This window comes from Bradyrhizobium sp. CB3481, assembly GCF_029714305.1.
GTDB lineage: Bacteria > Pseudomonadota > Alphaproteobacteria > Rhizobiales > Xanthobacteraceae > Bradyrhizobium.
On record NZ_CP121647.1, the window covers coordinates 7,656,391 to 7,714,061 of the forward strand.

General features: G+C 62.6%; 47 protein-coding genes, 1 tRNA gene and 1 other RNA gene (1 of these 49 running past the window's edge). 32 read left to right on the forward strand and 17 right to left on the reverse strand.

The window, feature by feature from the left end; genetic code table 11:
- The 5 genes in view from QA643_RS36880 to QA643_RS36900 are tightly spaced (each overlapping or abutting the next) and all read left to right on the forward strand, a layout consistent with a single transcriptional unit that may run on beyond the window.
- On the forward strand, positions 1–974 hold the 3' portion of the coding sequence (locus tag QA643_RS36880; RefSeq protein ID WP_283030620.1) for a Druantia anti-phage system protein DruA. The gene continues 76 nt to the left of window position 1, outside the view; the window shows 974 of its 1,050 coding nt (coding positions 77–1,050); its start codon lies off the left edge, out of view; it ends in the stop codon at positions 972–974.
- Complete coding sequence (locus tag QA643_RS36885; protein WP_283030621.1) at positions 975–2,636, forward strand: hypothetical protein; 1,662 nt, start codon at positions 975–977, stop codon at positions 2,634–2,636.
- Positions 2,629–4,734 carry a hypothetical protein gene (locus QA643_RS36890; RefSeq protein WP_283030622.1) on the forward strand — a complete coding sequence of 702 codons (2,106 nt, stop codon included), beginning with the start codon at positions 2,629–2,631 and terminating at the stop codon, positions 4,732–4,734. The genes QA643_RS36885 and QA643_RS36890 overlap by 8 nt, the downstream gene beginning before the upstream one ends.
- Complete coding sequence (locus tag QA643_RS36895) at positions 4,731–5,825, forward strand: hypothetical protein (protein WP_283030624.1); 1,095 nt, start codon at positions 4,731–4,733, stop codon at positions 5,823–5,825. The genes QA643_RS36890 and QA643_RS36895 overlap by 4 nt, the downstream gene beginning before the upstream one ends.
- Positions 5,822–11,362: a DEAD/DEAH box helicase gene (locus QA643_RS36900; protein WP_283030625.1), complete on the forward strand. Its 5,541-nt coding sequence runs from the start codon at positions 5,822–5,824 to the stop codon at positions 11,360–11,362. The genes QA643_RS36895 and QA643_RS36900 overlap by 4 nt, the downstream gene beginning before the upstream one ends.
- Positions 11,363–12,227: 865 nt before the next feature.
- On the opposite strand, the gene QA643_RS36905 is transcribed toward QA643_RS36900, so the two are convergent.
- Both QA643_RS36905 and QA643_RS36910 read right to left on the reverse strand, forming a co-directional pair.
- Positions 12,228–12,304: transfer RNA gene (locus tag QA643_RS36905), tRNA-Arg, on the reverse strand.
- A 260-nt stretch (positions 12,305–12,564) separates the two neighbouring features.
- Positions 12,565–14,043 carry a HAMP domain-containing sensor histidine kinase gene (locus QA643_RS36910; protein WP_283030626.1) on the reverse strand — a complete coding sequence of 493 codons (1,479 nt, stop codon included), beginning with the start codon at positions 14,041–14,043 and terminating at the stop codon, positions 12,565–12,567.
- A 420-nt stretch (positions 14,044–14,463) separates the two neighbouring features.
- Between QA643_RS36910 and rpmH the strand changes: the two genes are divergently transcribed.
- The 11 genes from rpmH to dapE all read left to right on the forward strand — a co-directional run bounded on the left by rpmH (position 14,464) and on the right by dapE (position 24,250).
- Positions 14,464–14,598, forward strand: coding sequence for a 50S ribosomal protein L34 (gene rpmH / locus QA643_RS36915; RefSeq protein WP_008542748.1), 135 nt, complete (start codon positions 14,464–14,466; stop codon positions 14,596–14,598).
- Positions 14,599–14,623: 25 nt separating this feature from the next.
- Positions 14,624–15,085 (forward strand): ribonuclease P protein component, encoded by a 462-nt coding sequence (gene rnpA / locus QA643_RS36920; protein ID WP_283030627.1) that lies wholly within the window; start codon positions 14,624–14,626, stop codon positions 15,083–15,085.
- A 19-nt stretch (positions 15,086–15,104) separates the two neighbouring features.
- Complete coding sequence (gene yidC, locus QA643_RS36925) at positions 15,105–16,958, forward strand: membrane protein insertase YidC (protein ID WP_283030628.1); 1,854 nt, start codon at positions 15,105–15,107, stop codon at positions 16,956–16,958.
- A gap of 140 nt (positions 16,959–17,098) precedes the next feature.
- Positions 17,099–17,749, forward strand: a complete 651-nt coding sequence (gene yihA, locus QA643_RS36930; RefSeq protein ID WP_283030629.1) for a ribosome biogenesis GTP-binding protein YihA/YsxC — start codon at positions 17,099–17,101, stop codon at positions 17,747–17,749.
- Positions 17,749–18,120 carry a DUF423 domain-containing protein gene (locus QA643_RS36935; RefSeq protein WP_283030630.1) on the forward strand — a complete coding sequence of 124 codons (372 nt, stop codon included), beginning with the start codon at positions 17,749–17,751 and terminating at the stop codon, positions 18,118–18,120. Before yihA ends, QA643_RS36935 begins: the two co-directional genes overlap by 1 nt.
- A 224-nt stretch (positions 18,121–18,344) precedes the next feature.
- The gene (gene argB, locus QA643_RS36940) at positions 18,345–19,241 is read left to right on the forward strand and encodes an acetylglutamate kinase (protein WP_283030631.1); all 897 of its coding nucleotides are present in this window, start codon (positions 18,345–18,347) and stop codon (positions 19,239–19,241) included.
- Between the two features lie 176 nt (positions 19,242–19,417).
- Complete coding sequence (locus QA643_RS36945) at positions 19,418–20,404, forward strand: DUF1036 domain-containing protein (protein ID WP_283035054.1); 987 nt, start codon at positions 19,418–19,420, stop codon at positions 20,402–20,404.
- A 179-nt stretch (positions 20,405–20,583) separates the two neighbouring features.
- Positions 20,584–21,282, forward strand: coding sequence for a pyrimidine 5'-nucleotidase (locus tag QA643_RS36950; RefSeq protein ID WP_283030632.1), 699 nt, complete (start codon positions 20,584–20,586; stop codon positions 21,280–21,282).
- A 206-nt stretch (positions 21,283–21,488) separates the two neighbouring features.
- On the forward strand, positions 21,489–22,334 hold the full coding sequence (gene dapD / locus QA643_RS36955; protein WP_283030633.1) for a 2,3,4,5-tetrahydropyridine-2,6-dicarboxylate N-succinyltransferase: 846 nt from the start codon (positions 21,489–21,491) through the stop codon (positions 22,332–22,334).
- 124 nt (positions 22,335–22,458) lie between these two features.
- Positions 22,459–23,091, forward strand: coding sequence for a DUF805 domain-containing protein (locus QA643_RS36960; RefSeq protein WP_283030634.1), 633 nt, complete (start codon positions 22,459–22,461; stop codon positions 23,089–23,091).
- On the forward strand, positions 23,084–24,250 hold the full coding sequence (gene dapE, locus QA643_RS36965) for a succinyl-diaminopimelate desuccinylase (protein ID WP_283030635.1): 1,167 nt from the start codon (positions 23,084–23,086) through the stop codon (positions 24,248–24,250). The genes QA643_RS36960 and dapE overlap by 8 nt, the downstream gene beginning before the upstream one ends.
- Positions 24,251–24,313: 63 nt before the next feature.
- On the opposite strand, the gene truA is transcribed toward dapE, so the two are convergent.
- From truA to def, 3 genes are all read right to left on the reverse strand, one after another.
- Positions 24,314–25,051 (reverse strand): tRNA pseudouridine(38-40) synthase TruA, encoded by a 738-nt coding sequence (gene truA, locus QA643_RS36970; RefSeq protein WP_283030636.1) that lies wholly within the window; start codon positions 25,049–25,051, stop codon positions 24,314–24,316.
- Between the two features lie 122 nt (positions 25,052–25,173).
- Positions 25,174–26,106, reverse strand: a complete 933-nt coding sequence (gene fmt, locus QA643_RS36975) for a methionyl-tRNA formyltransferase (RefSeq protein ID WP_283030637.1) — start codon at positions 26,104–26,106, stop codon at positions 25,174–25,176.
- 139 nt (positions 26,107–26,245) lie between these two features.
- The gene (gene def, locus QA643_RS36980; protein WP_283030638.1) at positions 26,246–26,773 is read right to left on the reverse strand and encodes a peptide deformylase; all 528 of its coding nucleotides are present in this window, start codon (positions 26,771–26,773) and stop codon (positions 26,246–26,248) included.
- Positions 26,774–26,945: 172 nt separating this feature from the next.
- Between def and rmuC the strand changes: the two genes are divergently transcribed.
- The 3 genes from rmuC to QA643_RS36995 all read left to right on the forward strand — a co-directional run bounded on the left by rmuC (position 26,946) and on the right by QA643_RS36995 (position 30,069).
- The gene (gene rmuC, locus QA643_RS36985) at positions 26,946–28,154 is read left to right on the forward strand and encodes a DNA recombination protein RmuC (RefSeq protein WP_283030640.1); all 1,209 of its coding nucleotides are present in this window, start codon (positions 26,946–26,948) and stop codon (positions 28,152–28,154) included.
- Between the two features lie 80 nt (positions 28,155–28,234).
- Positions 28,235–28,534 (forward strand): GIY-YIG nuclease family protein, encoded by a 300-nt coding sequence (locus QA643_RS36990; protein ID WP_283030641.1) that lies wholly within the window; start codon positions 28,235–28,237, stop codon positions 28,532–28,534.
- Positions 28,535–28,698: 164 nt separating this feature from the next.
- Positions 28,699–30,069 carry an MFS transporter gene (locus tag QA643_RS36995; protein ID WP_283030642.1) on the forward strand — a complete coding sequence of 457 codons (1,371 nt, stop codon included), beginning with the start codon at positions 28,699–28,701 and terminating at the stop codon, positions 30,067–30,069.
- 160 nt (positions 30,070–30,229) lie between these two features.
- Here QA643_RS36995 and QA643_RS37000 read toward each other — a convergent pair whose 3' ends face one another.
- The 5 genes from QA643_RS37000 to ffs all read right to left on the reverse strand — a co-directional run bounded on the left by QA643_RS37000 (position 30,230) and on the right by ffs (position 33,664).
- Entirely contained in the window at positions 30,230–30,655 is a 426-nt protein-coding gene (locus QA643_RS37000) for a hypothetical protein (protein ID WP_283030643.1), read from the reverse strand.
- Positions 30,656–30,680: 25 nt separating this feature from the next.
- Positions 30,681–31,286: a recombination mediator RecR gene (gene recR / locus QA643_RS37005; RefSeq protein ID WP_283030645.1), complete on the reverse strand. Its 606-nt coding sequence runs from the start codon at positions 31,284–31,286 to the stop codon at positions 30,681–30,683.
- 3 nt (positions 31,287–31,289) lie between these two features.
- The gene (locus QA643_RS37010; protein ID WP_283030646.1) at positions 31,290–31,613 is read right to left on the reverse strand and encodes a YbaB/EbfC family nucleoid-associated protein; all 324 of its coding nucleotides are present in this window, start codon (positions 31,611–31,613) and stop codon (positions 31,290–31,292) included.
- A 24-nt stretch (positions 31,614–31,637) separates the two neighbouring features.
- Positions 31,638–33,458, reverse strand: coding sequence for a DNA polymerase III subunit gamma/tau (locus QA643_RS37015; RefSeq protein ID WP_283030647.1), 1,821 nt, complete (start codon positions 33,456–33,458; stop codon positions 31,638–31,640).
- A 109-nt stretch (positions 33,459–33,567) separates the two neighbouring features.
- Positions 33,568–33,664, reverse strand: an RNA gene (gene ffs / locus QA643_RS37020) — signal recognition particle sRNA small type.
- A gap of 249 nt (positions 33,665–33,913) precedes the next feature.
- On the opposite strand from ffs, the gene QA643_RS37025 reads away from it, so the two are divergent.
- The 4 genes from QA643_RS37025 to QA643_RS37040 all read left to right on the forward strand — a co-directional run bounded on the left by QA643_RS37025 (position 33,914) and on the right by QA643_RS37040 (position 36,910).
- Entirely contained in the window at positions 33,914–34,333 is a 420-nt protein-coding gene (locus QA643_RS37025; RefSeq protein WP_283030648.1) for an HIT family protein, read from the forward strand.
- A 4-nt stretch (positions 34,334–34,337) separates the two neighbouring features.
- Positions 34,338–35,288, forward strand: coding sequence for an NAD(+) diphosphatase (gene nudC, locus QA643_RS37030; RefSeq protein ID WP_283030650.1), 951 nt, complete (start codon positions 34,338–34,340; stop codon positions 35,286–35,288).
- A 90-nt stretch (positions 35,289–35,378) separates the two neighbouring features.
- Entirely contained in the window at positions 35,379–36,341 is a 963-nt protein-coding gene (locus QA643_RS37035) for a sugar kinase (RefSeq protein WP_283030652.1), read from the forward strand.
- Positions 36,342–36,409: 68 nt separating this feature from the next.
- Positions 36,410–36,910 (forward strand): Lrp/AsnC family transcriptional regulator, encoded by a 501-nt coding sequence (locus QA643_RS37040; protein ID WP_283030653.1) that lies wholly within the window; start codon positions 36,410–36,412, stop codon positions 36,908–36,910.
- 153 nt (positions 36,911–37,063) lie between these two features.
- Here the strand turns inward: QA643_RS37040 and QA643_RS37045 are convergent, their stop codons facing one another.
- The 4 genes from QA643_RS37045 to QA643_RS37060 all read right to left on the reverse strand — a co-directional run bounded on the left by QA643_RS37045 (position 37,064) and on the right by QA643_RS37060 (position 43,487).
- Positions 37,064–38,563 (reverse strand): phosphomannomutase/phosphoglucomutase, encoded by a 1,500-nt coding sequence (locus QA643_RS37045; RefSeq protein WP_283030655.1) that lies wholly within the window; start codon positions 38,561–38,563, stop codon positions 37,064–37,066.
- A 124-nt stretch (positions 38,564–38,687) separates the two neighbouring features.
- A complete protein-coding gene (locus tag QA643_RS37050) occupies positions 38,688–39,233 on the reverse strand; it encodes a TIGR02281 family clan AA aspartic protease (protein WP_283030657.1) in 546 nt (181 codons plus the stop codon).
- 300 nt (positions 39,234–39,533) lie between these two features.
- Positions 39,534–42,011: an ATP-dependent helicase HrpB gene (hrpB, locus tag QA643_RS37055; RefSeq protein WP_283030659.1), complete on the reverse strand. Its 2,478-nt coding sequence runs from the start codon at positions 42,009–42,011 to the stop codon at positions 39,534–39,536.
- A 159-nt stretch (positions 42,012–42,170) separates the two neighbouring features.
- Complete coding sequence (locus QA643_RS37060) at positions 42,171–43,487, reverse strand: UDP-glucose/GDP-mannose dehydrogenase family protein (RefSeq protein ID WP_283030660.1); 1,317 nt, start codon at positions 43,485–43,487, stop codon at positions 42,171–42,173.
- A gap of 181 nt (positions 43,488–43,668) precedes the next feature.
- Here QA643_RS37060 and QA643_RS37065 point away from each other — a divergent pair, with 181 nt between their 5' ends.
- The 3 genes from QA643_RS37065 (at position 43,669) to QA643_RS37075 (ending at position 48,900) form a co-directional block, all read left to right on the forward strand.
- Positions 43,669–44,721: an acyltransferase family protein gene (locus tag QA643_RS37065; RefSeq protein ID WP_283030661.1), complete on the forward strand. Its 1,053-nt coding sequence runs from the start codon at positions 43,669–43,671 to the stop codon at positions 44,719–44,721.
- 220 nt (positions 44,722–44,941) lie between these two features.
- A complete protein-coding gene (gene polA / locus QA643_RS37070) occupies positions 44,942–48,004 on the forward strand; it encodes a DNA polymerase I (RefSeq protein WP_283030662.1) in 3,063 nt (1,020 codons plus the stop codon).
- A gap of 260 nt (positions 48,005–48,264) precedes the next feature.
- Positions 48,265–48,900, forward strand: coding sequence for a LysE family translocator (locus tag QA643_RS37075; RefSeq protein ID WP_283030663.1), 636 nt, complete (start codon positions 48,265–48,267; stop codon positions 48,898–48,900).
- 206 nt (positions 48,901–49,106) lie between these two features.
- Here the strand turns inward: QA643_RS37075 and QA643_RS37080 are convergent, their stop codons facing one another.
- On the reverse strand, positions 49,107–49,733 hold the full coding sequence (locus tag QA643_RS37080) for a glutathione S-transferase N-terminal domain-containing protein (protein ID WP_283030664.1): 627 nt from the start codon (positions 49,731–49,733) through the stop codon (positions 49,107–49,109).
- A 198-nt stretch (positions 49,734–49,931) separates the two neighbouring features.
- On the opposite strand from QA643_RS37080, the gene pyrE reads away from it, so the two are divergent.
- Entirely contained in the window at positions 49,932–50,495 is a 564-nt protein-coding gene (gene pyrE, locus QA643_RS37085) for an orotate phosphoribosyltransferase (protein WP_283030665.1), read from the forward strand.
- 179 nt (positions 50,496–50,674) lie between these two features.
- Positions 50,675–51,436: a DUF2865 domain-containing protein gene (locus QA643_RS37090; protein ID WP_283030666.1), complete on the forward strand. Its 762-nt coding sequence runs from the start codon at positions 50,675–50,677 to the stop codon at positions 51,434–51,436.
- A gap of 82 nt (positions 51,437–51,518) precedes the next feature.
- On the opposite strand, the gene QA643_RS37095 is transcribed toward QA643_RS37090, so the two are convergent.
- Positions 51,519–51,950 carry a hypothetical protein gene (locus tag QA643_RS37095; RefSeq protein ID WP_283030667.1) on the reverse strand — a complete coding sequence of 144 codons (432 nt, stop codon included), beginning with the start codon at positions 51,948–51,950 and terminating at the stop codon, positions 51,519–51,521.
- Between the two features lie 160 nt (positions 51,951–52,110).
- On the opposite strand from QA643_RS37095, the gene QA643_RS37100 reads away from it, so the two are divergent.
- Complete coding sequence (locus QA643_RS37100) at positions 52,111–52,299, forward strand: RNA polymerase sigma factor region1.1 domain-containing protein (RefSeq protein ID WP_283030669.1); 189 nt, start codon at positions 52,111–52,113, stop codon at positions 52,297–52,299.
- A gap of 24 nt (positions 52,300–52,323) precedes the next feature.
- Here QA643_RS37100 and QA643_RS37105 read toward each other — a convergent pair whose 3' ends face one another.
- Entirely contained in the window at positions 52,324–52,554 is a 231-nt protein-coding gene (locus QA643_RS37105) for a hypothetical protein (protein ID WP_283030671.1), read from the reverse strand.
- A 235-nt stretch (positions 52,555–52,789) separates the two neighbouring features.
- Here QA643_RS37105 and QA643_RS37110 point away from each other — a divergent pair, with 235 nt between their 5' ends.
- The 3 genes from QA643_RS37110 (at position 52,790) to rocF (ending at position 57,435) form a co-directional block, all read left to right on the forward strand.
- Entirely contained in the window at positions 52,790–55,306 is a 2,517-nt protein-coding gene (locus QA643_RS37110) for a glycogen/starch/alpha-glucan phosphorylase (protein WP_283030673.1), read from the forward strand.
- 187 nt (positions 55,307–55,493) lie between these two features.
- Positions 55,494–56,312 (forward strand): thioesterase family protein, encoded by an 819-nt coding sequence (locus tag QA643_RS37115; protein WP_283030675.1) that lies wholly within the window; start codon positions 55,494–55,496, stop codon positions 56,310–56,312.
- Between the two features lie 148 nt (positions 56,313–56,460).
- Positions 56,461–57,435: an arginase gene (gene rocF / locus QA643_RS37120; RefSeq protein ID WP_283030676.1), complete on the forward strand. Its 975-nt coding sequence runs from the start codon at positions 56,461–56,463 to the stop codon at positions 57,433–57,435.
- The last annotated feature ends 236 nt before the right edge of the window (positions 57,436–57,671 follow it).

Below are 57,671 nucleotides of genomic sequence, written 5' to 3' on the forward strand. Positions count from 1 at the left end.
ACCCGGAGAGGATTGCACCCGAGCTCGAGCTCATTAAGTCCCACACTTGGCAATCGGATCTTTTCCGGCTCGCCAGTCTGTCGTGGTCAGTACCCGTCTCGAATGGGTTCGGCCGCCGACTGCGATATCTCGTTTGGGATCGCAGCAATGGCAAGCTGATGGGCATCATTGCGATTGGCGATCCCGTCTTCAATCTGAAGGCCAGGGACGATCTTTTTAAGTGGTGCGTCGCGGATAGGGGTAAGCGCCTCGTCAACATGCTGGACGCCTATGTCCTCGGTTCGATTCCGCCCTACAATATGCTCCTTGGTGGAAAGCTCGTTTCGTGTCTCGTTCGTTCGCGAGAGGTGCGCGATGATTTCACCGAGCGATATGGCTCGACGCGAGGCATCATTTCGAAGAAGAAGAAGGGAGCGCAGTTGGTCGTTGTAACGACAAGTTCGTCGCTAGGAAGGTCGTCGGTCTACAATCGCCTGAAGCTTGGCGAACAAAGCTATTTCCGATCGATTGGATTTACCCAGGGATGGGGCCACTTCCATGTACCCGAAACTCTCTTTCTGGAGCTCCGCGATTATCTTCGCACGAAGGGACACCGATATGTCGATGGCCACGGTTTCGGGCAAGGACCCAACTGGCGCCTGAGAACGATTCGCGCGTCTTTCGATGCTCTCGGCTTTAAGGCTGACCTGCTGCGCCATGGCATTGGCAGAGAGGTATTCGTCTGCGAGCTCGCACAGAATGCGCACAAGATCCTACGCGGAGAAGCGGTCAAGGCCAACTACCGCGGTCTTAAGTCCGTGGCGGAGATCGCCGAGTTGGCGCGTGCGCGTTGGATTGTTCCGCGAGCAGAGCGGCGACCTGAGTTCCGAGCGTGGACGCATGAGGATTTTCGTTCTCTCGTTGTGACGCAAAGATCGAAAACAGACATAGCAAAGCAGGCAACGATACCGTTTCGGAACCAAGCGAGCGGGTAAATGTACTGGGCCAAGGAGCGACGAGGCGGAAAGATTATCCCCGCCACCCGGGCGAAGCACTGGGGCGACTACGTGTGCCCAACTTGCAAGGCAGCCGTATCGCTCCGCTCGGGCCGCTACCGCGCAGAGCACTTTGCGCATATGCCCGGGCAAGGGAAGCCGGACTGCGAGGAATTTCACTATTCGGGTGACTTGTCGTACGATTGGTCGCAGACCACTGCAGTCCCACAGCCCAAGGTTGTTGATCCTCTTCTTCTTTGCATTGAACTCGAACCGGAGAAGGATTCGAAGGCCGCAAGAAATTGGCGGTTGCGGCTGAACGTTCCCCGTGCGCCAGACGCCCATGGTCAAATCGCAATCGACTTGGGTTCTAATGACACACGCAAGATCAGCCTTACCAAGCTCGCACTCGGGTCTGAGACATACACTGTCAACCCTGCAACATCTGAATTCGGCGCAAGCTGGGTCAGCCATGAAGTGTGCCAGGAATACCGCGAAGCGGTGACGCATCGCATTTCCGGCCTGAGTGTGGACTTCATAAATGTTTTTGGCGCAGCTCACGCCAAGCTGAAGTCGCGCACATATGCGCTGTTCTGGGGCTCCAGCTACTACCTTGTGTGGCGCGCCGATCGCCAAATCGTTTTACCCGCGGGACTGTCCGCGCGATATCTGGCGCGGAGCCAGAATTGGGATTGTGTACTTGTCGCCCTCCCCCACGCAGGGGACCAGGAGATCGAGGCCTGGTTCAGCGAGCATTGCGACCTTTCTATTGGCCGCAGCACCCGGGATTGGGCCCTCGTTTATCCGCCACTTTTTTCTTTGGGTGTCGACGGTGAGGTTCATGTCCCACCGAGCGAACACATTGTCCTTGCTCTCCGGTCCACCGATCCCAGCCAGCCCGGCGAATTGACTTTCACAACAGGGCGATCCAATGCGACCGTCGAGCTTCGGAACGGCGGACGCGACCACTACCTTGTCGTTCGCGGAAGGGACTCGGCAACGGAGAACGCCATCCATGTTAGCTGGGATGAGACATTCGTTGGCACGCTCGCTCCAAAAACGTACTCCGATGTTGACGAGATATGCGTTGTCGCAGCTTCCGAAGGGCCTCGGGGAAAAAAGAGAGCAGCTCTCCACACGACCTCTGGCCGAGAATTGCTGTTCGAAATCCGCGAAGGCAGCGCCTTCTTGACGGAGATGCATGCGCATTCTTCGCTCAGCGGCGTTTTGCGCTGGAGAACTCAAAATGGGGCTTGGCAGGAGCAATTGATAGCGTGCACCGGAACCGTGTCTGACTTCAATGCAAGGCTGCCTGACGAACTCCTCAAGGCTCTGAACGACACACTGCGAAATACCTCATCTGATATTGATCTCGATTTCGGTCCATTCGGGAGATTTGCGGCTTCCGCTGTGCCGCGTCCGTCCAATAGCGAGAATCGTCAAGGACTAGCAATCCCGGCCGCACTTCGGGCACGCATCGAGTGGCTCGCTCAAAGCTGCCGCTCCTATCAGAATACGGACCATTATTGCTTGCGCGCGATGACTGACGCGATGCTGCTTGCCCATTTTGGTGATCTTAGAGTCCCGTCCACTTTGATCGGGCATCTTCGCTCAATTCAGCGGGACGTTGAGACATTGCGAACTGATCGATCCCATGGCTGACCGTCATAATTCTACGCACGATCGCATTGCTCCAGGCCCTGAGGCAAAGGCGCGCATTCAGACCCTCGGCGAGAAAGACTTCCTCACCTTCTTCGACGAACTACCCGTCGCAGGCATGCAGCGGGTCTCCCGCCTGCTCCCCAAAATTCATGGCTTTCGGCCGACGAGCAGCCTTGGCATTTCACAACAAAAGGCGGCGCTTGCTCGCAGATTGAGCCGCCCCAACGCATCCGACCGGGACTTTCATAACCTATATCTCATTTGGCGTGAGTGGGTGGATGCCAAATTCAAGAATGCCGCGACGGTGCAGGAGTTAATCGACCAGGTGGAGGATGCACCTGAAGGTACTCTGGACGAAGAAGCGCGGCGTCTTGCGACCGAGACCAAGGTTGATGCGCTGTTCGCGAAGCTCAATGAGGACTCTCGGCTGAACCTTTGCACGCGAGAGCTGATTGAACGCTTCATGGCCTTTAGCCCTTTGCCAGAAACTGCTGTCTCCCAGAAGATGATCTCTTCTTCAAAAGCGGCGTCTGACGTTGAACGCGATTTAAAATTCAGTGATGTGCCGCAGCGACTGCAACGAACCGAAAGCGAACTGAAGGAAACGAGAGCTAGTCTCGAGGCCGCGACCGAGCGCATTGATCAAAATGCGCGGTCACTCGCCCATGCGTTGTCCGAGATCCGAGAGCTTCGGACCACGACCACTCAATCAAGGCAGGAGATTGATCGCATCCGCGCTGACTTCCAGCAACAGATGGGTGAGTTGACGCGCCTGCGCGATAGCGTGAGCGCGAAGGACAAGACGACAGAAACGCGACTGAAGACGCAATCCGACAGCGTTGAGGAACTTCGTACTCGATTTTCGTCATTTGAGGCTCAAGTCCCCGATATGAGCCGCACACAGGAAACACTTGCCAAATTCTCGGTGGTGATGGTTGACGCTTCCGCACGCGAGCAAACGCTAAGCGCGAGCGTCACACGCATTCAGTCCGAGTTGGAGCTGTTGACACGCGATCTCATCACGTTGAGCGAAGACAGAACGCTCAGTGACAAGATCGTCGCGATTGCCACCCGCGTTACGGATTTAGAAGCTAAGCCGGGCGCGGGCGCGACCGGGACTGCGGATCAGGCACCCGGCCATGTCCAATTTGGCCGCGGCGGTACTTCTTCAAGGCTTCAATGGGACTCGCTTTCCGATCCGAAAGAGGCTTGCAAGAACCTGGAAGCGATTAGTCAAATTGGGCTGGCATTTTCTGAGGCCCTGCAGGCTGTGGGTTTGCGAAAATCTGCCGCCGAGGTCTTCGGAGAAGAATGTGCTGCCAGCTTCGCCGCCCGTCAGGCGCTGTTCTTCAAAGGATCTTTTGCGGGCTATGTCGCCAGAGGGCTCGCGCGCTCGATCGGAGGACATTCAGTCGCGCGAATATCACTTCCGGTTGGCCTCGATAGCGATATCGAATTGCGTGCGGCCATCAACTCAGCCTTCCAGAACGGTGCGGGCATTGGCGCGATCGTGCTTGACGGCGTCGATTTGGTTCCCTTGCCGATCATTCGCGAAGCAGTTTTGGATTGCCTGACCGCACGTCAGAAGGTTCTGGCTGATCGACGGATTGCCGTATTCGGCACTTTTGCGGGAGGCGTTGCTTCGCTGCCGATCGAGAGGAGCCAGTTCGAGCTCGGCCCTGTTTTTGATCTTGATTTATTGGATTGGCGAACCGGCTACACGGGCGAATTCGCTGTCGAGTCTGGTATGGTTTCGGCGGCTGCGGATGCGGCTATTTGGAGCGAATTGGCGAAGCAGTCCGCCGATATCGAAGAAGCCTCCCGGCTTGCACGAAGGTTTGTAAACAGGCGGGAACCGGCTGTCGAGCGAGCGATACTGAACGCGTTCCGCGCGCTCAGTCTGGCGCGAAAGCGTACCGGCGTGACGCCTGTCCAATCACTCTTTTATGGATGGCTTTTGCCTTATTGGCATGCGCTTGGGGTCACAAAAGATCAGGTTGACGAGGAGGTGGACTCAGGAAAGGACGGGTCTGCCGTCGATCCGCGCCTTGCGGCCGTGCTGTCGATCGATTTCTCACAGGACGGCGGTCGCTTATGATCAAGATCGAAGAGCAGCCTCAGGAGAGAATCGAAGCCGTTCTCGCCGGCATCATGCGTTGCCCGCAGGATCGGTCCGCAGTGATTGCAAGCAGCGTTGCAGAACAAATTCGAGCGGTACTCTTTGGCGCGATGAGCAGCGATCGAACGCAGGCGGTTCATACGCTTCGTTTGCTTGCCACGGCCCGCCGCGCGGTGGATGTTGCGTGGCCGATTGACTCCGATGTCTTCAATTCCTTTCGCCCTCCGCCAAAGGAAGACTACAGCAATGACATATTGCGTCGCTTAGCAACCCTCGGAGACGCCTGGGATTCTGGCAAAGGACAATGGATCGCAACGCCGCTGAGAATTGTTACATCTGATCAATCGGCTCATGCGCTCATACTTGGCTCAGCACCGATGGGTGCGGTCGAAGAAAGGCTCGGCACGGACGTTCTGTGCGCCGGCACCGCTCGGTTCATATCAACAATAAGTTTGAAAGAACCGCGATTAATCCAGGATGTTGACGACTGGCTTGGCCCTGCGCAACCCCTCGATCTCTGGACGGCGAACTTCATTTCCGCTGCCGAAACGAGCATGGAGAAGGTGGGCGGTCTCCTGGTCGATCAGCTTGAGGTCTACGGCCCTGATATTTTGCGCGCCCAGCGGCGAAGTGGGCGCTGGATCTCGGTGGACCAGGTTTCCCGACCCTTGGATGGGATTCGCCTGTGCCGCCCCAAGGGGCGCTACGCCCTGCAATATGATCGGCCGTTCTATCTCGGATATTTCGAATACAGGGATGGATCGCATGTGCTTCAACGCCATGCGGCAGTCCCGCACGATGTAAGCTTACGGCTTCGATTTGGTTTGGATAGTCAACTTCGTACACCCCGGCGCTTCGTGCTGGTTCTCAAGGGTGATGCCTTTACGATCGAGAAGCCGCTCACGCTGCCTGAGCCCGAGAGTCGGATCTACGCCCTGGGATGGCGGCCACGCGTGAGTGCCTCCGGTGACGAAACGCTGACGTTCCACAGCCATGCGCTGCCTTTGGTGCTGCGCGCACTGGAGCGGTTATCGATAAATCCGACCATTTCACGGAGACCGGTTGAATGACTCGTCCTGCTGCAAGCTCCGACCATGGTGTCCACGCCACTGTTGACCGGCTTACGGAAAGTCTCCGATCCTATATTGAAGCCCAGTACCATATTCGGGATGAGAGCCTCATTCGAGAACGCCGCAAGCTGCTCGAGGAACACGGCGCGGTCAGCCAGGTTCCGTTTGTTGAGTCGACACCTGTTTACGAACTCGGCAAGACCTACGATAGCCTTGCGCTGCCTGAGCCCGCGAAGGACGTTCTAACGCAACTCGCGGGGCTGAATGTCGGTCTGTATCCCAGGCCCTATGTTCATCAAGCAACGTCCCTTGAAGCGTTCTTCGCGCGTAAGACTGACCTCATTGTAGCAACCGGCACAGGCTCGGGCAAAACTGAAAGCTTCCTGATGCCCATCATTGGGCAGTTGGCAGTCGAAGTCGCAGAGCGCCCCGGATCGGCGGCTCTTCCCGGCGTCAGGGCGCTGCTCCTCTATCCAATGAATGCGCTTGTGAACGACCAATTATCGCGAATTCGGCGGCTGTTCGGAACCAAGGATGCCTCCGAAATCATCCGGCGCGGCCGCGCACTGCCGGTCCGATTCGCCAGCTACACGGGCCGCACGGCTTATCCAGGCCCAAGGGATTCTCGGCGTGACACGGAACGGATAGAGCCGCTCTTCGAAGAGTTCTATCTTCCCATTGTTGCAGAACCCGAGAAGGAGGCCGAGCTTCGCGCTATCGGGCAATTGCCGGAGAAGGATCTCGCTGGCTTTTTCGGCAAGCAAGCGGAGCAGATGCAGACCACGCGAACCGGAAAACAGATCAGGCGACGAAACTGGAAGAACCGGCTTCTGACACAGGTCAATGACCGTGAGCTGATGACGCGTCACGAGACGCAGACGCGATGCCCCGAACTTCTGGTGACGAACTATTCGATGCTCGAATACATGCTTATGAGGCCGATCGAGCGTCCCATTTTTCAGCAGACACGCGAATGGCTACAGGCCGACTCTGCGAATGAGCTCATCATCGTTCTCGATGAAGCCCACATGTATCGGGGCGCGGGGGGCGCTGAGGTTGCGCTTCTTCTTCGCAGGCTGCTCTCTCGGCTGAATGTATCGAGAGAGCGCGTCCGGTTCATATTGACGAGCGCCAGCTTGGGCAGCAGTGAGGAAGCGACGAGAGCTATCACACGGTTCGGTTACGACCTTACGGGCTTGGCAGACCAGAGCCCGCGGACATTCGAGGTTATCCGCGGCGCCCGAGAAGAGCGGATGGGTGAGAGGCAGGGGACAGAGCAGGAAGCTGCCGCGCTGGACGCGTTCGATTTGGAGGGCTTTGAAACATATGCGACTAATCAGGCCGGTGCACGGGCCGTCGTCGCAGCACTGAGCTCACGACTGGGCTGGCCCGTCCTTTCCGCAGATGATGATTTAGCCGACTACCTTTTTGCGAATCTGACAGGCTTCGGGCCGGCCGAACGGCTCATTCAGTTGGTCGCTGGGAAAGCCATGCCATTGCCAGAGTTGCAGAATGGACTGTTTGGCGACAACCGGCACGCAGAAGGAGCGACAGCAGCGCTAATCGCAATTGCAACCTACGCCCGTCGAAAGGTCGACAAGCGTGTACTCCTTCCAACGCGCCTGCACATGTTCTTTAGAGGTTTGCCGGCGCTGTTCGCGTGCATCAACTCCGAATGCCAGCATGTGCGCGAACGTCATTCGCGACCCGTTTTAGGGAGGCTCCATACGCACGCCCGCGAGCGATGCCAATGCGGTTCGCGCGTGTATGAACTTTCCACACATCGCGAATGTGGAACGGGATTCATTAAGGGGTACATGAGCGGCCCGCATGGTGATTTCTTGTGGCATCAGCCTTCAGGCCTCCTTCGGGAGGGACAAGAAGCTCCATTGGCCGAGGTCGAACTGCTGGTTGACGGTGAACCGCATAGGGATCGAGCCGACAGGTGCATTTCGGCATGGCTTGACGTGAAGAGCGGAAGAGTGTTGCACGCCTCTCCCGGGAATACCGACGGGTTCCGGCGCGTATTCCTTCCAGAAGATGATAACTGGTCGCGGAGCGTTCGGTTTCCCTCCTGTCCTGTTTGCCGCAGAACCACCTTGCGGAGCGGTCGGTCAACGATCATGGATCACTCCACGAAGGGCGAAGCGCCTTTCGCTAACCTTGTGAAAACCCAGCTTGATGCGCAACCAGCCGTCAGGGAAGAGACACGTCTCTTTCCCAACGGTGGCCGAAAAGTTCTGCTCTTTTCGGATGGCCGTCAAAAGGCTGCGCGCTTGGCACGCGACATCCCGCGGGAAGTCGAACAGGATATTTTCCGGCAAGTCTTAGCTGTTGCCGCAGCCCGGCTTCGGCACATTGGACGGGAGCCGCGTCCAAATGTCCATTTGTATATTGCTGTTCTCACCGTCTTGCGGGACTTCAACTTGCCGATGTTTGATCGCAACGACGCTCGGCAAATCGAGAACGAAATCGAGCGCCTGAACCGGGACCATGACGGGGAGGACCTGGCAGAGCTTCTATCTGATTTTGCCCCTTCGGATACTCCGGCGCGCTACAAGGTCGCGCTGCTCAAACAGCTTTGCGGGCGATATTATTCACTTTCGGGCACTTCTGTTGGCATTGTGCTTCCCATTGCCCGCGCTCAAGAGAAACTGAGACGAACGTTGCGCGCCGCAGTCGCGTCGCTCTCCGACAATGATATCGACGACCTTGCCGCCGCCTGGATTTCAGAACTGTGCGACCGGTTTGCCCTTGATCGGGAGATACCGGCGGCAATCCGCTCAATGGCCGCGGGCTTCTGGTCGGCGGACTGGGGAAGCGATGGCAAGTTCGAACGCACACTTCGGACTCGGTTATCCCGCATTCTGGGGATCGCTGAAACCGACGTGCCGGCGATTGAAAACCACATCATGGGTGAGCTCGCCTGGAAGCACAACAACAATGCTTATTTCCTTGATCCGAGTAAGGTCCGAATTCATATAGATCTCGCGGCTCCGTGGTACCAGTGTCGCGAGTGTACGGAGCTTGCACCCTTCACGATCCGGGGTCACTGCGTATCCTGCGCTTCGACCGAACTTGACACTCTCGACCCACAAGCGAGCGAATATATCCGCGCGCGAAAGAGCTTCTGGCGTGACCCCGTTCAGCAGGCTCTTGGTCCTCAGGGAAAGCTTAGGAGTATTTCAGTCGAAGAGCATACCGCTCAATTGTCCAATCGCGACAATACGCGGGTTCACGCGACCACCGAAAAGTTCGAACTGCGCTTCCGCGACATTCAAATCGAACCCCGCGACCGCCCCATCGACGTTCTCAGTTGCACAACCACAATGGAGGTCGGCGTCGATATTGGCTCCCTTGTCGCGGTCGGGCTTCGAAACGTCCCGCCACAGCGTGAGAACTACCAACAAAGGGCCGGGCGAGCCGGACGAAGAGGCTCGTCCGTATCGACCGTTCTGACCTACGCGCAGAACGGTCCGCACGATAGCTACTACTACGACAATCCCAAAGCCATTGTCGCTGGTCCGCCTCGAAATCCGGACATTAAAATTGACAACCCGAAGATCGCTCGCCGTCACGTAGCCTCCTATTTGTTGCAAACTTTTTTCCACCGCTATATGGACGAGCACAACATCACGACCGGAAATCAAACGTCCGCTTTGTTTCGTGCTTTGGGCAAGGCAAGCGACTTCTTCTTCGGAGACGAGAATAGTGGACCCAGCTTTGGAGCGTTCAAGCTGTGGGTCGATCAGAACGTTATATCGGCAATTGGCTCCAATCGCGCACAGATAAAATCGTGGCTTCCGTCCTCGTTGCGTGTCCCTGGCGGCGACCTCGACTTGTGGATTGGCGGCGTTGCACGGGATCTGATCGCGGCTCTCGAAATTATAAAGTCAGAGATGCGCCCTCCTTCCACAACCGCCGCGGCCCCACAGCCGGACGGTAATGACGACGAGGGCGCCAGCGTCGATGACGATCGCAACGCGCTGGGCGACGAAGAGTTGCTGGAATTTCTGTTTAGCCGCGGAATGCTGCCGAGCTATGCCTTCCCGACGGATTTGACAAGTTTCCTCGTAGAGAAGCTCGTGAAACAGAAGAACGGCAGCGAATGGAAGATGGAGATTATCGAACGGCCTCAACAGGGGATCAGCAAAGCACTTAGCGAGTATGCCCCAGGTCGGTTGATTGTGATCAATAAAGAGACTTATCGATCCGGAGGTGTCGTTGCCAACGTCCTCCCGACCGAGCATGACCGTGCAGCCGAATTGTTCGATGAGGTGGCTGAACTGGTTCACTGCAATACATGCAGCTTTGTCCGCGATCTCAAGAATGAAGATGCGACAGAGACCGAATGTCCGGTTTGCAGTGGGACGCTTGAGCGAACGCGAATGATCGAACCGCAGGTATTCTTGCCGGAGGGTGGACGCGCACTTCCCGAGGATGACCGGGAGCAGGAAATCACATACGCGACGGGCGCCCAGTTTCCGGTGCCTGTCGGCACAAACGATTTGCCGGAAATGCAGCCATTAGGACCAAGGCTCGCGTTCGCGGTGACCGCTGACCGAGAACTCGTGACAGCAAACAAGGGACAGATCCAGGATGACGCATCGGCGGGATTCTGGATTTGCGAGAAATGCGGGCGAGCGGAGACCGAGCGGCCAGTTGGGGCCCCACATGAGCGGCCTTATTCAATCGAGTATGGATTCAATCAGCCAAAGCCCAGCCGCCTCTGTTCGGGCGCTTTCCACAACGTCTTCTTGGGGCACGTGTTTTCGACTGACCTCCTTTTGATGCGCTTCACCGTTGCGCCTCCAATGGCAATCGACACGAACGATCCGGTCGTCCTTCGGGCGATTGAGGATGCACTTTACTCGATATCGGAGGCACTACGTCTCGCCGCCAGCAGGCATCCGCAATTGGATTTGGACCCATCGGAGTTTGGCTCGGGTTTCCGTATCGTCCCTTCAAACGAGGACGATCAGCTTTTCCTGGATGTGTACTTGTACGATACCTTGTCAGGCGGCGCGGGCTACGCCGAGCTTGCAGGCAAGTACCTGACCGAGATTCTGAAGGATGTGCTTCACTTGCTGGAACATTGTCCCACAAGCTGTGACCGCTCATGCGAAAGCTGCCTGCGTCACTATCACAACCAGCACCTGAAGGATCGGCTTGACCGGTTTATTGGCGCTCAGTTGCTGAGATACGCTCTTTCAGGCGAGATCCCGCCCGAGCTTACTACGTCAGCGCAGGCTCAGAATTTGGAAGGCCTCGCGAGGCTCCTGCAGCTCGACGGCTTCAGATGCACACTAGTGGCCACAGTGGAAGGGCAGACGGTACCTTTGCTGGTCGAACGGAACGGACGTCGTGCTGTCGTCGGAACACAATCAGGGCTGCTGGAGACTGATTGGGATGGGCATTCGCTGGCTGCGCTGTTCACGCGGGGCAGCACGCAGGGGCGCGTATTGAACGACTTCATACTCAGGCGGAATTTGCCAGATGAACATCAACTCATCCGGTCGATATTCCCTTCACCCTGACCTAAGCGCTCGATAGCTCGAGACCGTTCACGGTTGGCAGCCAAAAACAGCGCGCTCGGTAAGAAGAGCGAATAAACCGCTTCCAGCGGCTGAGAAGCGCTTTCAGAGGATGCGATCTCCGCTGCCGGGTGTGGGTTGCGGGCGCCGCATTTGTGCCTATGACCTTCAAGTACCTGACGGACAAACGTGGTGTAGCTTCAACGAGCGAGACGGATCAGCTTCTGTTAGAAACCTTATCAGTGCCTGAGCGCACAGTTGCGCGTCGGCATGCATTGGCGAATCCCGCAAACTCCGGATCGGTCGGTATCGAATCGGGAGTCGTTCCTATCAATTAGAAGGAGGTGGATACGCAAACCGCCGCAACATTCTCCCGAACAAAGCGGCAAATCCTCTGAATTTTTGGGCGCTCAAAGTACGGCCGCCTCAAAAGGCTGGCGGAGCGAGCGAGATTCGAGCTCGCGTTATTGGCTTAGTAAATGGCGTTGCCGATCCGCGCCGCTCAGTGGCGCCGAGGTCGTGATCGACGCTGCGCGACCGTGAGTTGTCAAATGCCGACACTGCGCGCATCGGCTTCGTTGACACAGTGTGGACATGGAGAACGGCGAGCGGCCAAGGAGAGGAAGGAAAGCCGTCAAATCATTGAACTGACGGCTTTATTTGGTTGCGCGGGCAAGATTTGAATTTGCGACCTTCAGGTATGAGCCTGACGGACTCGCACCGGCACTGAAGTCAGAACAGCGACTGAAAAGTGCCGACGAAAATTTCGGTGTTTCCGGAGCAGCCCGCCGCGGGACCTCGAGCTCGGCTTCCTTGCAAATCCCGTAAAAGGCCAATAATTTTTGCACGGTAAGTAGCGGCTAAGTGCTGGCGCGCCCGAAGAGATTCGAACTCCTGACCCCCAGATTCGTAGTCTGGTGCTCTATCCAGCTGAGCTACGGGCGCGTTTTCGCTTTGGGCTTTAAGGGGCCCGGATGCGTCCGAAGGTGCGGACGGCCGCGAAAGAGCGCTCTAGCTACCCGCTCCGGCCTCGCTTTGCAAGGTCCGGAAATGCGGTCAGGGAGCGAATAACGCGGTGGTAAACGCGGGGTTCGGATTAGACTCGCGCCTTACCTCTGGATTCCGGGTTCGATGCGGAGCCTGTCATCGGGCGCGCACGCGCGACCCGTTGGCATGGCCCCGGAATGACCTGAGAGAACAAGCCCTTACGCCCGCGCCCGCTCGTCGCGGACGCTCTGCAGTTCCACCGGGCGGTCCGGGATCGAGATCCGGAAGGTGGCGCCGATGGTGCCCTCGACCAGATGGATGTCGCCGTCATGGGCGCGGACCAGTTCGGCGGCGATCGCAAGCCCGAGCCCGCTGCCGCCGGGACGGCCGGAGGTCTGGAACGCCTCGAACAGATGCTCGCGCGCCTTGGCCGGCACGCCGGGACCGGTATCGGAGACCTCGATGATGGCGACCGAGCCTTCGCGGCGGCCGGTGATGCGGATCTGCAAGGGCGAGCCGTCGCCCTTCGGCCGGCTGTCCAGTGCCTGCACCGCGTTGCGCACCAGATTGAGCAGCACGCGGAAGAGCTGGTCCGGATCGGCATCGATCGACAGGCCGCGCTCGATCGCGCTGATCCAGGTGATCGAGGCGTCGGCGGCGATCCCTGCAGATTCGCGCACCTCAGTGACGACAGGCTCGACCTGAATCATGCGGCGGTCGGGCGCGGCTTCCTGGGCGCGGCCGTAAGACAGCGTCGACTGGCAGAAATCGATGGCGCGCTCCAGCGAGCGCATCAGCTTCGGCGCAAAGCGCTGCACGCGCGGGTCCGGCACGCTGGCGAGCTGGTCCGACAGCAATTGCGAAGACGCCAGCAAGTTGCGCAGATCGTGGTTGATCTTCGATACCGCAAGGCCGAGCGCGGCGAGCCGGCTTTTCTGCGACAGCATCGAGACCAGATCGCGCTGCATGTCGGACAGTTCGCGCTCGGCGACGCCTATCTCGTCGCCGCGCTGGCTCGGCACGATGATGCGCGCCGCGCTTTCCGGATTCTCGTGGAAACCGACGAGATTGGCGGTCAGCCGCCGCATCGGCCGCACGAACAAATAATGCAGCGCGAGGTAGACCAAGCCCGCCGCGAGCAGCGCGATGCCGAGCGACACCACGAGAAGGTTGCGGGAAAACCGGTACATCGCCTGGCGCAGCGGCAATTCGTCGATCACTACCTCGATGAACTGCGCGCCGCCGGGCGCCGGGCCGACCACGCGGATCGACTGGTTGCCGCGCTCCAGCATGGTCTCAAAGGATTCGACGATCGCCGACCACACCGTGATCGTGCGCAGGTCGATATCGCGATCGATCGCCGCCGGGAGATCGGCGCTGGCGAGCATCCGGCGCTGCTGGCCCATCTTGATCGCGACTGCACGCGCGCCGACGCTGGTCAGGATCTGCCGCGCCAGCGAATCCGGGACCATCCCGAGCGGCGCCGCGTCCAGCACCAGCGCAGCGGTGTTGGCCGCGGCGAGGCGGTCGTTCAGCCGGTTGGTCCAGAAATTTGCAATCGAGGGGATGTAGATCAACACAAGGGCGATCATCACGAGCGGGATGGTCAGCAGCAACAGCTTGCCGGACAGCCCGAGCCGACGCGGGGCGCAGGACCGCGGTGCTTGGGGGGTCGGCTGGTCGTCAATCGCTGACACGAATATTTGCCCTGACACTTTAAGGGACCCCGGCCGGACCCACGCCGCTCCAGCCTATATGGGTCGGCCGAACCGTGATTCCGAGGATGCGGTTGGGCCATCGGCCGGTCAAATTACCGATCGCTAATGTCCCGTGGTTCCGGTGATCCGGAGACGCCGCCGTCTCGCCCTTAAAAACCCCGCGAAAACAGATATATTCGCCCCAATTGCGACGTTTCAAAGAACACGCGCTGCGGCAACCCCCGACATTGACGAAAACAGGTCGCTCCCGTATAAGCCGCGCCAACTGTCCGCGATGGCCCGGTTTCACCCGGGGGCGGCTCATTTGGGGCCGTAAAGGGCCCCTTTTCGGGCCGGCCCGCATCATCGGACTTGATCTCAATCCAACAGGCAAATTGCCCGGTCAGCGGAGAACTACCCGTGAAGCGGACTTATCAACCCAGCAAACTGGTGCGCAAGCGCCGTCACGGCTTCCGCGCCCGTCTCGCCACTGCCGGCGGCCGCAAGGTCCTCGCCGCCCGCCGTGCGCGCGGCCGCAAGCGTCTGAGCGCCTGAGCCGGATCTTCCGGAGATTTCATTCATGGATCGGCTGAGGCAGCGGGCGGATTTTCTCGCCGTTGCCAATGGCACGCGGGCCAATGGCGCTGCCTTTGTCGTTCAGGGCCGTGCCCGCGACGATGATGGCCCGATCCGGATCGGTTTCACCGTTACCAAGAAAAACGGCACCGCCACCGAGCGCAATCGCATCCGGCGCCGGCTTCGCGAACTGGTGAAGCGGGTCGATGTCATATCCATGCGACCCCATCATGATTATGTGCTGGTAGGCCGCCGCGCCGCGCTCACCCGCGACTTCGCCACCATGCTCGACGATCTCCGCTCGGCGCTGCATCGCCTCGACCGGCAGCCGAAGCTGCAAGGTGGCGGCAAAGCGCTGGCAGGCGAGGTGGATACCCGGCCCGCGCGAAAAACCGCGTCCAAACCAAAAACGAGGGCCTCGGGTCCGACGCCAGTCGGAACCGGCAGGACCCGCAGCCCGAATTGAATGGCGAGACCCCGAAACGATGACCGATAATCGCAACACCATCCTCGCCGTCATTCTGTCCGGCCTCGTCCTGATCGCCTGGCAATATTTCTACAACGTGCCGCAGATGGAGCGGCAGCGCGCGCAACAGCAGACCCAGGCCGAGCTCAACAAGCCGGCGCCGCAGCAGGCGCCGGGCTCCACCCCGGCGCAACCGGGTGCGACGCCCTCCCCCAGCGCCCCCGCCGGCCAGACCGCCCAGCCGGTCGTCAGCCGCGATACCGCCATCGCCGCGACGCCCCGCATCAAGATCGAAACGCCGCGGCTTTCCGGCAGCATCGCGCTGAAGGGCGGCCGCATCGACGATCTGTCGCTGGAGAAATTCCGCGACACCGTCGATCCCAAATCGCCCGCGATCGTGCTGTTCTCGCCTTCGAACACGGCGCACCCCTATTATGCCGAGTTCGGCTGGGTAGGGGCCTCGGGCTCGACCGCGCGGCTTCCCGACCGCGAGACAGTGTGGCAGCAGGAGGGCTCCGGCAGCCTGACGCCGGAGAAGCCGATCACGCTGAAATGGGACAATGGCGAGGGCCTCACCTTCCGCCGCACGATCTCGATCGACGATCGCTATCTCTTCACCATCAAGGATGACGTCACCAATGTCGGCAGTGCGCCGGTCACGCTCTATCCGTTCGCGCTGATTTCCCGGCACGGCACGCCCGAGGTCTCGGGTTACTACATCCTGCATGAAGGCCTGATCGGATATCTCGGCGAGCAGGGCCTGCAGGAATTTGGCTACAAGAAAATCGACGAGGCCAAATCGGTCGACTTCAAGGTCACCAATGGCTGGCTCGGCATCACCGACAAATACTGGGCGTCGGCGCTGTTGCCCGATACGACCGCCAAGCTGCAGGCACGCTTCGCCTCCAACCAGGTCGGCACCAAGCACCACTACCAGACCGACTACCTGCTGGAGCCCCAGACTATTGCGATCGGCGGCACCGGCAGCGCCAATGCGCGGCTGTTCGCCGGCGCCAAGGAAGCCGGCGTCGTCGGCATCAACTTCCCGCTCGCCGGCCATGGCGGCTACAACAAGCAGCTCGGGCTGAACCATTTCGATCTGTTGATCGACTGGGGCTGGTTCTACTTCATCACCAAGCCGATGTTCCTGGCGCTGGATTACTTCTTCCACCTGTTCGGCAATTTCGGTCTCGCCATCCTGCTGGTGACCGTGCTGGTGAAGCTGGCGTTCTATCCGCTCGCCAACAAGTCCTACGCCTCGATGGCGAAGATGAAGTCGGTGCAGCCGCAGCTGCAGGCGCTCAAGGAGCGCTATCCTGACGACCGCCAGAAGCAGCAGCAGGAGATGATGGAGATCTACCGCAAGGAGAAGATCAACCCGGTCGCCGGGTGTCTTCCCGTGGCCTTGCAGATCCCGGTGTTCTTCTCGCTCTACAAGGTGCTGTTCGTCACCATCGAAATGCGCCACGCCCCGTTCTACGGCTGGATCAAGGATCTCTCGGCGCCGGACCCGACCACGATCTTCAACCTGTTCGGGCTGTTGCCGTTCGATCCGACGCATGTGCCGGTGCTCGGCGCCTATCTGGCGCTCGGCGTCTGGCCGATCATCATGGGCATCACGATGTGGTTCCAGATGAAGCTGAACCCGACGCCGCCGGATCCGACCCAGAAGATGATCTTCGACTGGATGCCGCTGATCTTCACCTTCATGCTGGCAGGCTTCCCGGCGGGCCTCGTGATCTACTGGGCCTGGAACAACCTGCTCTCGGTCATCCAGCAGAGCTACATCATGCGGAAGAACGGCGTGAAGGTGGAGCTGTTCGATAACATCCGCAACTCATTCAAAAAAAAAGTGACGACTGAGGCGGCGTAACACCGTCATTGCGAGCGAAGCGAAGCAATCCATGCCTCTGCACGGGGATAGATGGATTGCTTCGTCGCCTCAGCGCAAAATTGCTTCGCAATGTTGTCGCGAGCTCCTCGCAATGACGGTGAGAGAACGAGAACCTTCCCATGACCGCCGACATCGATGCGACGCTGATCGAAGAAGGGCGAAAGCTCTTTGCCGGCGACTGGAAATTCGTCTGGGCCTCGCCCTCGATCGAGACGCTGCCGCCGATGGCGGGCATGGAGGTGGCGTTTGCCGGCCGCTCCAACGTCGGCAAATCGAGCCTGATCAACGCACTCACCGGCCGCAACGCGCTGGCGCGCACCTCGCACACGCCGGGCCGCACCCAGGAGCTGATCTTCTTCGATGGCCCGGACGGCGCAGGCCTGCGGCTGGTCGACATGCCCGGCTATGGCTACGCCTCGGCGCCCAAGACCCAGGTCGCCTCCTGGACCAAACTGATCCATCAATTCCTCTTGGGACGCGCCACGCTGGCGCGGGTCTATGTCCTGATCGACGCGCGCCACGGCATCAAGGATGTCGATCAGGACGTCTTGAAGACGCTGGACAAGTCCGCGGTGAGCTATCAGGTGGTGCTGACCAAGGCGGACCAAGTGAAGAAGCTTGAGCTGGAGAAGAACATCGCTGAAACGACGGCGGCGCTCGCCAAGCATCCGGCGGCGTTTCCGGACATCCTGGTGACGTCCTCGCGCACCAGTGCCGGCATGCCCGAATTGCGCGCGGCCATGGTGCGGCTGTTGAAAGAGCGCAGCTAATGAACCGTACCGGCCGTATCCTGATCGTGCTCGCTGCGATCATGGGTGCCGACGGCGTCATGCTGGCGGCAGCCTCTGCCCATGGCGCGAATGCCTCGCGGCTGGCGTCGGCCTCGTCGATGCTGCTGTTTCACGCGTGCGCGGTATTGGGTGCCGTCGCATTGGCCGAGCGCGCCATCGTTCACGCGAAAATCGGCCTCCTCGCGGCGTTCGGCTTTGTTCTCGGCGCGAGCCTGTTCGCCGGCGATCTGACGCTGCGGCACTATGCCGGCAACGGACTGTTTCCGATGGCCGCGCCGACCGGCGGGACACTGTTGATCGCCAGCTGGCTGGCGCTGGCGGTCGCGGCGGCCTGGCCGAGGCGGGGGTAATCTCGCGTCCCGAACGCGGTGCAGCCTAGGCGATGCGTAGCATCGTCCGGTAATGCTCCGCAGAGCCGGGACCTACCGCAGCCACATGGGCCCCGGCTCAACAGCGCACCGCTCCGCGCTGCGCTGCGTCCGGGGCACGAGCCCCTGCAATTCCCCCACTTTGCGCCCTGCCCGCCAATCGGATAGAACCCGGCCCGACATCCGTAATTGGCGAGACCCGCTTCATGACCTCAGCGCCGACTATCAGTGCTCTCGATCAAGCCCGCATCCTGTCGGAAGCGCTGCCGCACATGCAGCAATATGACGAAGAAACCATCGTCATCAAATATGGCGGCCACGCCATGGGCGCGGAGGAAACCGCCAAGGCATTCGCCCGCGATATCGTGCTGCTCGAGCAGACCGCGATCAATCCGGTGGTGGTGCATGGCGGCGGGCCGCAGATCGCGACCATGCTCAAGCGGCTCGGCATCCAGTCCGAATTCGCTGCCGGCCTGCGCATCACCGACGCCGCCACCATCGAGATCGTCGAGATGGTGCTGGCGGGTTCGGTCAACAAGCAGCTCGTCGGCTACATCAACGAAGCCGGCGGCAAGGCTGTTGGCCTCTCCGGCAAGGACGGCAACATGGTGAAGGCGAGCAAGACGTCGCGCACCATGGTCGATCCGGATTCGAACATCGAGAAGGCGGTCGATCTCGGTTTCGTCGGCGATCCTGATAAGGTCGACCTCACGCTGTTGAACCAGTTGATCGGCTATGAGCTGATCCCGGTGCTGGCGCCGCTCGCGACCTCGCATGACGGCCACACGCTCAACGTCAATGCCGACACCTTTGCCGGTGCGGTCGCCGGCGCGCTGAAGGCCAAGCGGCTCTTGCTGCTGACCGACGTTCCCGGCGTGCTCGACAAGTCCAAGAAATTGATTCCGGAACTGTCGGTCAAGGACGCGCGCAAACTGATCGCCGACGGCACGATTTCCGGCGGCATGATCCCGAAGGTCGAGACCTGCATCTACGCGCTGGAGCAGGGCGTGCAGGGCGTCGTCATCATCGATGGCAAGATGCAGCACGCGGTGCTGCTCGAATTGTTCACCAACCAGGGCACCGGCACGCTGATCCACAAGTGATGAGTAAGGCGGCGACGCAAACCAAGACCGTCATGGCCGGGCTTGTCCTGGCCATCCACGTCTTTGTCGACCGCCAAAAGGAAGACGTGGATGCCCGGGTCAAGCCCGGGCATGACGAGCGGAAAGCGCTGCAAGGCTTCCCGAAAAAAATGCGTCAGTATGTCAGACGCACGATGCTGGCGCTGCAGGCCGCAGCCGTCTCGTTCTTCGTTTCCGCCCTGCCCGCGCTCGCCGACCTGAAACTCTGCAATCGCATGAGCTACGTCGTCGAAGCCGCGATCGGCATCGACGACAAGGCGGCGACGGCGACGCGGGGCTGGTTCCGGATCGATCCGGCCGCCTGCCGTGTGGTGCTGCAGGGCGCGCTTACCGCCGACCGTATCCTCTTGAATGCGCGCGCACTCGGCGTCTATGGCGCCTCCCCGATCCCGCAGAACGGCAGCGACACGCTGTGCATCGCGCCCGACAATTTCGTCATCGCCGCCGCCCGCCAGTGCCGCGGCAACCAGTCGCCGGCGCCGTTCACCCAGATCACGCCGACGCGGACCGACGACGGCAACCTCGTCGCCTATCTCGCCGAGGATAACGAATATGACGACGAGCAAGCGCGGCTCGCCGGCATCCAGCGGCTGCTCGTCATCGCCGGCTATGACGCCGCCCCGATCGACGGCGTCGACGGGCCGAAGACGCAGGCCGCGCTTGCGGCATTTTTGAAGAGCCGCGGGCTGTCGGCCGACATCGTGCAGTCGCAAAATTTCTTCACCACCATGATCGAAGCCGTGCAGAAGCCGTCCTCCACCGGGCTGACCTGGTGCAACGACACGCCGCATAAGATCATGGCGGCGGTCGCCACCGACGACGGCAAGGTGGTGACGAGCCGCGGCTGGTACCGCATCGATCCCGGCAAGTGCCTGCATCCCGACGTGACCGGCCAGCCCAGGCAGGTCTACAGCTTTGCCGAGGCGGTCGATGGCGACAACCGCACCATCAAATACCGCGACAGGCCGCTCAACTGGGGCGGCCCGAAAGAGCTGTGCACGCGCGAGAGCAAGTTCGAAGTCTCCGAACAGGGCGATTGCGGCAGCCGCGGCCTTGCGCCGATCGGCTTTGCGCCGGTCGATATATCGAGCGGCGGCAAGACGCTGCGATTTGCGATGCCGTGAGGTATGCTGTCGCCATTCATTCCGTTGTCGTCCCCGCGAAGGCGGGGACCCATAACCACAGGGTTGGGTTTTGGCCACTGGCGGCAACCACGATTGAAGGTAACACGCGCCGTGCCTATCGATAATCTACACGGCGTATGGGTCCCCGCGTTCGCGGGGACGACGGGAGTGTGAGTGCCATGAAATCAGACTCCCCTCGTGCTTTCGGCCATATCGACACCTGGGTGTTCGACCTCGACAACACGCTGTACCCGCATCACGTCAATCTCTGGCAGCAGGTCGACGCGCGGATCGGCGAGTTCATCAGTGCATTCCTGAAGATCTCGCCGGAAGAAGCCCGCGTGATCCAGAAGGATTATTACCGCCGCTACGGCACCAGCATGCGCGGCATGATGACCGAGCACGGCGTGCGGGCCGACGACTACCTCGCCTATGTGCACAGGATCGATCACTCGCCGCTGGAGCCGAACCCGGCGATGGGAGCTGCGATCGCAAAGCTTCCGGGCCGCAAGCTGATCCTGACCAACGGCTCGACCGACCATGCCGGCGCAGTGCTGGACCGGCTCGGCATTTCACATCATTTCGAGGCAGTGTTCGACATCATCGCCGCCGAGCTGGAACCGAAGCCGGCGCCGCAGACCTATGACCGCTTCCTGCGCGTCCACGGCGTGGACCCGTTGAGAGCGGTGATGTTCGAGGATCTCGCCCGCAACCTCGTGGTGCCGCATCAGCTCGGCATGACCACCGTGCTGGTGGTGCCCGATGGCGCCAAGGAAGTGGTGCGCGAGGATTGGGAGCTGGAAGGCCGCGACGCCGCCTATGTCGATCACGTCACGGATGATCTGACCGGGTTTTTGCAGAGGTTGAGTGAAAAGTAGCCTGGCCTCCAACCGTCATACCCCGCGAAGGCGGGGTATCCAGTACGCCGCGGCCTTCGAATGATCCTCCGAAGTCTCGGAGTACTGGATCACCCGCTTTCGCCTTTCGCGGGTGATGACAGCCGTGATGAGGCGAGCCTTGACTCTCCCTCGCCAAATCCCGAAAAAGCCCCCCAACTTCGCCCGAAATCCCCAAGGAAATCCCGATGTCCCTGTCCGCGCTCGAGTCCACCGTCAACTCCGCTTTCGATGCCCGCGACGGCATTTCGACGTCGACCAAGGGCGAGGTGCGCGACGCCGTGGATTCCGCGCTCGAACTGCTCGACAAGGGCGAGGCCCGCGTCGCCGAGCGTGAGGCCTCGGGCAAGTGGAAGGTCAATCAGTGGCTGAAGAAGGCGGTGCTGCTATCGTTCCGCCTCAACGACATGGGCCAGATTCCGGGCGGCCCCGGCAAGGCGTCGTGGTGGGACAAGGTGCCCTCGAAGTTCGACGGCTGGGGCGAGAACCGTTTTCGCGACGCCGGCTTTCGCGCGGTGCCCGGCGCGATCGTGCGCCGCTCCGCCTTCATCGCCCGCAACGTCGTGCTGATGCCCTCCTTCGTCAACCTTGGCGCCTATGTCGATGAGGCGACCATGATCGACACCTGGTCGACGGTTGGTTCCTGCGCGCAGATCGGCAAGCGCGTGCACATTTCGGGCGGCGTCGGCATCGGCGGCGTGCTGGAGCCGCTGCAGGCCGAACCCGTCATCGTCGAGGACGACTGCTTCATCGGCGCGCGCAGCGAAGTGGCGGAAGGCGTCATCGTGCGCAAGGGCGCGGTGCTTTCGATGGGCGTGTTCCTCGGCGCCTCCACCAAGATCGTCGACCGCGAGACCGGCGAAATCTTCATCGGTGAAGTGCCGGAGTATGCGGTCGTGGTGCCCGGCGCGCTGCCCGGCAAGCCCATGAAGAACGGCCAGATGGGCCCGTCCACCGCCTGCGCGGTGATCGTCAAGCGCGTCGACGAGCGCACCCGCGCGAAAACCAGCATCAACGAGCTGCTGCGGGACTAGAATTCGGCCATTTTGGCCATGATCTGACCGGAAGCCGGGCCGGATCACGCCCCGGTCGAACCCCGGGCCTCACGGCGCGACCAATATACCGGAGGGCAGAACACCGCCGTTCGGAGGTCGACCGATGGACTACGCCTGGTATCTGTTCGGTTTCAAGGGGCGCATCAACCGCGCCCGGTATTGGCAGGCGACGCTGATCATCCTGTGCTGGATGATCTTCCTGGGCATGCTCACGATCGGCGTTGTCGCCCTCTTCGGTGGTAAGGGGCCGATAAATCTCGGCTACGGCGTCGAAGATCTCTTCAAGGTCTTCGATCCAGCTTCCTATCGATCCCTTTCCTTGGCCGACCTGCCTGCGATTGCTTTCAAGACGGCCTTCTCCGCGCTGTTCATGTGGGTCTGGCTGGCCACCTCGATCAAGCGGCTGCATGATCGCGACAAGAGCGGCTGGTGGGTGATTCTGTTTTTCACCGTTCCCCTCTACAACAAGTTCGTCGATCTGCTTCCTGACGACTCCTATTTCGCCGATGTCGTCTTTCCGTTTGGCCTCGCCGCCTTCGCTGGCTGCATCTGGATCTTTGTCGAATTGTGCTTCCTCAAGGGCTCGCGAAATACCAACCGCTTCGGCCCCGACCCGCTCGCACCAAAGGCGCGGCCCGATACGCGGCCGCCCTGGGACCAGCAGAGCGAGATCGAAATGGTTCCCCATAAAGCTGGCCCGCCGCCGGTTTGGCGTGTTAAGCCGGGCTATGAATGACGCCGTTTCCATCACCCGCGACCTCGTCCGCTGCCCTTCCGTAACCCCTGCCGATGCCGGCGCGCTCGGCGTCCTTGAACGGCTTTTGAAAGACGCCGGCTTCGAGGTGCACCGCGTCACCTTCGGTGAACCCGGCACCGCCGACATCGACAATCTCTACGCCCGCATCGGCGACAGCGCGCCGCATATCACCTTTGCCGGCCATACCGACGTGGTGCCGGCGGGCGACGAGACCGCGTGGAGCCACGGCGCGTTCTCAGGCGACATCAAGGACGGCTTCCTCTACGGCCGCGGCGCGGTCGACATGAAGGGCGGCATCGCCTGCAGCGTCGCGGCCGTGCTGCAATATCTCACCGACAACGGCGGCAAGCCGCAAAAAGACGGTCGAGGCTCGATCTCGTTTTTGATTACGGGCGACGAGGAAGACGTCTCCGTCAACGGTACCATCAAGCTTCTGAAGTGGTGCGCCGAACGCGGCGAGAAATTCGATCATTGCGTGCTTGGCGAGCCCTCCAATGTCGAGGTGCTCGGCGACTGCATCAAGATCGGCCGCCGCGGCTCGCAATCCGGTACGCTGTATGTCGACGGCGTGCAGGGCCATGTCGCCTATCCGCACCGCGCGTCAAATCCGGTGCCGGATATCTCGCGGCTGATCGTGGCGCTCGCCGACGAGCCGCTCGATCACGGCAGCGCGCAGTTCCAGGCCTCCAACCTCGAATTCACTTCCGTCGATGTCGGCAATACCGCCTCCAACGTGATCCCCGGCCAGGCGCGCGCCAAATTCAACATCCGCTACAACGACAACCATACCCAGGAGACGCTGCGCGCGCTCGTCGAGGAGCGGCTGGCAAAAGCTTGCGGCAACCGCATCCGCGCCCGCATCGTGTGGGAGCCATCGAATTCCAACGTGTTCGTGACCAAACCCGGCGCCTTCACCGACCTTGCGGTGAGCGCGATCGAAGAGGTGACGGGACGCAGGCCCGAGCTCTCGACCTCCGGCGGCACGTCGGATGCGCGCTTCATTTCGAGCTACTGCCCGGTGATCGAATTCGGCCTGGTCGGCCAGACCATGCACCAGGTCGACGAGCGCACGCCGGTGTCGGATTTGGAGAAGCTGACGAAGATCTATCGCGGGGTGCTGGACAGGTATTTTGCGTGATCCAGCCGTGGGGCTAGACAAAAACATCGAAAACAACCCCATGCACCGTAGGGATTGGGACCGCTAGTACTCCACCCGCACCAGATATAGCCCCTCTGGCGGCGCGACGGGGCCGCAGGCGGCGCGGTTGCGGGCGGCTAGCGCGGCGGCGAGATCGTCGGCGTTCCAGCGGCCTTCGCCGACCCACACCAGCGAGCCCACCATCGAGCGCACCTGGCTGTGCAGGAACGAGCGGGCCGAAGTCAAAACCGAAATCGCGTCGCCTTCCCTGATCACGTCGAGTTGGTCGAGGGTCTTCTCCGGCGATTTCGCCTGGCATTCAGTATCGCGGAAGGTCGTAAAATCGTGCTTGCCGAGTAGCCGTTTTGCGGCGGCGTCCATCGCATCGGTGTCGAGATGGCGCGGCACCCGCCAGCTTCGCTTGATGTCGAGCGCGAGGTTGGCTCTGGTGTTGGTGATGCGATAGCGATAGTGCCGCCGCTTGGCGGAGAAGCGCGCTTCGAAATTGTCAGCCACGATATCAGCCGAAAGCACGCCGATCGGATGCGGGCGCAGATGCGCGTTCAACCCGTCGCGCAGCCGGCCCGGCGGAAACGGCTTTTCGATATCGCAATGCGCGACCTGGCCCAACGCATGGACGCCGGCATCGGTGCGGCCGGAGCCATGCACGCGAACGTTCTCGCCGCAGATCGCCTTCACCGCGGCCTCCAGCGTACCCTGCACGGTCGGCGCGTTGTCCTGGATCTGCCAGCCGGAGAACGGCGTGCCGTCATATTCGATTGTTAGTTTGTAGCGGGGCATCTCAATCCAGTCAGAGCTGTCATCGTCCGCGCAGGCGGACGATCCAGTACGCCGCAGCGTTTCGGTTCAATCCCAAAGGCCGCGGCGTACTGGATACCCCGCCTTCGCGGGGTATGACAGCGTTAAGCGAGGCGCGCGCCGGCCTTCAGCGGTGTGCCGCGCAGGAAGTCCGCGGCCTTCATCCGCGCCTTGCCTTCGCGCTGCAGCTCCAGAATCCGGATGGCGCCGTCGCCGCAGGCGATAGCCAGATTGTCGTCGAGCACCTCGCCGGACGCGCCCGTCCCCTTAACGAACTCGCAGCGCAGCATCTTGATCCGCGCCGGCTCGCCATCACTTGCGATCTCGCACCAGGCGCCGGGAAACGGCGACAGCCCGTGAATGTGCCGCAGCACCGCGCGCGCGGGACGCTTCCAGTCGATCCGCGCTTCGGCCTTCTCGATCTTGGCGGCGTAGGTGACGCCATCCTCGCTCTGCTTAGCGAGTTGCAATCCGCCGCGCTCCAGCCCGCCCATCGCGCGCACCATCAGGTCGGCGCCGAGCGGCGCCAGTGCATCGTGCAGATCGGCCGCGGTCATGGCGTCCGTGATCGCAATCCGCTCGGCCATCGCGACGTCGCCGGTGTCGAGGCCGACATCCATCTTCATCACCATCACGCCGCTCTCGGCATCCCCGGCCATGATGGCGCGGTTGATCGGCGCGGCGCCGCGCCAGCGCGGCAACAGCGAAGCGTGCAGATTGAAGCAGCCGTAGCGCGGCGCGTCGAGAATGGATTGCGGCAGGATCATGCCGTAAGCGACCACGACGGCGGCGTCGGCATTATGCGCGCGGAATTCGGCGAGCGCTTCTGATGTCTTCAGCGTCGTCGGCGTCAGCACGGGAATGTCGAGCCGGCGCGCCTCCTGCTCGACCGGCGTCGGCTGCAGCTTCATGCCCCGCCCGGCCGGTTTTGGCACGCGAGTATAGACGGCGACGACCTCTTGGCCATGGGCCACCAGTTCGAGCAGCGTCGGCACGGAGAAATCGGGCGTGCCCATGAAGATGAGGCGAAGCGGCATGGAACGGAAATCCCAGGTCGATTTGGTTTACCCCGTCATGCCCGGGCTTGTCCCGGGCATCCACGTTCTTGCTTTCCTGCCGCCAAGACGTGGATGGCCGGGACGAGCCCGGCCATGACGGCTGAAAGGGGTGGAAGGCCTACCCCGTCGCGCGCTTGGCGGCCTTGGTAAACTTCTTCAGCACGCGGTCGCGCTTCAGCTTCGACAGGTAGTCGACGAACAAGACGCCGTTGAGGTGGTCGATCTCGTGCTGGATGCAGGTGGCGAACAGCCCCTCGGCGTCTTCCTCCTGCACCTTGCCGTCGAGATCGGTGAAGCGGATGCGCACCCGCGCCGGACGCTCGACTTCCTCGTAATATTCGGGGATCGAGAGGCAGCCCTCCTCATAGACCGACAGTTCCTCGGACGCGGAGAGGATTTCCGGATTGATGAATACCCGCGGTTTCGGCTTGGTCTCGCCGTTCTCGTCCTTCTTGGCGAGATCCATGGTGATCAGCCGCAGCGGCTCGGCGACCTGGATCGCCGCCAGCCCGATGCCGGGCGCGTCGTACATGGTCTCGAACATGTCGTCGGCAAGCTTGCGGATCTGCGTCGTCACCTTCTCGACGGGTTTTGAGACGAGCCGCAACTGCTTGTCCGGCAGGATGATGATTTCTCTGATGGCCATAGCGCGCGATTTAAGCCGCTGATTTGCCGGGGTCAATGCGCGGCGGAACAGGTTAAGGCGGCCTTAACCATGATTTTTAAGGCGGCGTTAACCACGAAAATTAACGGGGCATTCACCATAAATGTTCCCTCTTCGTTCGCGCCGAACGGCGAATCGGGCTACAAGTTGGGCCATGAACGAAATTCTCCTGGAGATCGGCGAGCTGCCGATTCACGTTGGCGAGGCGCTCGCCGCCTTCGGCGCGCTCACGCTCGTGCTGCTGCTGGCGATCGCCAAAGTCATTGCCCGCTCGGGCCGCCGCGGCGCGGAACTGGCGATGGCGCAAGCGATTCGCGCCGACGAGCTCGAGGAGCGCCTCAGCGAGATGCTGCGGGCGCAGAGCGAATCGGCCGGCCGGGTCGATGCGATGGCGCAGGCGCTGACCGGCCGGCAGGCCGAGATGGCGCGCGCCGTCAACGAGCGGCTGGATTCGGTGACGCACCGCGTCGGCCAGTCGATGGAAGCGACCACGCGGCACACCATGGACAGCCTGCGCGTGCTGCACGAGCGGCTCGGCATCATCGACAATGCCCACAAGAACCTCACCGACCTGACCTCGCAGGTGACGACGCTGCGCGACGTGCTCGCCAACAAGCAGTCGCGCGGCGCCTTCGGCCAGGCACGGATGGAGGCGATCGTCCAGGACGGCATGCCGCAGGGCTCCTACGAGTTCCAGTACACGCTCTCATCAGGCAAGCGGCCGGACTGCGTGGTGTTCCTGCCCGACCAGCGGCCGCTCTGCATCGACGCCAAATTTCCGCTGGAGGCGATGACCGCGCTGCACGACGCGCGCACCGACGAGGAGCGCAAATTCGCCAGCCAGCGCCTGCGCAACGACGTGATGAAGCACGTCAATGACATCGCCGAGAAATATTTGATCGCCGGGGAGACCCAGGACACCGCGCTGATGTTCGTGCCGTCGGAATCGGTCTATGCCGAAATTCACGACGGCTTTGACGACGTGATTCAGAAGGCCTACCGCGCCCGCGTCGTGCTGGTGTCGCCGTCGCTCTTGATGCTGGCGATCCAGGTCATGCAGCAGATCCTGAAAGACGCGCGGATGCGCGACGCCGCCGACCAGATCCGCACCGAAGTGCTCAACCTCGGCGACGATCTCGGACGCCTGCGCGAGCGTGTGCTCAAGCTGAAAAAGCATTTTGATGACGTCAACGAGGACGTGCGCCAGATCCTGATCTCGGCGGACAAGATCGAAAAGCGCGCCGGCCGCATCGAGGAGCTCGATTTCAGCAAGACCGACGCACCGGCCGAGATGCCACGCGTCGTGAAAGGCGGAACGGCCGAACTGTTCCCCGCCCCGCGCAAGCTGCAGGCTGGGGAGTGAGTGACTGGTCCGGCCGAAGCCACATATTAGCCTGTCATCGCCCGGCTTGACCGGGCGACCCAGTATCCCAGAGGCCGCAGATGGGAGCACGCAGTTACTACGTCTACATCCTCGCCAGCCGCATCGGCGGTACACTTTACATTGGCGTGACGAACGACTTGGTGCGGCGCGTTGGTGAGCATTGCCTTGAGCTGATGAAGGGTTTCACCAAGAAGTATGACGTGCACAAGCTGGTCTATTTTGAGCAGTTCGACGACATCGAGAGTGCAATCAGGCGCGAGAAGCGGCTGAAGAAATGGAATCGAGCCTGGAAGGTCCGGTTGATCGAGGAACTCAATCCCAACTGGGATGACCTCTATCCAGGTATTGCCAGCCCTTGACCTCGTGAACCCAGCCAAGCTCTCCGCTGTCATCCCCCGCGAAGGCGGGGGACCCAGTATTCCGCGCCCCTCATTGTTGACAATTGATTTCGCGGAGTACTGGATCGTCCGCCTTCGCGGACGATGACAGGTCTTTTTTGGCAAAATCTGCTAACACCCCCTGCATGACCGCACCCGAAGCCACTGCCCGAGCAACCGACAAGACCGAAACGACACGCACCTCCTGGCGCGAGAGCCTGGCCGTCTACCTGCAGCCACGCGTACTGATCGTGCTGATGCTCGGCTTTTCTTCCGGCCTGCCGCTGGCGCTGTCGGGGTCGACGCTCTTGGTCTGGATGCGCGAATCCGGGGTCGATCTTGTCACCATCGGGCTGTTCGCCATGGTCGGCACTCCCTACACGCTGAAGTTCCTGTGGGCGCCGCTGGTTGATGCGCTGCATGTACCATTGTTCACGCGGGCGCTCGGTCGCCGTCGCGGCTGGCTGGTGCTTTCACAATTGCTGTTGATCGGATCGATCCTGCTGCTGGCGCTTACCGATCCTGCGCGCTCGCCGCTGTTCGTGGCGCTCGGCGCGCTGCTGGTGGCGACGATGTCGTCCACTCAGGACATCGTGGTCGATGCGTTTCGCGTCGAAAGCCTGCCCGAGAGCGAGCAGGCCGCGGGCATGGCGTCCTATGTCGCCGCCTATCGCATCGGAATGCTGGTCTCGACTGCGGGCGCGCTGTTCATTGTGACGGGGTTCGAGAGCACCGGCATTACGCGCGGCGCCGCCTGGATGTGGGGTTATGTGGTGATGGCCGCGCTGGTGCTGATCGGGACGATTACCGCCCTGGTCGCGACCGAGCCCGACCAATCCGCGCGCGCGGAAGCTGCGACGCGCAGCGAAAGCGCATTCTCCCGCGTGTTGCATGCCGCGATCGGTGCGTTCTCCGAATTCCTGACCCGCCGCGATGCCTTCGCGGCGCTAGCCTTCGTGGTCCTGTTCAAGTTCACCGATGCGTTCTCCGGCACCATGACCGCGCCGTTCGTGATCGACCTCGGGTTCACGCGCAACGATTATGCCGCGATCGTCAAAGGCGTGGGGCTCGCCGCCACCCTGATCGGCGGCTTCGCGGGCGGGTTCGTGGCGCGGCGCTATTCGCTGGCCGCGAGCCTGTGGATCGGCGGCGTGCTGCAGGCAATCGCCAATCTATCGTTCTCGTGGCTGGCCTTTGTCGGCGTCAACCAGTGGGCGCTGGCGTTCGCTATCACTGCGGAGAATTTCACCAGCGCCATCGGCACTGTGATCTTCGTCGCGTATCTGTCGGCGCTGTGTCGCAACCCGCTACATACCGCAACCCAATATGCGCTGCTGACGGCGCTCGCCGCCGTCGGGCGGACTTACCTTTCCTCCGGCGCGGGCTATGTGGCGAAGGCGACGGGGTGGCCGATGTTTTTCGTGATCTGTGTATTGGTCGCGATCCCCAGTCTGATGCTTCTGGCCTGGTTGCAGCGGCGCGGGCATTTCGAAGCGCTGGGGCCGGTGAAGGTTTAAGCCCCGATCGTCGTCCCCCGCGAAGGCGGGGGACCCAGTATTCCAGAGCAGTTGCGATAGAACTGATGGGCCGCGGCGTACTGGATCGCCCGGTCCCAGTGCGCAAGTGCGCACAAGGCCGGGCGACGACAGCGAGGTTTGTGGCAATGACGGCGGCAACTCAATGCTTGGTCACCACGCTCCACTTCGTGATGACGGCTTCGCTCATCTGGCCGGCGTCCTGCGCGCAGGCGACCTCGTCGACCTTGACGGAGATTTCCTTGCCGATGAAATTTTTCAGCTGCGCGGCCTGGGCGTCGCTGGTGGTGACGAGCTGGAAGGTTTCGGGGCCGGTTTCGAGATTGCAGAGGCCGTTCGGCGGCGGCAGGCGGCGCGGCTCGCTGGTGATCTGGTAGGTCTGGGGGCGCTTGCTCCGCTTGCTACCCTTCATGGAAGTGAGTTCGCCGGACAAGACGTCGCCGGCATTGATCGGCTTGCCGGGCTTCGGCGCGGGCTCGCTTTGCTGCGCCCATGCGGAAGGGGCGACCAGGGCTGCGGCGATGATGAGCGCAAAGCGGGAGCGTTTGCCGAATCGTCGTTTCGTCATGTCGATCAGTTCCGTAAGTATAGGGTTAGAACAGCGTTCGCTGCCGCATCGCTGCCGATAGCGTACCTTCGTCGAGATAATCAAGCTCGCCGCCGACCGGTACGCCGTGCGCAAGCCGTGTCACCTTGACATTGGCATCCTGCAGAAGATCGGTGATGTAGTGGGCCGTAGTTTGGCCATCAACCGTCGCATTGAGGGCCAGAACGATTTCGCTGACCTGTGGTTCATGCGCGCGGGCCACCAGCGCGTCGATGGTAAGATCCTGCGGACCGACACCGTCGAGTGGCGACAATGTGGCGCCGAGCACGTGGTAGCGGCCGTTGGTCGCATTGGCCCGTTCCAGCGCCCAGAGATCAGCGACGTCGGCGACCACGACGATGGTCGAGGGATCGCGCCGCGGATCGGTGCACACGGTGCACGGATTGTTGGTGTCGATATTGCCGCAGGTCTTGCAGACCTGGATGCGCTCGATCGCGACTTGCAGGGCGCCGGCGAGCGGCGTCATCAGTGCCTCGCGTTTCTTGATCAGATGCAGCGCCGCGCGCCGCGCCGAGCGCGGCCCGAGTCCCGGCAGGCGTGCCAGCAGCTGGATCAGGCGTTCGATTTCAGGGCCGGCAACGCTTGCAGCCATTTTCTAGCCGAGACCAAGCAGGCCGGGCGGCAGGCCGAGCCCGCCGGTCAGCGCCTGCATCTTTTCCTGCATCGCCAATTCCGCCTTGCGCCGGGCGTCGCCATGCGCGGTCACCAGCAGATCCTCGAGCACTTCGCGCTCTTCGGCCTTCATCAGCGAGGGGTCAATCTTGACGCCCTTCACTTCCATCTTCGCGGTCATGCGCACGGCAACCAGCCCGCCGCCGGAGATGCCCTCGACCTCGACATTGCCGAGCTCTTCCTGCATCGCCTGCATTTTTGATTGCAGTTGCGCCGCCTGCTTCATCATGCCGAGAAAATCAGCCATTCATCCGTCCTCTCGAGAGTCCGATCAATCGTCGTCGCTGTCGGAAGTCTCGTTCAACTCTTCAGCGTTAATATTGGATTCCGGCGGCTCGGCGGCAAGCCGGCGCACCTCGATAACCTTGGCGCCGGGAAAGCGCGACAGCACCTCCTGCACCCGCGGATCGGCCTCCGCGGCGCGGGCATGCTCGTTCCGCGCCTGCTCATTCTGCGCGCGCAGCGTCGGCTGGCCTTCCTCGTTGGAGACGATCACGGTCCAGCGCCGGCCCGTCCACAGTTCCAGCTTGCGGGAGAGGTCGTTGACCAGCCCTCGCGCCGCGACGCGTTCCAGCGCCACTTCCAACCGCCCATCCTCGAAACGGACGAGACGCATGTCGGCTTCCAGCGCCGCCTTGGTCAGGATATCGCGCTTCTCGCCGGCGAGCGCCACCAGCTGCGGAAAGCTGTTGATCCGCAGCACGGGCGCGGCTTCGGTTTGGGCCGCCGGTGCCATTTGCGGGCGGGCGGAGGCCTCGGCGCCGGAGCGGGGCGAGCTTGGCGTACGCATGGGCGCGGCCGGCATCTGAGATACCGGCGCAGCTGGGGCGGGCCGTGACGGCGCCGCGCCGCCCGAGGCGATCTGCGTTCCGCCGCCGTTCTGGTCGAGCATCCGGATCGCCTCGTCCGGGGTCGGCAAGTCAGCGACATAGGCGATGCGGACCAGCACCATTTCGGCGGCCGCCGCCGGCCGCGTTGCGATCTGCACCTCGGCGATGCCCTTGAGCAGCATCTGCCACATCCGCGACAGCACTCGCATCGACAGTTTGGCGGCAAATTCGCGCCCGCGCACCCGCTCGGTCTCGCCGAACGCGACATTGTCGGCGGTTGCCGGGACGGCCTTCACGCGGGTGACGAAATTGACGAATTCGGCGAGATCGGACAGCACCACGACCGGATCGGCGCCGACGTCATATTGCGAGCGGAATTCGCCAAAGGCGCTGGCGATATCGCCGCGCGCCAGATGCTCGAACAGGTCGATCACCCGGGTGCGGTCGGCCAGCCCCAGCATCTGCCGTACCGCGTCGGCGCGGACAGTGCCCGCGGCATGGGCAATTGCCTGGTCGAACAGCGACAGCGAATCACGCACCGAACCTTCTGCGGCGCGTGCGATGATGCCAAGCGCCTCGGGCTCGACCTCGACGCCTTCCTTTTTGGCAATGTTGGAGAGATGCCCCATCAGCACGTCGGCCTCGACCCGGCGCAGGTCGAACCGCTGGCAGCGCGACAGCACCGTCACCGGGACTTTGCGGATTTCGGTGGTGGCGAACACGAATTTGGCGTGCTCGGGCGGCTCCTCCAGCGTCTTCAGGAAGGCGTTGAACGCCGCCGTCGACAGCATGTGGACTTCGTCGATGATGTAGACCTTGTAGCGGGCGCTGGCCGGCGCATAGCGCACGCTGTCATTGATCTGACGGACGTCGTCGACGCCGGTATGCGAGGCCGCGTCCATTTCCAGGACGTCCATGTGCCGGCTTTCCATGATGGCCTGGCAGTGCACCCCGAGGTCGGGCATGTGGATGGTCGGCCCATTCACCGAACCGTCCGGCTTCTCGTAGTTGAGCGCGCGGGCAAGGATTCGCGCCGTGGTGGTTTTGCCGACGCCGCGGACGCCGGTCAGGATCCAGGCCTGCGGAATTCGCCCGGTTTCGAACGCATTCGAAACGGTGCGGACCATGGCCTCCTGGCCGATCAGGTCGTCGAAGCTGGAGGGGCGGTATTTGCGTGCCAGCACCCGGTAGGGCTTGGCGGCCTCGTTGCCGAGACCCAAGCCAGCTTCTGACTTGTCGGGGGGAGCGCCAGCATCACTCATCGGTCGATCCGCAATTGATTGTCTCTCGGGGCCGGCTTGCGGATAGGACGCAATCGAGCGCATGGCGGCGGACCCGGCCGCTTTCATGCGCGATTTGCTCGAAAAACAGGTAGGAGACTGACGAGCGACCCGATCCGGACCTCGTTAGGGCTGCTTCCTTCCGGACCTGACCCGGTTGGCGAGTGGCTCGTCCACCGCCAATCTCCCGGTCCCTATTTGGGGCCAAAAGGGCCGGAAAGCAAGCGGGGCTTTCCCTTGTCATACCCCCGCCTTTCCCTGTCATACCCCGCGAAGGCGGGGTATCCAGTACCCTGCGGCCCATCAGTAAAAAGGAAGGGCGCAGCGTACTGGATCATCCGCTTTCGCGGATGATGACAGCTTGGTATGAAAATGCGTGAGTGCCCTCTAGAAGGCACTTTTAAAGGCCCGGCATGCATCGGGCGCGGGAACCCTTGATGCCCTCTGACGCCTGGTCGCTGCACTCCCAGCTCAAGAAAGACACGATCGATATCGGCGACTTGCCGCTGTGCAAGGTGCTGGTCATCAAGGATGCGCATTACCCCTGGCTCTTGCTGGTGCCGCGCCGGGAGGGGGCGGTGGAAATCATCGACCTCGACGAGGTCGCGCAGGCGCAGCTCATGACCGAAATTGCCCGGGTGTCGCGGGCGCTCAAAGAGATCACCAAATGCGACAAGCTCAATGTCGCGGCGCTCGGCAATCTGGTGCCGCAGCTGCACGTCCACGTCATCGCGCGGCGCACCAGCGACGCGGCCTGGCCGCGCCCGGTCTGGGGCGTGATGCCGCCGCTGGCGCATGACGCCGAGGAAGTTCAGAATTTCATCAACGCGCTTCGCCGCAAGATCTGGTTGGGTTGAACAGATGTCCGCATTCGACAAATATCCATTAGGCAAGCCCGCCTTCGTTACCCACACGCTCGATCGGGCCGCGCATTTCCGCACCAATGACGAAAAACTGTTTGCGCTGGAAGGCCAGAGCAATGCGCGGGCCTATGTGGTCTACCGCGACTCGCTGGTCACCAAGCAGGAGGAGAGCGGCCCCCGCGCGCTGCTCTCGATCAAGGAAGCGCTCGACTACGGCGCCAATCCCGGCACGATCTTCTTAGGTTTGCGCGACGGCGCGCCGGTCTTCGGCATGGGCATGTCGCCCAGCGCTGCGGAAAAGCTGATCGGCCGCAGCGATGTCGCGATAACGGAATTGCGCAGCATGGCGATGCAAGGCGTGCTGCCGCCGGAGCAGCTCTCGGCCATCGCGATGGCGAAATCGCTGGTGGGTTGGCACCAGCGCCATGGATATTGCGCCAATTGCGGCGCGCGCACCGCGATGAGGGAAGGCGGCTGGAAGCGCGAATGCGCCAGCTGCAAGGCCGAGCATTTTCCGCGCACCGATCCGGTCGTGATCATGTTCGTCAGCCTCGGCGACAAGGCGCTGCTCGGCCGCCAGAAGCAGTTCATGCCCGGCATGTATTCATGCCTCGCCGGCTTCGTCGAAGCCGCCGAAACGATCGAGGACGCCGTGCGCCGCGAGATTTTCGAGGAATCCGGCATCCGCGTCGGCGACGTGAACTACTACATGACGCAGCCTTGGCCCTACCCGTCGTCCCTGATGATCGGCTGCACGGCGCGCGCGATCAGCGAGGAGATCGTGGTCGATCGCACCGAACTCGAGGATGCGCGCTGGTTCGACCGCGCTGAACTCGCGCTCATGCACAAGCGCCAGCACCCCGACGGCCTGTTTGCCGCGCATCCCTTTGCCATCGCGCATCATTTGATCGGCCAATGGTTGCATGGCGACGGCAATAAGGGCGGCTAGCCCGGGAACCGACATCGGCTTGCCCGATTACCCTGTTCGATTGGCTTGTTCGATGGGCTTGGGGCTTGAACGGACATGACGGGTCCACGCATGAATTTTCAGGATAAGGCGCCGAAAACACCTCCCCGCATCCTGTGCATCGGCATGCCGGTGCGCGACCTCACCTTTCATACGCCGGGCGTTCCCGGGCGCGGTTCCAAGGAGAACGCCACCGCCTTCGACGAGATCTGCGGCGGCAATGCGCTCAACGGCGCGATCGGCATCGCGCGGCTCGGTGGACGCGCCTCGATCTGCGGACCGATGGGCGACGCCAAGGAGACCTCGAGCCGCTTCATCTTCGATCAGATGGCGCATGAGGGCATCGAGACCAGGCATCTCATTCACATGCCTGGGCTGGTGACGCCGATCTCGGCGGTCATGATCGATCCTTCCGGCGAGCGCACCATCGTGACCTTCCGCGATCCAAAACTGTGGCATGTGAAACTGCCCGACTTCGACACGCTGCTGAACGATTGCGCCGCCATCCTCACCGAGAGCCGCTGCGCGGAATTCTGCACCGAGCTGTGCGCCGAGGCCGTCCGCCGCGGCATCCCGGTCGTTGTCGACGTCGACCGCGCGATGTCGCTGCGCGAGGGCCTGCTCAACGCCTCCACCCACCTGGTGTTCTCCAGCGAGCCGCTGCAGGAGACCGCTGATGTCACCGACGACGCCCAGGCGCTGAAGAAGATCGCCAAGCTGACCCCGTCCTTCCTGGCAGGCACCCGCGGTCCGCGGGGCACGATCTGGCTCGACGAGAAGGGGGAGATCCAGGAGACGCCGGCCTTCCCGGTCCATACGGTGGATACGCTCGGCGCCGGCGACGTCTTCCATGGCGCCTTTGCGCTGGCGATTACCGAGAAACAGGAGCTGCGGCAGGCGCTCCGTTTCGCCTCGGCCGCCGCGGCGCTGAAATGCACCCGCTTCGGAGGGGCCTTCGCAGCCCCGCAACGTGCTGAAGTTGAAGAGCTTTTGAGCCACGGCAAGGTTGCAGGCCAAGCCTCCGCGGGGCGCTAGCGGGGCTTGCTATAGAAGAATTTTCTATATATGAGGGTATGAAACACCCTCTATGGAACATTCTTCTCATGACCGACCTAGCCGTTCAGCTCCCTGAAGCCAACCGCCGCCTGGACGCGATCGACCGCAAGATACTGGCCGTGCTCCAGGAAGATGCCTCGCTCTCTGTCGCCGAAATCGGCGACCGGGTCGGACTGTCCTCGACGCCGTGCTGGAAGCGCATCCAGCGGCTGGAGGCCGACGGCGTGATCCTGCGCCGGGTGGCTCTGGTCGACCAGAACAAGATCGGGCTCGGCATTTCCGTGTTCGTCTCGGTCGAGAGCAACGACCATTCCGACGCCTGGCTGCGCAAATTCGCCGACGCCGTCAGCGCCATGCCCGAGGTGATGGAATTTTATCGCATGGCCGGCGACGTCGACTACATGCTGCGTGTCGTGGTAGCCGACATGGCGAGCTATGACGTGTTCTACAAGAAGCTGATCAGCGCCGTGCCGCTGAAGAACGTCACCTCGCGCTTTGCGATGGAGAAGATCAAGTCGGTGACCGCGCTGCCGGTGCCGGCGGCGTAGTCGGGATTCCCGCAAAAACTCCGCTGTCATCCCCCGCGAAGGCGGGGGACCCAGTATTCCAGAGACGTTCGTAATTGAACCGATGAGCCGCGGCGTACTGGATCCCCCGCCTTCGCGGGGGACGACAGTTGTGGGTGGGGCTGTTTCGCCCGCTCAAATCTTCTGATTGTATTCACCCACTTCCGGATGCGTGCGCAGCACGCCATCCATCGCCTCGAATATGTCGCGCATGCGCTGCTCGCTGACCGGGCTCTCGACCACGACCACCAGCTCCGGCTTGTTCGATGAAGCCCGCACCAGGCCCCAGCTGCCGTCCTCGACGGTGACGCGCACGCCGTTGACGGTGACGAGATCGCGGATCTTCTGGCCCGCAACTTTCTCGCCCTGCTTCTGCAGCGTCTCGAAGTGCTTCACGACGGCGTCGGCCACGCGGTATTTCACCTCGTCGGCGCAATGCGGCGACATCGTCGGCGACGACCAGGTTTTCGGGATCGCATTCTTCAGGTCGGCCATCGACTTGCCGGGCGCGCGATCGAGCATTTCGCAGATTGCGATCGCCGAGACCAGGCCGTCATCATAGCCGCGGCCGAACGGCTTGTTGAAGAAGAAGTGGCCGGACTTCTCGAATCCCGCCAGCGCGCCCATCTCGTTGGTGCGACGCTTCATGTAGGAATGGCCGGTCTTCCAATACGCGGTCTTGGCGCCCTGCTTCTGCAGCACCGGATCCGTGACGAATAGCCCGGTCGACTTCACGTCGACCACGAACTGCGCATCCTTGTGGATCGCCGACATGTCGCGCGCCAGCATCACGCCGACTTTGTCGGCGAAGATTTCCTCGCCGGTATTGTCGACCACGCCGCAGCGGTCGCCGTCACCATCGAAGCCGAGGCCGACATCGGCCTTGTGCTGGAGCACGGCGTCGCGGATCGCGTGCAGCATCTCCATGTCTTCTGGATTTGGATTGTATTTCGGGAAGGTATGGTCGAGCTCGGTGTCGAGCGGGATCACCTCGCAGCCGATCGCCTCCAGCACCTGCGGCGCGAACGCACCCGCGGTGCCGTTGCCGCAGGCGGCCACGACTTTCAGCCTGCGCTTGAGTTTTGGGCGATTGGTGAGATCGGCGATGTAGCGCGCCGGAAAATTCTCGTGGAATTGATAGGCACCGCCGTCCCTGTTCTTAAACTCGGCGTTGAGCACGATCTCCTTCAGCCGCGTCATTTCATCGGGACCGAAGGTCAGCGGCCGGTTGGCGCCCATCTTGACGCCGGTCCAGCCATTGTCGTTGTGCGAGGCGGTGACCATCGCAACGCAGGGCACATCGAGATCGAATTGCGCGAAATAGGCCATCGGCGTTACCGCAAGGCCAATGTCGTGCACCTTGCAGCCCGCCGCCATCAGGCCGGAAATCAGCGCGTATTTGATCGAGGCGGAATAGCCGCGAAAATCATGACCGGTCACGATCTCCTGCTTGACGCCGAGTTCCGCGATCAGCGCGCCGAGCCCCATGCCCAGCGCCTGGACGCCCATCAGGTTGATTTCCTTTTCGAACAGCCAGCGCGCGTCGTATTCGCGAAAGCCGGTCGCCTTCACCATCGGTCCGGATTCGTACGCATAGGTATTCGGAACCAGCACGGATTTGGGCTTTGGAAACATGAAATCGGCCTTGTCGTGGGAAAACAGAAGGGAACACCGCAGCCATAGCGAATAGGCGGGCCGGGCGATAGACGGACCGGCGCCTTGTCAGGGCTAATTGCGGCGGTTTGGTAGCAGGGTAACCTTACTGTTCCAGCACTAGGCGGCCATTGGCATAGTTGAAGCGCTTCAGCTTCGACAGGAACGACATGCCGAGCAGGTTTTCCGACAGCGCCTCGTCGGGCAGCACCAGCGCGTCGACGTCGCGTACGATAAGACCATCGAGTTCGATCATGGCGAGCCGCGCGCGCGCCGCCTTGATGGTGCCGTTGGCGGTGGTGACGGTGGCGTTGTAGTCGCTGCGCGACGGACGCAGACCAAACCGCGCCGCGGATTTCTCGTTCAGCGCCACCAGCGAGGCGCCGGTGTCGACCAGGAAATTGATACGCTGACCATCGATGCGGCCATCGGTGAAGAAATGGCCACGGGGATCGCGAGGAATGTCGACGCTGCGGCCGGAGGCCTGCGCCACCGTTTGGGTGGAAGCGACCTTGGGTGATGACTGGCTGGGTGAAGCCTTGTTCGGTGAAGCCTTGGCAGATGCCGGGGCCGGCGACATGCTGCTGGCCAGTTGCGCCATGTAGGTGCCGAGGCCGACCAGAACGGCGGCAAGAATCATCAGGTTACGCATGACGCCACACACTTAACTGCCAGACCGCCGATATGACCACGCCAGCCGCCAAGCCGCGACTTAACGGCGGCAGCCGAGGCTGCCATTTTGGCGAAAAGGATGAGTGAAGGGTTAACGGAGGGCCCTTCAACCTCTCCCCGCTCTTTGCGGGGAGAGGTCGGAAACGTGGCGAAGCCAGGTTTCCGGGTGAGGGGCAAGGCAGGACGCCTCCGCGCAAATGTCATCTACCGAATTCGCGGAGAGAACCCCTCACCCCTGCCCTCTCCCCGCGAAAGGGCGGGGAGAGGGAGTTCAGGCACCTCACGTCCCCCTTGGCTTGACCCTTCGCGTCGGCGCCGCGTTGGCCGGGTCTTCCGGCCAGGGGTGGCGGGGATAGCGGCCGCGCAGGTCGGAGCGGACGGCCGCATAGCTGCCGCGCCAGAAGCCCGGCAAATCACGCGTCACCTGCACCGGGCGCTGCGCCGGCGACAGCAATTCCAGCACCAGCGGCACCGCGCCCTTGGCGATCGAGGGATGGATGTTGAGCCCGAACAATTCCTGCAGGCGCACCGCGATGGTCGGGCCCTGCTCGGCCTCATAGTCGATCGCCAGCATGGTGCCGGTCGGCGCCTCGAAATGCGTCGGCGCCTCGCGCTCCAGCCGACTGCGCAACTCCCACGGCAATAGCGCCATCAGCGCATCGGAGAGATCGCCGGGCGAAAACTCCTTCAGCGACGTCTTGTCGTAGAGCGCGGGCACCAGCCAGTTCTCGGCCTCGGCGGCGAGCGCTGCATCCGACAGATCGGGCCAGCTATCGCCTTCCGCCTTGCGCAGGAACATGACGCGGTCGCGCCACTGCTTCAGCGCCTTGGACCACAGCAGCTTGTCGAGGCCCGCAGCCACCAGGCCGGCGGCAAAGATGCGCGCGGTCTCGGCCGAGGGCGACAGAGAAACCGGCGCTTCCGACAGCGTGATCGCGTGCAGCGTCCGCTTGCGGCGCCCGCGCAGCGCCATCGCGCCGCGATCAAACGAAATTTCCTCCATGTCCTCGATCTGATCGGCGAAGCGCGTTTCGATATCGCCTTGCCCGATCGGCGCGGCCAGCAGGATGCGGCCCTGCGCCGCGGTGCCGGTCAGTTCGCCGACGGCGATGTAGGGCGCGCGGGCCAACGACGAGGTTTGCTCGACAGCGGCGCCGCGGCCATTGGCAAGGACAAAGCTGCCATTGCCACGGTTGCGCGCGACGCGGTCAGGAAAGGCGAGTGCCAGCATGACGCCGGTGGAGGGTGAAGTGTCTTCGGTCGACGGCCCTTCGGTCGCCGCCACCTGCTGCGCCCAGCGCTGCGCAAGGCTGCGGGCGCTACTGGCGCGCGGCGAGCGATCACGGCGGAACAGGTCGAGCCTGTGATCGAGATCGACACTGTCGCCGCCGAGGCCGCGTTCGGTCAGGATCGCGGCGATTTCAGCGGCCTCCTCGCCGGCGCCCAGCCGGTGCGAATCCACGATCATGCGCGCCAGCCGCGGCGGCAGCGCCAGCGCGCGCAGGCTCTGGCCTTCGGCGGTGATGCGGCCGTCGGAATCGAGCGCGCCGAGTTCGTGGAGCAGATTATTGGCCTCCTTTAGCGCAGGCGCCGGCGGAGGATCGAGGAAGGCTAGCGTCGCCGGATCGCGCACGCCCCATTGCGCGAGATCGAGCACCAGCGACGAGAGATCAGCCGAGAGAATTTCGGGCTGCGTGTAGGCGGCAAGCGAGGCGGTCTGCGGCTCGTCCCACAGCCGGTAGCACACGCCGGGCTCGATGCGGCCGGCGCGGCCGCGACGCTGGTCGACGGCAGCGCGCGAGGCCCGCACGGTCTCCAGCCGCGTCAGCCCAATATCAGGCTCGTAGCGCGGCACCCGCGCCAGGCCGCAATCGACGACGATGCGAACGCCCTCGATGGTCAGCGAGGTCTCGGCGATCGAGGTCGCCAGCACGACCTTACGCTGACCCTTCGGCGCCGGCGCGATGGCGCGATCCTGTACCGCGGCATCGAGGGCGCCGAACAGCGGCACGATCTCGATGCTCGCGTCCTGCACCCGCTCGGAGAGGAAATTCTGCGTGCGGCGGATTTCGGCGGCCCCCGGCAGAAACGCCAGCACCGAGCCGGGATCGGCGCGCAGCGCTGATACAATCGCATCCGCCATCTGCCGCTCGATCGGCGCATCCATCTTGCGGCCGAGATAACGCGTCTCCACCGGAAAGGCGCGGCCTTCGCTGGCAATGACGGGGGCGTCGCCCAGCAGCTTGCCGACCCGTGCGCCGTCGAGGGTCGCCGACATCACGAGGATGCGCAGGTCCTCGCGCAGGCCGGTCTGCGCATCGCGTGCCAGCGCCAGCCCGAGATCGGCGTCGAGAGAACGCTCGTGAAACTCGTCGAACAGCACCGCGGCGACGCCATTCAATTCGGGATCGTCCAGAATCTGCCGAGAAAAGATTCCCTCGGTGACCACCTCGATCCGCGTCGCGCGCGAAACCTTCGAGCCGAAGCGGACGCGATAGCCGACGGTCTCCCCTGCCCGCTCACCGAGCGTCCGCGCCATCCGTTCGGCGCTGGCGCGCGCCGCGATCCGCCGCGGCTCCAGCATGATGATCTTCTTGTTCTTCAGCCAGGGCGCATCGAGCAGCGCCAGCGGCACCCGCGTGGTCTTGCCCGCGCCGGGCGGGGCGACCAGCACCGCGGTGTTGTTGGCCGCAAGCGTGCGGTCGAGTTCGTCGAGCACGACGTCGATCGGCAAAAGCGTATCGAAGCTACGGGGCAAGGATCTCACCAACTCGTCATGCCCGGGCATAGGCGTCTGAAGGACGGCGTCGCTTCCGCTCACCTATGCCCGGGCATCCACGTCTTTCTTCATCGCTAGAGAACAGGACGTGGATGGCCGGGACAAGCCCGACCATGATGGAATTCCTGATTGCGCAGATCAAGTTCTCGGCTGGCCCGCCCGCCCGACGCTTTCGTAAACGAAGCCCTGGGCTGCCATGTCGCCGGCGCGGTAGATGTTGCGCAGATCGATCACGACGGGCTGTGCCATGGCGGCCTTGATGCGGTCGAGGTCGAGCGCGCGATACTGCACCCATTCGGTGACGATCACCATGGCGTCGGCCCCCTTCACGCACTCATAGGGGTCGTCGCAATATTCAATGTCCGGAAGCTCTTTCTTCGCCTGCTCCATGCCGACCGGGTCATGCGCGCGGACCTTCGCGCCCATGTCGAGCAGGCCGGTCACCAGCGGAATCGACGGCGCCTCGCGCATGTCGTCGGTATCCGGCTTGAAGGTGAGGCCGAGCACGGCGACGGTCTTGCCGCGAAGACTGCCGACGGCATTCGACACCTTGCGAGCCATCGCCCGCTTTCTGATATCGTTGACGCCGAGCACGGCCTCGACGATGCGGAGTTGCACGTCATGGTCCTGCGCGATCTTGACCAGTGCGCGGGTATCCTTCGGGAAACACGAGCCGCCGAAACCCGGGCCGGCGTGGAGAAACTTCGAGCCGATACGGTTGTCGAGCCCAATGCCGCGCGCCACTTCCTGCACGTCGGCACCGACCTTCTCCGAGAGATCGGCGATCTCGTTAATGAAGGTGATCTTGGTGGCGAGAAACGCGTTGGCCGCGTATTTGATCAGTTCGGCAGTGCGCCGCGCCGTGAACATCAGGGGGCCCTGGTTGAGCGACAGCGGCCGGTAGACGTCACCGAGAACTTTTCGTCCGCGCTCGTCCGAGGTGCCGATCACGATACGGTCGGGGAATTTGAAATCGCGGATCGCGGCGCCCTCGCGCAAAAATTCCGGATTGGAGGCGACCACCACGTCGGCCGAGGAATTGGCTTCACGGATCAGCCGCTCGACTTCGTCGCCGGTGCCGACCGGCACGGTCGATTTCGTCACCACCACCGTGAAGCCCGACAGCGCGGCTGCGATCTCGCGCGCCGCGCTATAGACGTAAGTGAGGTCGGCGTGGCCATCGCCGCGCCGCGAGGGTGTTCCGACCGCGATGAACACGGCGTCGGCGTCCGCGACCGGCGCCGTCAGGTCGGTAGTGAAATCCAGCCGCTTGGCCTTGACGTTGGAGGCGACTAGCGCATCCAGCCCCGGTTCGAAGATCGGAATCTCGCCGCGGCGCAGGGCTTCGATCTTGCCGGCATCCTTGTCCACGCAGGTGACGTGGTGACCGAAATCGGCAAAGCAGGCGCCGGATACCAGCCCCACATAGCCCGTGCCAATCATGGCAATCCGCATGAAACCAACCCGTGTTGAATGGTTAACGCCAACCCCGATTTTTCGGGCGTCTTAGAGCATTTTTCACCAAAGGGGAAACCGGAAAAGCGCAATGGTCGCCGGCATGTCATTTGTATGGATAAAGGGGAAAGCAACGGATCGGGCCGAAGATGCGGCCGCCTCGCGCCGAAAAGGGACACCGATGACTTCAAACGGCACATCCTCCGCCCCTGAACGTTCCACCCGCATCGACTGGGTCGACTACGCCAAGGGCATCTGCATCGTCATGGTGGTGATGATGCATTCGGTGCTGGGCGTCGAAAAGGCGGCTGGCGACACCGGTTTCATGCATGCGTTCGTCATGTTCGCCCAGCCGTTCCGGATGCCGGACTTCTTCCTGATTTCGGGCCTCTTCCTTGCCGTCGTGATCGACCGCGACTGGCGCACCTATCTCGACCGCAAGGTGGTGCACTTCGCATATTTTTACGTCTTGTGGATGACAATCCAGTTCGGCTTCAAGGCGCCTTCGTTCGCTGCCGAAAATGGCTGGCGGCATGTCGGCACCCTTTATCTGGAATCCTTCATCGAGCCGTTCGGCACGCTGTGGTTCATCTATCTGCTACCTATCTTCTTCGTCGTCACAAAACTGTCACGCGGCGTGCCACCGCTTGCGATCTGGGTTGTCGCCGCCGCGCTGGAGATGACGCATGTTGCGACCGGCTGGACGGTGATCGACGAATTCTGCGCCCGCTTCGTCTATTTCTATTCCGGCTATCTGTTTGCTTCCTACGTATTCGCGTTGGCGGATCGTTCGCGCGAGAAGCCCATGCTGGCGCTGATCGGATTGGCCGGGTGGGCGCTCGTCAATGGCGGCCTCGTGACCGCGGGCTACAGCCATTGGCCGCTCATCTCACTGGCGCTCGGCTTCGCAGGGGCCGGCGCCATCATCGTAATGGGCGCGCTGCTCGCGCGCATGCAATGGCTGAATTTCCTGCGCTATTGCGGCGAGCATTCGATCGTCATCTATCTCGCTTTCTTCCTGCCGATGGCGGTGACGCGGACGCTATTGCTGAAGACCGGCGTGATCACCGATATCGGCGCGATCTCCCTGATCGTCACCGTGGCGGGCGTTGCCGGTGCAGTCGCGATCTGGCGGCTGGCATTGGCGGTGCGCGCCGGCTTCCTGTTCGAGCGCCCCGCCGCCTTCTGGATCGCGTCGAAAAAGGCCACCCCCGCGCTGCAACCGGCGGAGTAGCTGCATCGTTGTCGTCCCTGCGAACGCAGGGACCCATAACCACCGGCCCTCATGATTGAATTCGATGGGGCCGCTGGATTGCTCAACAATGACCGCCTGTGGCTACGGGTCCCGGGTCGCGCTCCGCTTGCCCGGGACGACGGCAATTTGGCTGTGCGGTAGCAACCAAAATCCCCCTCCCAAGGCTGTCAATCCGCGCAAAAATCCCTAAATTTCGGCCATGCCGAAAACAGCCCCCAAAGCCGCCGCCAAACCCGCCCCCGCCAAAGTTCCAGCCAAGGATCCAGTAAAGGCCGCCGCCAAACAACCAGGCAAGGGCGACCATGTGTTCCTGGTCGACGGGTCCTCCTATATTTTCCGCGCTTATCACGCGCTGCCGCCGCTCAACCGCAAATCCGACGGGCTGCAGGTCAACGCCGTGCTCGGCTTCTGCAACATGCTGTGGAAGCTCTTGCGCGACATGCCGGAGGACAACCGGCCGACGCATCTGGCCATCGTGTTCGACAAGTCGGAAATCACCTTCCGCAACAAGCTCTATCCCGACTACAAGGCGCACCGGCCGCCGGCGCCTGATGATCTGATCCCGCAGTTTGCGCTGATCCGCGAAGCGGTGCGCGCCTTCGACCTGCCCTGCCTGGAACAGGTCGGTTTTGAGGCCGACGATCTGATCGCGACCTATGTCCGCATCGCCTGCGAGCGCGGCGCGAGCGCGACCATCGTATCCTCTGACAAGGACCTGATGCAGCTCGTGACCGACTGCGTCACCATGTACGACACTATGAAGGACCGCCGCATCGGCATTGCCGAAGTGATCGAGAAGTTCGGCGTGCCACCGGAGAAGGTGGTCGAGGTGCAGGCGCTGGCCGGCGATTCCACGGACAATGTGCCGGGCGTACCCGGGATCGGCGTCAAGACCGCCGCGCAGCTGATCATCGAATATGGCGATCTCGAGCAATTGCTGTTCCGTGCCGGCGAGATCAAGCAGCCGAAGCGGCGCGAGGCGCTGATCGAGCACGCCGAGAAGGCGCGGATCTCCAGGCAATTGGTGCTGCTTGACGACAAGGTCGATCTCGAAGTGCCGCTCGACGACCTCGCCGTGCACGAGCCCGACGCGCGCAAGCTGATCGCCTTCCTCAAGGCGATGGAATTCTCCACCCTCACCCGCCGCGTCGCCGAATATTCGCAAGTGGACCCCGCCGATATCGAGCCTGATGCGGGCAACAAGAGCGGCGCCAGCGTCTTTGCGGTGCCGCCATCGGGCAAGAAGCCGGAGGGTTATGAAGGCGCGACGCCGGATGGCTCGCCCGCAGGCAAGGCCGCCACCGCACCGGGCAAGACCGGCGGCGACAAGCAGGACAAGACCGCGAGCCACAAGGGAACGCCGATATCGCTGGCTGCCGTCCGCGCGGAAGCTGCGCGAAAGCTGCCGGTCGATCGCAGCAAGTACCAGACCATCCGCACATTCGATGAGCTCAATGCCTGGGTTGCGCGGGCCTATGACGCCGGCACGTTTGCGATCGTCGCCAAGGCGGGCTCGGACGATCCGATGCAGGCCGACATCTGCGGCATCGCGCTGGCGCTGGCGCCAAACGACGCCTGCTATGTTCCACTCATGCACAAGCAGTCCGGCGGCGGCGCGGGCCTGTTCGACGCCGGCCTCGCTCCGGACCAGATCACAGCCCCCGAGACGCTGGCGGCGCTGCAGCCGCTGTTGGAATCACCGGGCATTCTCAAGATCGGCTTCGACATCAAGTTCAGCGCCGTGATGCTGGCGCAGCACGGCATCACCCTGTGCAACGTCGACGATGCACAATTGATGTCGTATGCGCTCGATGCCGGACGCAATTCACATGCGCTGGCCTCTCTCGCTGAACGTTGGTTTGGCCATGCCGTGATCGGCGAAAGCGAGCTAATCGGCAACGGCAAGGGCAAGCTCACGTTCGACCAGGTCGCAATCGACAAGGCGACCGCCTATTCGGCCGAAAGCGCCGATGTGATCCTGCGGCTGCACCGCGCGCTGAAGCCGCGGCTCGCTGCCGAGCACATGACGACGGTCTATGAGACGCTGGAGCGGCCGCTGGTCACTGTGCTGGCGCGGATGGAACGGCGCGGCATTTCGATCGACCGGCAGGTACTGGCGCGGTTGTCCGGCGACTTTGCGCAGACCGCGGCGCGCGTCGAGGCCGAGTTGCAGGAGATCGCCGGCGAGCCGATCAATGTCGGCAGCCCCAAGCAGATCGGCGACATCATCTTCGGCAAGATGGGCATACCCGGCGGCACCAAGACCAAGACCGGCGCGTGGTCGACCTCGGCGCAGATCCTCGACGAGCTCGCCGAACAGGGCCATGAATTCCCGAAAAAGATTCTGGAATGGCGGCAGGTGTCGAAGCTGAAATCGACCTATACCGACGCGCTGCCGACTTACGTGCATCCGCAGACCCACCGCGTGCACACGACGTATGCGCTGGCCGCGACCACCACGGGGCGGCTGTCTTCGAACGAACCGAATCTGCAGAACATCCCGGTTCGTACTGAGGACGGCCGAAAAATCCGCCGCGCCTTTATCGCGACGCCCGGCCACAAGCTGGTGTCGGCGGACTATTCTCAAATCGAACTACGGCTGCTCGCCGAGATCGCCGATATCCCCGTGCTGAAGCAGGCGTTCCGCGACGGCCTCGACATTCACGCCATGACGGCGTCCGAAATGTTCGGCGTGCCGATCAAGGACATGCCGGGCGAGGTGCGCCGCCGGGCGAAGGCGATCAATTTCGGCATCATCTACGGCATATCCGCCTTCGGCCTCGCTAACCAGCTCGGCATCGCGCGCGAGGAAGCCTCGGCCTACATCAAGAAATACTTCGAGCGCTTCCCAGGCATACGCGCCTATATGGACGAGACGCGCGACTTCTGCCGCGCCAACGGCTATGTCACGACGCTGTTCGGCCGGAAGTGCCACTATCCTGATATCAAGGCCTCCAACGCGTCGATCCGTTCCTTCAACGAGCGCGCCGCGATCAACGCGCGCCTGCAAGGCACCGCCGCCGACATCATCCGCCGCGCCATGATCCGCATGGAGGATGCGCTGGCGGAGAAGAAGCTCTCCGCGCAGATGCTGCTGCAGGTGCATGACGAACTGATCTTCGAAGTGCCCGACGACGAAGTGGCGGCGACGCTGCCGGTGGTCCAGCACGTGATGCAGGATGCGCCGTTCCCGGCGGTGGTGCTGTCGCTGCCGCTGCAGGTGGACGCACGCGCGGCGAACAATTGGGACGAGGCGCATTAACGGCGCTGTCATCGTCCGGCTTGGCCGGACGATCCAGTATTCCAGAGCAGGAGTCGTGAAGCGCAACCCTCGCCGCGTTGGCCACTGCACTTCATCGGAGAAGCCGCGGCGTACTGGGTCGCTCGGTCAAGCCGGGCGATGACAGGCGCGTGTGCAGATTGGCTGCCATCATCGCCGGAAATGTCCTCGGAGCAATATACGAAATGACATCGCCGCGTGCTGCGCGTTAGAAACATACGCGTCCCTCCCGCGAGATTTCCATGCCTCATCTCACTACATTGCTCGGTTTTGCCCTGGTCTCGCTCGGCATGGTGCTGACGCCGGGGCCGAACATGATCTACCTGATCTCGCGCTCGATCACGCAAGGCCCGGCGGCGGGGATCGTCTCGCTGGGCGGGGTCGCGCTCGGCTTCGTGTTCTACATGCTATGTGCGGCGTTCGGCATCACGGCGCTGCTGTTCGCTATTCCCTACGCCTATGACGCGCTGCGCTTCGCCGGCGCCGCCTATCTGCTGTGGCTGGCCTGGCAGGCGCTGAAGCCGGGCGGACGCTCACCGTTCCAGGTGAAGAAGCTGCCGGCCGACAGCCCGCGCAAACTGTTTGCGATGGGGTTCGTCACCAATCTTTTGAACCCGAAGATCGCGATGCTGTATCTGGCGCTGCTGCCGCAGTTCATCGATCCCGCTGCCGGCAGCGTGCTGACGCAGTCGCTGGTGCTCGGCACGATCCAGACCGTCATCAGCGTTTCCGTCAATGCGATGATCGCACTCACCGCCGGATCGATCGCGCTCTTTCTCGGCACGCGGCCGAGCTGGCTCCGAGTGCAGCGCTGGCTGATGGGCACCGTGCTGGCGGGGCTCGCCGTGAAGCTGGCGTTCGAGGCCAAGCGGGGGTAGCTCTCCGCCGTCTCCAAGCCACCGCTGTCATCGCCCGGCTTGACCGGGCGACCCAGTATCCCAGAGAACGTGGTGTGAAGCGAAATTCGTTCCGCATCGAGCACTTCGCTCAATCGGAAGCGCCGCGGCGTACTGGATCGCCCGGTCCTGGTGCGCAAGTGCGCACAAGGCCGGGCGACGACAGCGGTGGGTGGGGATTGAGAATATCAATCCAATTTCGCTTCCATGCCGCGCCTGGTCGCGGGGCGGGCCATCAGAGCGTTGTACCAGCGCTCGACGTTCGGAAAATCCTTCAGCTCCACCTTGTGGCGCGGGTGGCGCCAGGCCCAGCCAAGGATGGCGAAGTCGGCGACCGAGAGTTCGCCGGCGACGAACTCGCGTCCCTCCAGCCGGCGGTCCAGCACGCCATAGAGCCGGCGCGTCTCGGCCATGTAGCGCTTCAGGCCATAGGCGCGGTCGGTTTCATTCTCCAGCGCGATGAAATGGTGCACCTGGCCGGGCATCGGGCCAAAGCCACCCATCTGCCACATCAGCCATTCATAGACCGGAATGCGCTCGGCCAACGGCTTGGGCAGGAACTTGCCGGTCTTTTCGCCGAGATAGAGCAGGATCGCGCCCGATTCGAAAATGCTGATCGGCTTGCCGCCGGGCCCGTCGGGATCGACGATCGCCGGGATCTTGTTGTTCGGACTGATCTTGAGGAAATCGGGCGCCATCTGCTCGCCCTTGGTGATGTTCACCGGGATCACCTTGTAGGGCAGCCCCATCTCCTCCAGCGCAACCGAGATCTTGCGGCCGTTCGGCGTGTTCCAGGTGTGCAGTTCGATCGTCATTTTTGTTATACCCCGCGGAAGCGGCGTATCCAGTACCCCGGAACTTGAGGGCGTTACAACCGCCGCCGCGGAATACTGGGTCATCCGCTTTCGCGGATGACGACACCGTGCCCTGTTGACGGCGCCGGATCGGCGCTGGAATGTCCCCGCGAGCGCCGATAGATTGCGCCCGCCTGAAAACGCCTTGGGAAAACCGCCTTGTCCAAATCAGCCTCCCGTGCCCGTCTCGCCGAGATCATCCGCAAGCGCTCGTTCGGCCGCGGCGAGATCACGCTGGCCTCGGGCCGCAAGAGCGATTTCTACTTCAACCTCAAGCCGACCATGCTCGACCCCGAGGGCGCGGCACTGCTGGCCGAACTCACCTTTGAGGCGCTGAAGGACGACAGGCTCGATTTCATCGGCGGGCTGGAGATGGGCGCGGTCCCGCTGGCAGGCGCGATCGCGCAGCTCTCCTGGCTCAAGGGGCACCCGATCGCCGCCTTCTTCGTGCGCAAGAAGCCGAAGGAGCACGGCGCCCGCCTCGCAGTCGAGGGGCTGGCCAAGGGCGAGAGCCTTAAGGGCAAGCGCATCGTGATCGTCGAGGACGTCACCACGACCGGCGGCTCGGCCTTGAAGGCGGTCGAGGCGGTGCGCGAGGCCGGCGGCGAGATCGTGCTGGTGCTGACCATGGTCGACCGCGAGGAAGGCGCGACCGAGGCCTTTGCCGAGGCCGGGCTCGAATTCCGCTCGCTCTACAAGGCGGGTGAATTTCTCAAGGGGTAAGGGCTTCCCCTCACAGCATTCCTTTTTCCCGTATTATTCCCGAATACCACTCCTTTACCATCCGCCGTTAAGGTTACTCCCGACTGAAGCCTGTCGCTTCAGCGCGTTGATTGCGTTGGGTGGAGTTGGCGTTGCGTACCGAGTTGGCTTTTTCGCGCGGGCGGCGCCGCGCGAGGTTTGTGGCCGCCGCATTCGTTGCAGGCGCGATCACGCTGACGCCCGGCAGCGTGTCCGCTGAGGGCCTGTTCGATTTTCTGTTCGGCGGCCTGCAGAAGCAACAGACGCGGCAAGCCCCGGCGCAGGGCAATTTCTTCGCCGATCCGTTCGGCAATAGTCAGCCGTCCCATCCCGCGCCGGCGCCGCGCGTCGCCGGCTCCGGACCTGCCTTCTGCGTGCGCAGCTGCGACGGCAAGTATTTTCCGCTGACCATGCGCGGCAATGCCTCGCCGGTCCAGATGTGCCAGGCGTTCTGCCCGGCGAGCGTCACCAAGGTGTTTTACGGCAGCAGCATCGACAGCGCGGCCGCGAGCAATGGCGAACGCTACGCCGACAGCGAGAACGCCTACGCCTACCGCAAGGCACTGCGCGCCGATTGCACCTGCAACGGCCGAAGCCCGTCAGGCCTTGCGCCGGTCGATCTCGCGCTCGATAGCTCGCTGCGCTCCGGCGACGTCATCGCCACCACCGACGGCCTAGTGGCCTATACTGGCGTTCGCCTCGGCACCGACCAGAGCGCCGAGTTCACGCCTGTGGCCTCCTATCCCGGCCTCACGGCCGACGTTCGCGCCCGGCTCGGCGAGATGAAGGTCGCGCCTGTTAGCGCCGAGATGGTCGCCGGCACCGCGCCGCTGCCCGAAGCGCGACGCGACGACGACCTGCCGACCGCCTCGATCCCGAAGACGGCTCCGCCAAAACCAGCGAAGCGGGCGGACGTGCGATAAGCAGGGTCCAAACGCAAAACTGCGAAAACAACCCCATGCAAAGTAGCCTGGGGCCGAGCTACCAGACCTCGCCTCGCCTAACTCACCGCCCGACGATCACCCCGATCACGTTCGGCGCCGACAGATATTTTTCCTCGATCGCCGCGCGTGCCGCTGCGCGGTTTTCAGCCGTCAGCAAGCCGCGCTTCTCGGCCAGGATCATCCAGCAATAGCCCCACCAGTCCGTCAGCATGCCCTGATCGTCGACGAGGTCGTAGCCCTGCTCGGCGGCGAAGATGCGCGCCTGCGCCTCATCCAGGCTGTCGAGAAAGGCGTGGTCCTCCACCGAGAACAGCTCGTCGCTGAAATCGTCCGTGGTGTAGCCCCACACCGACATGCAGACGGCGTTGAATTCGCGGTCGATCGCATCGTCGTCGACGATCTGCCGGCGCGAGGCCTGGTGCAGGCGCGACAGCGAGCGCGCGAAATCGGCGATGCGGGTGAGAGCGAACTGATCGAAGGCGATGGTGGACATGTAGTCCTCGCAAACTCGGATGGGCCCTAGATATGGTGTCGGCGACGCGCCGAATCATAATGATATATCAAGTACTTGCTAAAGTGTTCTTAATTTGTTCCGAGGACTAAAAAATGAGGCCGAGACTCTGGCCCATGAGACCGAATTTGGAGGACCGAAAATGAGACAGGAAGACATGATCCGAATGGCGCTTCAGCTTGGCCGCCCGACGGGCGTCATCACATTCGATCAGCTCAATGCGCTGTTGCCGTCGGCGACAACCCAGCCCGAAGACATCGAAGCAATCATGGAGGCGCTGAGCGACGAAGGAATAAACCTCGTCGAGGGTGACCAATCGCAGCCCCGATGAGGCGCCGGGACGACGGATATTGGCTCACATCGCCGACAACAGCTTGTCGCCGCAATAATTGGCATAGAACTTCCCGCCGCATTGCCGCTTGATCGCGGCGCAGCGCGCGGCGGGCGAGGCGCCTTGCGGGACGCTGAAGGAGCAGCTCAGGCCATCGGCGCTCCTGTTGGCCTTGCCTGCGGCAAAGGCTGCACTGGTCGCACTGATGCAGACCACCAACAGCGCAGCGGCAGCGATCTCGATCATCAATCTCATCACAGGCCTCCCGCTTGTTCGAGAATGTCTACCTCACGCGAACCGGCCACCGCCGGCCAAGTTCCGGTTTAAATCGAATTGTAGCACCAAAACCGGTCGCGCCGTGCCGCGAAATCGGCCCGGTCCTTGCATAAAATCATACCAGCGCGGTGCACCACATACTTCCGGCTGGTTTCGATCGGGCGCTAAGGCGCGTATCTTCGTTTGTTGAGTCTCAACCGCAGGGATCGACGTGTTGCAGGAACAATTTCCCGGGAACTATCCGGCCTCCGGCCAGCCGATCGACGAGCTGGCGCTGGCCGAGATCAAGGGCGCGATCCTTGCCAAGCTCCGGCTGGCGATCGGCAAGGACGCCGGCATGGCGACCAGGCGGGACTGGTACAAGGCCGCGGCGCTGGCGCTGCGCGACCGTATCGTGCACCGCTGGCTGACCGCCGAGAAGGAGAGCTACGACGCCGGCAGCAAGCGTGTCTATTACCTCTCGCTCGAATTCCTGATCGGCCGCCTGTTTACGGATGCGCTGAACAATATGGGATTGCTGCCGCTGTTCGAGGCGGCGCTGGGCGACCTCGGCGTCGGCCTCGACGACTTGCGCAAATGCGAGCCGGACGCGGCGCTCGGCAATGGCGGCCTCGGGCGGCTCGCGGCGTGCTTCATGGAAAGCATGGCAACGCTGGCGATCCCGGCGATCGGCTACGGCATCCGCTACGATTTCGGCCTGTTCCGCCAGATCATCGCGCAGGGCTGGCAGCAGGAATATCCGGACGAATGGCTGAGCTTCGGCAACCCCTGGGAATTCCTGCGGGCGGAGGTGGTCTATCACGTTCATTTCGGCGGTCATGTCGACCATGTCGACGACCACGGGCGCGACCGCGCGACCTGGCGTCCGGGGGAGACCGTGCAGGCGGTGGCCTACGACACGCCGATCGTCGGCTGGCGCGGCCAGCACGTCAACGCGCTCAGGCTATGGTCGGCGCGCGCGCCCGATCCATTGCGGCTCGACGTCTTCAATACCGGCGACTACCTTGGCGCGGTCGCCGAAGAAGCGCGCGCGGAATCGATCTGCAAATTCCTCTATCCCAATGACGAGAGCCCGGCGGGCCGCGAGCTGCGGCTGCGCCAGGAATATTTCTTCGTCTCGGCCTCGCTGCAGGATCTCGTCAAGCGTCAACTTGCCTCCGACGGGCAACTGCGCAGCCTCGCCTCGAAGGCCGCGGTGCAACTCAACGACACCCATCCGAGCCTCGCCGTCACCGAGCTGATGCGCATCCTGGTCGACCTGCATAACTTCCGCTGGGACGAGGCGTGGAAGATCACGGTGGCGACGCTGTCCTACACCAATCATACGCTGCTGCCGGAAGCGCTGGAGACCTGGCCGGTTGAACTGTTCGAGCGGCTGTTGCCGCGCCATCTCGAGATTATCTACCGCATCAATGCCGCGCATCTGGCGCTGGCCGAGCAGCGCGTCCCCGGCGACATCGAATACCGCGCCTCGGTCTCGCTGATCGACGAGAAATCCGGGCGGCGGGTGCGGATGGGACAATTGGCGTTCGTCGGCTCGCACCGCATCAACGGCGTCTCGGCGATGCATTCCGACCTGATGAAGGAGACCGTGTTCAGCGATCTCAACCATCTCTATCCCGGCCGCATCACCAACAAGACCAATGGCATCACCTTCCGCCGCTGGCTGATGCTGGCCAATCCAAAGCTCACCGGCCTGATGCGCGAGACCTGCGGCGATGCCGTGCTCGACGACTTCTCGCTGTTCGAGCGCCTCGAGGCGCGCGCCAGCGACAATGCGTTCCAGCAGCGTTTCCGCGAGGTCAAGCATCACAACAAGCTGGCGCTGGCGCGGCTGATCAATGAGCGGCTCGGCATCAAGGTCGATCCGTCGGCGCTGTTCGACATCCAGATCAAGCGCATCCACGAATACAAGCGGCAATTGCTCAACATCGTCGAGACGGTCGCGCTGTATCAGGCGATCAAGGACGAACCGCAATGTGACTGGGTGCCGCGCGTAAAAATCTTCGCCGGCAAGGCGGCGGCGAGCTACCGCTACGCCAAGCTGATCATCAAGCTGATCAACGACGTCGCCGAGATCGTCAACAACGACCCCGACGTCGCCGGAAGGCTGAAGGTGGTCTTCCTCGCCGACTACAATGTCAGCCTGGCCGAAGTGATCATCCCTGCGGCCGACCTCTCCGAGCAGATTTCGACCGCCGGCATGGAAGCCTCCGGCACCGGCAACATGAAGCTGGCGCTCAACGGCGCGCTCACCATCGGCACGCTCGACGGCGCCAATATCGAAATCCGCGACCAGGTCGGCGCGGAGAACATCGCGATCTTCGGCATGGAGGCCGGCGACGTCATGATCCGGCGCAAGCAGGGGCTGGATGCGACCGACGTCATCAGCCGCTCGCCGCGGCTGGCGCGCGCCATCACCGCGATCGAGAGCGGCGCGTTCTCGCCCGACGACCCTGCCCGGTTCGCCTCGATCGGCCACGCGCTGCGCTATCTCGACCACTACATGGTCTCGGCCGATTTCGATTCCTATTACGAGGCCCAGCGCGGCATCGATGCGCGCTGGCAGGTGGTGCCGGCCTGGACCCGCGCCTCGATCCTCAACGTCGCGCGGATGCCGTGGTTCTCCTCCGACCGCACCATCCGCGAATATGCCGAGGAGATCTGGCACGTGCCGGTGCGCGCCGCCGCACAGGTAGCGGAGACAAGCGCTCGCGAGGCGACGCGGTAATTTTCGGGACGCGGAAAGCCATTTACCTCAGGCGTCATTGGAATTCGGCAAAATAGTCGCGATACTGCCTCAACGTCATTGCGAGCGCAGCGAAGCAATCCATGGCTCGACTCGGGGAAAGATGGATTGCTTCGCTTCGCTCGCAATGACGGAATAGACAGATCGCGCCTCCCAATTGAAAGAATTCATGCTGACAAAGTCCCCGCACCTCTTCGATGACGCGACAAAAGTCACACCCGGCGATAGCTGCTGGCAAGGCAAGACCAGTCCCGACTATTGGGCCTTTGTCGGCCCGTTCGGCGGCTGCACCGCTGCGACCATGCTGCGCGCGCTGATGGAGCATCCACAGCGGGCGGGCGATCCGCTGGCGATGACCGTGAATTTCTGCGCACCGGTCGCGGAAGGTGCGTTCGATCTCGATGTGCGCCTGGTCAAGGTCAACCGCTCGAGCCAGCACTGGGCCGTGGAGATGACGCAGGGCGGCGGTGAGGTCGCGACGCTGGCGACGGCCGTGTTTGCCGAGCGCCGGCCATCCTGGTCGCACCAGCAGGCGACGTTTCCAGCCGCCACGCCATTTGAACAGGCGCGCCGGTTTCCGAACACACCGATGACCTGGACGCACCAGTATGATTTCCGCTTTGTCGAGGGCGAGCCGAGCTTTTATGGCTCGCCCGCGGCATCACCGCTCGATGCCTATTCAAAGCAGTGGATCGGCGATCACGTGCCGCGAAAGATCGACATGCTGTCGCTGATGTCGATGTCGGATGCGTTTTTCGGCCGGGTGTTTCTGGCGCGCCGGGAACTGGTGCCGTTCGGCACGGTGTCCGTCACGACCTATTTTCATACTTCCTCGGAGGAACTCGCGGCCGAGAACATCACCAATATTCTCGCAGCGGCCGACGCCCGAATTTTCCACAGGAGTTACGGCGATCAGCACGGAGAATTGTGGTCACCCTCGGGGCGCCTGCTCGCAACCACGACGCAAATCGCTTATTTCAAGGCGTGAGCAGCGGGTCTGCTGTTGCGGCCATGAGACCCTCACGGTGAGGAGGCGCGAAGCGCCGTCTCGAACCATGTGGCCCCGCTGGTGCCATTCATCCTTCGAGACGCCGCTGCGCGGCTCCTCAGGATGAGGTCTGACAAAAGGTGGGCTCATGTCCGACGCCAACGCTCCCCGCATCGCCCTGCTCGGCGTTCCCATCGAGATCGGCGCCTCGCAGCTCGGCACCCTGATGGGGCCGGACGCGCTCCGCACCGCCGGCATCGGCCGCATCCTCAATCAGCTCGGCTTTGCGGTCGAGGACCACGGCAACATGGCCAAGCCTGACGCCGCTGCCGCCGAGGGCCCGCCGCCAGCGAACGCCAAATACTACGACACCATCAAGGGCTGGATCCGCGCGCTCAGCGAACGCTCCTACACGCTGGCGCGCTCCGGCGCGGTGCCGATCTTCATGGGGGGCGATCATTCGCTCTCGATGGGGTCGGTGAACGGCGTGGCGCGCTACTGGCAGGAGCAGGGCCGGCCGCTGTTCGTGCTCTGGGTCGACGCCCATGCCGATTACAACACGCCGCAGACCACGGAGACCGGCAACATGCATGGCATGTCGGCCGCCTTCCTGTGCGGCGAGCCTGGTCTCGACAATTTGCTCGGCGGCGCGCCGCGCGCCTCGATCGGTCCCGACCAGCTCGACCTGTTCGGTATCCGCTCGATTGATCCCGAGGAGAAGAAGCTGGTGTTCGAGCGGCGCGTCGCGATCGCGGACATGCGCGCCATCGACGAGTTCGGCGTCGGCGTGCTGATCCGAAAGGTGATCGAGCGCGTCAGGGCACGGAACGGCGTGCTGCATGTCTCCTTCGATGTGGATTTTCTCGATCCCACGGTCGCGCCCGGCGTCGGCACCACGGTGCCGGGCGGCGCGACCTATCGCGAGGCGCATCTCATCATGGAGCTACTGCATGATTCCGGCCTGGTGCGCTCGGTGGACGTCGTCGAGCTCAACCCGTTCCTCGACGAACGCGGCCGCACCGCGCGCGTCGCCGTCGAGCTGATCGGCAGCCTGTTCGGCCTGCAAATCACCGACCGGCGAACGCCGAGCAATGCGGTGCTGCCGGGGAATGGCTCAGGCTAGATTCTTATCGAACCACATGCACACACGCCGCCCGTCATCCCGGGAATAAGCGCAATTGCGCATATTCCGAAGGAGGGCGCGTCAGCGAGCCTTGACGAATGAGGGGAGAGATTGTGCGCTCCGCTATATCCACGTCATTGCGAGCGAAGCGAAGCAATCCATCTATCCCCGAACTGAGACGTGGATTGCTTCGCTGCGCTCGCAATGACGGGCGGAGCTAGTTTCACACTCTCAAG

What these genes read in the sequence shown, in the direction of transcription:
- QA643_RS37100 (WP_283030669.1), top strand. Translation starts at nt 52,111, where the DNA reads ATGAGACAGGAAGACATGATCCGAATGGCGCTTCAGCTTGGCCGCCCG.
- dapD (WP_283030633.1), top strand. Translation starts at nt 21,489, where the DNA reads ATGTCCCTGTCCGCGCTCGAGTCCACCGTCAACTCCGCTTTCGATGCC.
- QA643_RS37080 (WP_283030664.1), bottom strand. Translation starts at nt 49,733, where the DNA reads ATGACGATCGAACTGCACACCTGGAACACGCCGAACGGCCGCAAGATC.
- argB (WP_283030631.1), top strand. Translation starts at nt 18,345, where the DNA reads ATGACCTCAGCGCCGACTATCAGTGCTCTCGATCAAGCCCGCATCCTG.
- QA643_RS37115 (WP_283030675.1), top strand. Translation starts at nt 55,494, where the DNA reads ATGCTGACAAAGTCCCCGCACCTCTTCGATGACGCGACAAAAGTCACA.
- fmt (WP_283030637.1), bottom strand. Translation starts at nt 26,106, where the DNA reads ATGCCGCTTCGCCTCATCTTCATGGGCACGCCCGATTTCTCCGTGCCG.
- dapE (WP_283030635.1), top strand. Translation starts at nt 23,084, where the DNA reads ATGAATGACGCCGTTTCCATCACCCGCGACCTCGTCCGCTGCCCTTCC.
- yihA (WP_283030629.1), top strand. Translation starts at nt 17,099, where the DNA reads ATGACCGCCGACATCGATGCGACGCTGATCGAAGAAGGGCGAAAGCTC.
- QA643_RS37045 (WP_283030655.1), bottom strand. Translation starts at nt 38,563, where the DNA reads ATGTTTCCAAAGCCCAAATCCGTGCTGGTTCCGAATACCTATGCGTAC.
- QA643_RS36885 (WP_283030621.1), top strand. Translation starts at nt 975, where the DNA reads ATGTACTGGGCCAAGGAGCGACGAGGCGGAAAGATTATCCCCGCCACC.
- nudC (WP_283030650.1), top strand. Translation starts at nt 34,338, where the DNA reads ATGTCCGCATTCGACAAATATCCATTAGGCAAGCCCGCCTTCGTTACC.
- QA643_RS37040 (WP_283030653.1), top strand. Translation starts at nt 36,410, where the DNA reads ATGACCGACCTAGCCGTTCAGCTCCCTGAAGCCAACCGCCGCCTGGAC.
- QA643_RS36950 (WP_283030632.1), top strand. Translation starts at nt 20,584, where the DNA reads ATGAAATCAGACTCCCCTCGTGCTTTCGGCCATATCGACACCTGGGTG.
- QA643_RS37050 (WP_283030657.1), bottom strand. Translation starts at nt 39,233, where the DNA reads ATGCGTAACCTGATGATTCTTGCCGCCGTTCTGGTCGGCCTCGGCACC.
- QA643_RS36935 (WP_283030630.1), top strand. Translation starts at nt 17,749, where the DNA reads ATGAACCGTACCGGCCGTATCCTGATCGTGCTCGCTGCGATCATGGGT.
- rnpA (WP_283030627.1), top strand. Translation starts at nt 14,624, where the DNA reads ATGGATCGGCTGAGGCAGCGGGCGGATTTTCTCGCCGTTGCCAATGGC.
- QA643_RS37015 (WP_283030647.1), bottom strand. Translation starts at nt 33,458, where the DNA reads ATGAGTGATGCTGGCGCTCCCCCCGACAAGTCAGAAGCTGGCTTGGGT.
- QA643_RS37000 (WP_283030643.1), bottom strand. Translation starts at nt 30,655, where the DNA reads ATGACGAAACGACGATTCGGCAAACGCTCCCGCTTTGCGCTCATCATC.
- QA643_RS37025 (WP_283030648.1), top strand. Translation starts at nt 33,914, where the DNA reads ATGCCCTCTGACGCCTGGTCGCTGCACTCCCAGCTCAAGAAAGACACG.
- recR (WP_283030645.1), bottom strand. Translation starts at nt 31,286, where the DNA reads ATGGCTGCAAGCGTTGCCGGCCCTGAAATCGAACGCCTGATCCAGCTG.
- QA643_RS37035 (WP_283030652.1), top strand. Translation starts at nt 35,379, where the DNA reads ATGAATTTTCAGGATAAGGCGCCGAAAACACCTCCCCGCATCCTGTGC.
- QA643_RS36995 (WP_283030642.1), top strand. Translation starts at nt 28,699, where the DNA reads ATGACCGCACCCGAAGCCACTGCCCGAGCAACCGACAAGACCGAAACG.
- QA643_RS36990 (WP_283030641.1), top strand. Translation starts at nt 28,235, where the DNA reads ATGGGAGCACGCAGTTACTACGTCTACATCCTCGCCAGCCGCATCGGC.
- QA643_RS37060 (WP_283030660.1), bottom strand. Translation starts at nt 43,487, where the DNA reads ATGCGGATTGCCATGATTGGCACGGGCTATGTGGGGCTGGTATCCGGC.
- rmuC (WP_283030640.1), top strand. Translation starts at nt 26,946, where the DNA reads ATGAACGAAATTCTCCTGGAGATCGGCGAGCTGCCGATTCACGTTGGC.
- QA643_RS37105 (WP_283030671.1), bottom strand. Translation starts at nt 52,554, where the DNA reads ATGAGATTGATGATCGAGATCGCTGCCGCTGCGCTGTTGGTGGTCTGC.
- rocF (WP_283030676.1), top strand. Translation starts at nt 56,461, where the DNA reads ATGTCCGACGCCAACGCTCCCCGCATCGCCCTGCTCGGCGTTCCCATC.
- QA643_RS36895 (WP_283030624.1), top strand. Translation starts at nt 4,731, where the DNA reads ATGATCAAGATCGAAGAGCAGCCTCAGGAGAGAATCGAAGCCGTTCTC.
- QA643_RS36960 (WP_283030634.1), top strand. Translation starts at nt 22,459, where the DNA reads ATGGACTACGCCTGGTATCTGTTCGGTTTCAAGGGGCGCATCAACCGC.
- QA643_RS37010 (WP_283030646.1), bottom strand. Translation starts at nt 31,613, where the DNA reads ATGGCTGATTTTCTCGGCATGATGAAGCAGGCGGCGCAACTGCAATCA.
- QA643_RS37065 (WP_283030661.1), top strand. Translation starts at nt 43,669, where the DNA reads ATGACTTCAAACGGCACATCCTCCGCCCCTGAACGTTCCACCCGCATC.
- QA643_RS37075 (WP_283030663.1), top strand. Translation starts at nt 48,265, where the DNA reads ATGCCTCATCTCACTACATTGCTCGGTTTTGCCCTGGTCTCGCTCGGC.
- yidC (WP_283030628.1), top strand. Translation starts at nt 15,105, where the DNA reads ATGACCGATAATCGCAACACCATCCTCGCCGTCATTCTGTCCGGCCTC.
- polA (WP_283030662.1), top strand. Translation starts at nt 44,942, where the DNA reads ATGCCGAAAACAGCCCCCAAAGCCGCCGCCAAACCCGCCCCCGCCAAA.
- QA643_RS36890 (WP_283030622.1), top strand. Translation starts at nt 2,629, where the DNA reads ATGGCTGACCGTCATAATTCTACGCACGATCGCATTGCTCCAGGCCCT.
- QA643_RS36900 (WP_283030625.1), top strand. Translation starts at nt 5,822, where the DNA reads ATGACTCGTCCTGCTGCAAGCTCCGACCATGGTGTCCACGCCACTGTT.
- def (WP_283030638.1), bottom strand. Translation starts at nt 26,773, where the DNA reads ATGGCCATCAGAGAAATCATCATCCTGCCGGACAAGCAGTTGCGGCTC.
- QA643_RS37095 (WP_283030667.1), bottom strand. Translation starts at nt 51,950, where the DNA reads ATGTCCACCATCGCCTTCGATCAGTTCGCTCTCACCCGCATCGCCGAT.
- truA (WP_283030636.1), bottom strand. Translation starts at nt 25,051, where the DNA reads ATGCCCCGCTACAAACTAACAATCGAATATGACGGCACGCCGTTCTCC.